The 41,027-nt window shown below is 39.8% G+C and carries 43 protein-coding genes; 22 read left to right on the forward strand and 21 right to left on the reverse strand.

The window, feature by feature from the left end:
• The 13 genes from NT136_02780 to NT136_02840 form a co-directional block, all read left to right on the forward strand.
• A partial coding sequence (locus tag NT136_02780; GenBank protein MCX6765858.1) for a hypothetical protein occupies nt 1-231 on the forward strand: 231 nt, incomplete at its 5' end.
• Nucleotides 232-241: 10 nt separating this feature from the next.
• Entirely contained in the window at nt 242-1,381 is a 1,140-nt protein-coding gene (locus tag NT136_02785) for a glycosyltransferase family 4 protein (protein ID MCX6765859.1), read from the forward strand.
• Between the two features lie 11 nt (nt 1,382-1,392).
• Nucleotides 1,393-2,316, forward strand: a complete 924-nt coding sequence (locus NT136_02790; GenBank protein ID MCX6765860.1) for a hypothetical protein — start codon at nt 1,393-1,395, stop codon at nt 2,314-2,316.
• 110 nt (nt 2,317-2,426) lie between these two features.
• Entirely contained in the window at nt 2,427-3,797 is a 1,371-nt protein-coding gene (locus NT136_02795) for a DUF4012 domain-containing protein (protein MCX6765861.1), read from the forward strand.
• A 66-nt stretch (nt 3,798-3,863) separates the two neighbouring features.
• Nucleotides 3,864-4,061 carry a hypothetical protein gene (locus NT136_02800; protein MCX6765862.1) on the forward strand — a complete coding sequence of 66 codons (198 nt, stop codon included), beginning with the start codon at nt 3,864-3,866 and terminating at the stop codon, nt 4,059-4,061.
• A gap of 266 nt (nt 4,062-4,327) precedes the next feature.
• On the forward strand, nt 4,328-5,335 hold the full coding sequence (gene rfbB / locus NT136_02805) for a dTDP-glucose 4,6-dehydratase (protein ID MCX6765863.1): 1,008 nt from the start codon (nt 4,328-4,330) through the stop codon (nt 5,333-5,335).
• Between the two features lie 59 nt (nt 5,336-5,394).
• The gene (locus tag NT136_02810) at nt 5,395-5,892 is read left to right on the forward strand and encodes a DUF1003 domain-containing protein (protein ID MCX6765864.1); all 498 of its coding nucleotides are present in this window, start codon (nt 5,395-5,397) and stop codon (nt 5,890-5,892) included.
• On the forward strand, nt 5,889-7,139 hold the full coding sequence (locus NT136_02815) for a serine hydroxymethyltransferase (GenBank protein MCX6765865.1): 1,251 nt from the start codon (nt 5,889-5,891) through the stop codon (nt 7,137-7,139). The genes NT136_02810 and NT136_02815 overlap by 4 nt, the downstream gene beginning before the upstream one ends.
• A gap of 76 nt (nt 7,140-7,215) precedes the next feature.
• Nucleotides 7,216-8,061, forward strand: coding sequence for a sugar phosphate nucleotidyltransferase (locus tag NT136_02820; GenBank protein ID MCX6765866.1), 846 nt, complete (start codon nt 7,216-7,218; stop codon nt 8,059-8,061).
• A gap of 160 nt (nt 8,062-8,221) precedes the next feature.
• A complete protein-coding gene (gene galU, locus NT136_02825) occupies nt 8,222-9,106 on the forward strand; it encodes a UTP--glucose-1-phosphate uridylyltransferase GalU (protein ID MCX6765867.1) in 885 nt (294 codons plus the stop codon).
• Between the two features lie 6 nt (nt 9,107-9,112).
• Entirely contained in the window at nt 9,113-9,793 is a 681-nt protein-coding gene (locus NT136_02830; GenBank protein ID MCX6765868.1) for a hypothetical protein, read from the forward strand.
• Between the two features lie 52 nt (nt 9,794-9,845).
• Nucleotides 9,846-10,286: a 50S ribosomal protein L9 gene (gene rplI / locus NT136_02835; GenBank protein MCX6765869.1), complete on the forward strand. Its 441-nt coding sequence runs from the start codon at nt 9,846-9,848 to the stop codon at nt 10,284-10,286.
• A gap of 184 nt (nt 10,287-10,470) precedes the next feature.
• Entirely contained in the window at nt 10,471-12,117 is a 1,647-nt protein-coding gene (locus NT136_02840) for a CTP synthase (protein ID MCX6765870.1), read from the forward strand.
• A gap of 24 nt (nt 12,118-12,141) precedes the next feature.
• Here the strand turns inward: NT136_02840 and rpmA are convergent, their stop codons facing one another.
• On the reverse strand, nt 12,142-12,414 hold the full coding sequence (gene rpmA, locus NT136_02845) for a 50S ribosomal protein L27 (protein MCX6765871.1): 273 nt from the start codon (nt 12,412-12,414) through the stop codon (nt 12,142-12,144).
• Between the two features lie 256 nt (nt 12,415-12,670).
• Here rpmA and NT136_02850 point away from each other — a divergent pair, with 256 nt between their 5' ends.
• The gene (locus NT136_02850; GenBank protein ID MCX6765872.1) at nt 12,671-13,093 is read left to right on the forward strand and encodes a hypothetical protein; all 423 of its coding nucleotides are present in this window, start codon (nt 12,671-12,673) and stop codon (nt 13,091-13,093) included.
• Between the two features lie 234 nt (nt 13,094-13,327).
• Here NT136_02850 and NT136_02855 read toward each other — a convergent pair whose 3' ends face one another.
• Both NT136_02855 and NT136_02860 read right to left on the reverse strand, forming a co-directional pair.
• Complete coding sequence (locus tag NT136_02855; GenBank protein MCX6765873.1) at nt 13,328-14,425, reverse strand: PAS domain-containing sensor histidine kinase; 1,098 nt, start codon at nt 14,423-14,425, stop codon at nt 13,328-13,330.
• Between the two features lie 171 nt (nt 14,426-14,596).
• Complete coding sequence (locus tag NT136_02860; protein MCX6765874.1) at nt 14,597-15,709, reverse strand: PD-(D/E)XK nuclease family protein; 1,113 nt, start codon at nt 15,707-15,709, stop codon at nt 14,597-14,599.
• An 89-nt stretch (nt 15,710-15,798) separates the two neighbouring features.
• Here NT136_02860 and NT136_02865 point away from each other — a divergent pair, with 89 nt between their 5' ends.
• The 4 genes from NT136_02865 (at nt 15,799) to NT136_02880 (ending at nt 18,768) form a co-directional block, all read left to right on the forward strand.
• Nucleotides 15,799-17,013 (forward strand): cysteine desulfurase family protein, encoded by a 1,215-nt coding sequence (locus NT136_02865; protein ID MCX6765875.1) that lies wholly within the window; start codon nt 15,799-15,801, stop codon nt 17,011-17,013.
• Nucleotides 17,014-17,109: 96 nt separating this feature from the next.
• Nucleotides 17,110-17,721, forward strand: coding sequence for a GGDEF domain-containing protein (locus tag NT136_02870; protein MCX6765876.1), 612 nt, complete (start codon nt 17,110-17,112; stop codon nt 17,719-17,721).
• Between the two features lie 98 nt (nt 17,722-17,819).
• Nucleotides 17,820-18,209 (forward strand): Fe-S cluster assembly scaffold protein NifU, encoded by a 390-nt coding sequence (gene nifU, locus NT136_02875; protein MCX6765877.1) that lies wholly within the window; start codon nt 17,820-17,822, stop codon nt 18,207-18,209.
• 13 nt (nt 18,210-18,222) lie between these two features.
• On the forward strand, nt 18,223-18,768 hold the full coding sequence (locus NT136_02880) for a M23 family metallopeptidase (protein MCX6765878.1): 546 nt from the start codon (nt 18,223-18,225) through the stop codon (nt 18,766-18,768).
• An 83-nt stretch (nt 18,769-18,851) separates the two neighbouring features.
• Here NT136_02880 and NT136_02885 read toward each other — a convergent pair whose 3' ends face one another.
• The 5 genes from NT136_02885 to thpR form a co-directional block, all read right to left on the reverse strand.
• Entirely contained in the window at nt 18,852-19,340 is a 489-nt protein-coding gene (locus NT136_02885) for an LAGLIDADG family homing endonuclease (GenBank protein ID MCX6765879.1), read from the reverse strand.
• Nucleotides 19,341-19,357: 17 nt separating this feature from the next.
• Complete coding sequence (locus NT136_02890) at nt 19,358-20,701, reverse strand: C39 family peptidase (GenBank protein MCX6765880.1); 1,344 nt, start codon at nt 20,699-20,701, stop codon at nt 19,358-19,360.
• Nucleotides 20,702-20,727: 26 nt separating this feature from the next.
• Nucleotides 20,728-22,263 (reverse strand): glutamate--tRNA ligase, encoded by a 1,536-nt coding sequence (gene gltX / locus NT136_02895; protein ID MCX6765881.1) that lies wholly within the window; start codon nt 22,261-22,263, stop codon nt 20,728-20,730.
• Nucleotides 22,264-22,353: 90 nt separating this feature from the next.
• Entirely contained in the window at nt 22,354-23,106 is a 753-nt protein-coding gene (locus NT136_02900; GenBank protein MCX6765882.1) for a WecB/TagA/CpsF family glycosyltransferase, read from the reverse strand.
• Nucleotides 23,107-23,156: 50 nt separating this feature from the next.
• Nucleotides 23,157-23,705: an RNA 2',3'-cyclic phosphodiesterase gene (thpR, locus tag NT136_02905; GenBank protein MCX6765883.1), complete on the reverse strand. Its 549-nt coding sequence runs from the start codon at nt 23,703-23,705 to the stop codon at nt 23,157-23,159.
• A 76-nt stretch (nt 23,706-23,781) separates the two neighbouring features.
• Here thpR and priA point away from each other — a divergent pair, with 76 nt between their 5' ends.
• Genes priA through NT136_02925 form a run of 4 tightly spaced genes read left to right on the forward strand, consistent with a single transcriptional unit; the run spans nt 23,782 to nt 28,091 of the window.
• Complete coding sequence (priA, locus tag NT136_02910) at nt 23,782-25,797, forward strand: primosomal protein N' (GenBank protein MCX6765884.1); 2,016 nt, start codon at nt 23,782-23,784, stop codon at nt 25,795-25,797.
• Between the two features lie 19 nt (nt 25,798-25,816).
• Nucleotides 25,817-26,296, forward strand: coding sequence for a peptide deformylase (gene def / locus NT136_02915; protein MCX6765885.1), 480 nt, complete (start codon nt 25,817-25,819; stop codon nt 26,294-26,296).
• An 8-nt stretch (nt 26,297-26,304) separates the two neighbouring features.
• A complete protein-coding gene (gene fmt / locus NT136_02920; GenBank protein ID MCX6765886.1) occupies nt 26,305-27,273 on the forward strand; it encodes a methionyl-tRNA formyltransferase in 969 nt (322 codons plus the stop codon).
• Nucleotides 27,274-27,281: 8 nt separating this feature from the next.
• A complete protein-coding gene (locus tag NT136_02925) occupies nt 27,282-28,091 on the forward strand; it encodes a rhodanese-like domain-containing protein (GenBank protein ID MCX6765887.1) in 810 nt (269 codons plus the stop codon).
• A gap of 139 nt (nt 28,092-28,230) precedes the next feature.
• Here NT136_02925 and NT136_02930 read toward each other — a convergent pair whose 3' ends face one another.
• From NT136_02930 to NT136_02990, 13 genes are all read right to left on the reverse strand, one after another.
• Complete coding sequence (locus NT136_02930; protein MCX6765888.1) at nt 28,231-29,019, reverse strand: hypothetical protein; 789 nt, start codon at nt 29,017-29,019, stop codon at nt 28,231-28,233.
• Nucleotides 29,020-29,143: 124 nt separating this feature from the next.
• Nucleotides 29,144-29,653, reverse strand: coding sequence for a hypothetical protein (locus NT136_02935; protein MCX6765889.1), 510 nt, complete (start codon nt 29,651-29,653; stop codon nt 29,144-29,146).
• A 385-nt stretch (nt 29,654-30,038) separates the two neighbouring features.
• Nucleotides 30,039-30,296 carry a hypothetical protein gene (locus NT136_02940; GenBank protein ID MCX6765890.1) on the reverse strand — a complete coding sequence of 86 codons (258 nt, stop codon included), beginning with the start codon at nt 30,294-30,296 and terminating at the stop codon, nt 30,039-30,041.
• A gap of 110 nt (nt 30,297-30,406) precedes the next feature.
• Nucleotides 30,407-30,679 (reverse strand): co-chaperone GroES, encoded by a 273-nt coding sequence (locus NT136_02945; protein MCX6765891.1) that lies wholly within the window; start codon nt 30,677-30,679, stop codon nt 30,407-30,409.
• A gap of 168 nt (nt 30,680-30,847) precedes the next feature.
• Nucleotides 30,848-32,143, reverse strand: coding sequence for a S41 family peptidase (locus NT136_02950; GenBank protein MCX6765892.1), 1,296 nt, complete (start codon nt 32,141-32,143; stop codon nt 30,848-30,850).
• A 9-nt stretch (nt 32,144-32,152) separates the two neighbouring features.
• Nucleotides 32,153-32,962, reverse strand: a complete 810-nt coding sequence (locus NT136_02955; GenBank protein MCX6765893.1) for a glycosyltransferase family 2 protein — start codon at nt 32,960-32,962, stop codon at nt 32,153-32,155.
• A gap of 106 nt (nt 32,963-33,068) precedes the next feature.
• Complete coding sequence (locus NT136_02960) at nt 33,069-34,241, reverse strand: LCP family protein (protein ID MCX6765894.1); 1,173 nt, start codon at nt 34,239-34,241, stop codon at nt 33,069-33,071.
• A gap of 59 nt (nt 34,242-34,300) precedes the next feature.
• Nucleotides 34,301-35,449, reverse strand: coding sequence for a glycosyltransferase family 1 protein (locus NT136_02965; protein ID MCX6765895.1), 1,149 nt, complete (start codon nt 35,447-35,449; stop codon nt 34,301-34,303).
• 352 nt (nt 35,450-35,801) lie between these two features.
• The gene (locus NT136_02970) at nt 35,802-37,388 is read right to left on the reverse strand and encodes an O-antigen ligase family protein (protein MCX6765896.1); all 1,587 of its coding nucleotides are present in this window, start codon (nt 37,386-37,388) and stop codon (nt 35,802-35,804) included.
• Between the two features lie 11 nt (nt 37,389-37,399).
• Complete coding sequence (locus NT136_02975) at nt 37,400-38,575, reverse strand: glycosyltransferase family 1 protein (protein MCX6765897.1); 1,176 nt, start codon at nt 38,573-38,575, stop codon at nt 37,400-37,402.
• A gap of 80 nt (nt 38,576-38,655) precedes the next feature.
• Nucleotides 38,656-39,168, reverse strand: coding sequence for a hypothetical protein (locus NT136_02980; protein MCX6765898.1), 513 nt, complete (start codon nt 39,166-39,168; stop codon nt 38,656-38,658).
• A gap of 175 nt (nt 39,169-39,343) precedes the next feature.
• Nucleotides 39,344-40,093: a hypothetical protein gene (locus NT136_02985; GenBank protein ID MCX6765899.1), complete on the reverse strand. Its 750-nt coding sequence runs from the start codon at nt 40,091-40,093 to the stop codon at nt 39,344-39,346.
• Nucleotides 40,094-40,319: 226 nt separating this feature from the next.
• Nucleotides 40,320-41,027: EamA family transporter (locus NT136_02990; protein MCX6765900.1), on the reverse strand; the 708-nt coding region annotated here is incomplete at its 5' end.

A 41,027-nucleotide genomic window follows, 5' to 3' on the forward strand; every position in this document is an offset into this window, starting at 1 on the left:
AATTCTTTTTCCGAAAATAAAAGAGAAGGCGTGGAAATCAACTCCTACGGCGGAGCCGGAAGAATAGACCTCCACGATTCAAGCATTCACGGAAACGACCGCTGGGGAATTGCCCGGGTTCAAAGAAATCATTTTAATTCAAGCGTGTGGAATGGAGTTACTATTCGCCCGGACAACCGAATCTATGATAATAAATTCGGCACTGTTTCAAATATTATTATAATCAGATAAATCAAATCCGATGCGCATCGCTTTTATTGGTCAAAAAGGAATACCGGCTGTTTCCGGAGGAGTTGAGAAGCGAGTAGAAGAACTTTCTTCAAGAATGGCTGAAATGGGCCATGAGGTTTTTGTGTATGCGCGCAATAATTACACTGACCGAAATTTAAAGGAGTACCGGGGAGTAAAAATTATTCATCTTCCTAATATCCCCACAAAACACTTGGATGCCATCAGTCATACATTTTTGGCTACCATGCATGCTCTTTTTCAGGGTTACGACGTGATAAATTATCAGGCTCCGGGTCCTTCCACATTATCTTGGATAATAAAAATATTTAACCGGAAGACCGCATTAGTAGGAACTTTTAATTCGCGTGACTGTTTTCATCAAAAATGGGACTGGCTGGCAAGGACTTATCTTCGTTTTGGCGAATACATAATCTGCACTATTCCTCACAAAACAATCGTGGTGAGCAAGTCCCTATACGATTGGGCGCGGAAAAAATATGGGACCTATGGGGCTATTATTCCCAATGGAGCGGAGATTGCTCATAATCCTGAAACTAATCTGCTTTCCCAATGGGGATTGAAAGAAAAACGCTATATTCTCTATGTCGGGCGACTGATAAAGCATAAGGGAATTCACTACCTCATTGAGGCCTTCAAGCGGCTGGAAGACACAAACAAACTTCCCAATAATTTCAAGCTGGTTATTGCGGGAGACGGATTTCACACCGACGAGTATGTCAAATATCTTCGCCTGATCAGTGAGAAAAGGGGAAACATTATATTTACCGGCGCTCAATCAGGAAAGGCGCTCTCACAGCTTTTTTCCCATACCTATCTCTTTGTCCAGCCGTCAGAATCAGAAGGACTTTCCATCGCGCTTTTGGAAGCTATGGGTTACGGCATCGCGCCTTTAGTAAGTAACATTAAGGAAAACAAGGAAGCGGTCGGGAATGCCGGCTTTACCTTTATTGTAAAAGACATTGAAGATCTTAAAGAAAAACTGGCTTATTTGCTTAATAAACCAGCTGAAACGGAACGTATAGGGGCACTGGCTAGGGAGCGGGTGAGGCGCGAATTCAGTTGGGACTCCGCCGCTGGAAAGACCTTGCGGGCTTATCAGGATGTTATTAATTCTTTAGCGAGAAAGTAAAAGCATAAATTATGAACGGCAACCAAGAAAAGTTTAAATCTATCAATATCCGATTTTCTTTTTCTTTTTTTGTCCTGGCGCTCATTTTGGGAGTTACTTTTTTCCTTTTGCTGACTGGTGAATTTCGGTATTACCGCTCGCAGGTCTCTGTACTTTTTATTCCCAAAAGCGAAAAGGCGGCTTTTCATACTCCCTACATTTTGGCAAACTTAGTCAAAATTCCCCGCACTTTGGCTTTTTATGATCGCCTCCTGAAAGATAATCCGGAATTAACCGACCAATTTTCTGGCCGCTCAAAAGACGAGCGGAAGAAATTGTGGAATAAAACTTTAGGCATAAAACAGGAAAACAAAAGCACATTTATCAATATTGAAATTATGGAAAAAGACCGGACGCAATCAGTTCAACTTGCTGAGCAAGCCACTCGCACCCTCATCGACACCGCCAGCCGGTATTATAATATTAAAACAGACATTGATTTGCGAATTGTGGAAGGTCCAATTACTACTCCGATTTTAAAGTACTGGTATTGGCTGATTCTTTTAAGCGCGGCCCTGGGGCTGTTGAGCTCGTTCTTACTAAATGTTATTTTTTCGGCCTTTATTAATCTTGCCAGAGTTAAAAAAGATATTTTTAAATTGCCGAGATTTGAAAGAAAAGAGGAGAATAAAATTGCCGCAATGGAAGAAGAACTGGTAATCCCTGGCTTTCCTGCCGGAAAAGAAGAATCAACAGCTAGAAAATCTAAAGCGCCGGAAAATCTTCCGGTGGCGGATGAGATCATCTCTCCTCCTCAAGAGGAATTGTACGATATCCCTCCTGCCTTAAATGGCGAAGCGGCTGAAATCTTAGAAGAAGAACCGAAAGAAATTACCGAACCGACTGAAGAGGAATTAAAAAAGCGGCTGAATCAGCTTTTGAGAGGAGAACTGTAAAATAAATTAAAAATGTAAAAATCAAAGTGTAAAATGGCAAATCAAAATTCAAAAAAACGACATAATTTTTCATTTTGATTTTTGATATTTGATATTTGCATTTCAACATTATGTATAAAAAACGTTCAATTAAATTCTGGCTTATATTCTGGGTAGCGGCGATACTGTTTCTTATTGGCTGGTTTTTCTTTTGGCAGACGCGCTTCGGAGGAACGGAAAAAATTGGCGCCGTCTTGGATTATTTGCCGGTAGGGAAAGAACAATTGGGCGATTACAAAACATTAATAACACTGGCGGATTACTTTACTAAAAAGGACAGTACAGAAAAAACCTTTTTAGTCCTATTTCAAAACAACCTTGAAATCCGGCCGGGTGGAGGATATATAGGATCATTCGGAATTTTGAAAGTAAAAAATGGCCAAATTCAGGAAATTCAGACCCATGACCTTTCCAATTTTGATGCAAGAATTCCTGATACCTTTGAACCTCCTTACCCAATGAAAGAAACGCTTCGAATTTCTTCCTGGAAACTCCGCGATTCTAATTTTTCCCCGGATTTTCCGACTAACGCCAAAAAGGCCGAGGAATTTTACCACCTTGGCAAAGGGGAGGAGCAATTTGACGCGGTTATCGCCATAACTTCCAACGTTTTAACATCTGTTTTGAAAGTTACCGGACCTGTTCAGATCGAGGACTACCCGGGAACTTACGACAGTGAAAATGCGGTCATCTCTCTTGAATATCAGGTGGAGAAAGGTTACGCCCAGCAGGGAATCGAAAAGGGGGAAAGAAAATCAGTAATGAATTTGCTGGCGGCTGAAATTTCCAAAAGAGTTTCTGGATTCAACAGCACCCAAAAATTGGAACTAGCAAAAATTATTCTTGAGGACTTAAAGAAAAAAGATATTCAGCTTTATTTTAAAAATTCCGATCTTCAAAAATCGGCTGAAGAGACAAATTGGGCAGGTGCAGTGGATCAAAATTGGAGCAAGGATTATCTGATGACGGTAGATGCCAATCTAGGAGCATATAAAAGTGATTATTATGTCAAGCGATTAGTTGACTATTCTATTGATCTGACCCAAGAAAAGCCGGTTGCCCATCTCAGGATAACTTACAACCATACTGCCAAACAAAAGGATTTTATGACTAGGGATTATTTAACATACTTGCGGGTTTACGTGCCGGACGGAAGCTGGCTGACAAATTGGCAGGGGGCCGATTCGGACCCAAAATTCGGAACGGAATTCGGCAAAAAGTTTTTCGGCGCCATCGTCAAAGTTCCGCTGGGACAGAGCAAAACAGTGGAGTTAACCTATACACTGCCGGAAAATGTCAAAAACGAGTATGATCTGAAAATCCAAAAACAGGCAGGGATTAACGATGTACCAATTCAACTTCACATTACTGATTCAAGTGGTATAAAAAATGATTATTCTTTCACAATAAATTCAGACATTGTTTTAAATAATCAAAAATAAAAAAGAATATGGTACTATGATATAATGTAATATCGTAGTAAAAGCAAACTTGATGAGGAGGAAAAAATGGGGTACCTTAAAAATTTGGAAGAAAGATGGAAAGTGACGAAAAAGGAAAAAGCGGAGCTGTATAGATTGGAACAGGATACTTATTCCGATCCTTATGTTAATACTTTTGATAAGGTATATGAAGCAGAAAGGAAAATAAGAGAAATAAGGAATTCTATAAGAAAAAGAAGGTTAGTCGCTATTTTCGGTAAATAAAAGAAAAGGAAGAGAAAAATAGGAGTTAGAAAAAAGAAAAGAAGTAGAAAAACATATCCAAAAAAAAGGGGGGAGAAATGATTGACTTAGATGTATTAATAATAGCAGGTTTTTTGCTTATACTTGGCATAACTGTTCTTTCTGAAAATATATTGAAAAGAAAAAACAGAAAAAACTAGATTTAATCTGTTAAAAGGCGAGTAAGCTTAAGTAGACAAACTCGCCTTTTTATTTTGCCTAAAATGTACTATGATTAAAATGCATCTATGAAACTACTTATCACCGGCGGAGCCGGATTCATTGGCTCCAATTTCATCCGCCACCTCCTCAATAAATATCCGGACTACCAGGTGGTAAATCTGGACCTTTTGACCTACGCCGGAAATTTGGAAAATCTTCGCGACGTGGAAAATGATCCCCGTTACGGCTTTGTTAAGGGCGATATCACTGATGAACAACTGGTCAATAAGTTGGTAAAAGATGCGGATGTTATTGTTAATTTCGCCGCTGAAACCCACGTTGATCGATCCATCCTAGATCCGCAAAACTTCATTCGCTCTAATATCGTCGGTACTTATGTCTTGCTTGAAGCCGCCAGAATTAACGGCGGAAAACGCTTCCATCATGTCTCCACCGATGAAATTTTCGGCTCACTTGGACCAAATGATCCTCCTTTTTCCGAAAACACCCTCTATGATCCCAGCAGCCCCTACAGCGCCTCCAAAGCTGCTTCTGATCATCTGGTTAGGGCCTATCACCGCACCTATAATTTACCTGTCACCATTTCCAACTGTTCCAATAATTACGGCCCGTATCAGTTTCCGGAAAAACTTATACCGTTATTTGTCACTAATTTGATTGAGGGTAAAAAAATTCCTCTCTATGGAGATGGTCTGAATGTCCGCGATTGGCTTTATGTTGAAGATCACTGCGAAGCAATTGATTTGATAATTCATCGCGGTAAAATAGGGGAGACCTACTGCGTCGGAGGAAACACCGAAAAAAACAACAAGGAAATTACCGATAAAATTTTGGAACTTATGGGCAAAGGAGAAGAAATGATAGAATATGTCAAAGACCGTCCGGGCCACGACCGCCGCTACGCGATTAACTCTTCTAAAATCAAAAATGAACTGGGGTGGCGGCTAAAAACATCATTTGATGAAGGAATTAAAAAAACAATCGAGTGGTATAAAGACAATGAAAGCTGGTGGCGAAATATCAAGAACGGGGAATACAAAAATTACTACGAAAAACAATATTCTAATTTATAATTGTTAACTAAAAATTTTACTACCGTATAACAGTATACGGTAGTAAAACTGCAACAAATATGAACACCAATACTAATAATCGACTCGAACTTCGGACACTCAAGGAACTGCGCAAAACTACGAAACCAATTCGCAATGTTTACACCACTTATCAGGAAAACTTGACGGTTCTGGAGCGGATCGCTCGTTGGATCACAGAACACGTTGGTTCAATGGGATTTTTCTTGATAATTTTTATCTGGACAATCGGATGGCTGTTTTGGAACACTCTAGCCGCAGAAGAACTGCGTTTTGATCCTTTCCCGGCTTTTGTTCTTTGGCTTTTTATTTCCAATATGATTCAGTTGCTTCTATTTCCACTTATTCTTATTGGTCAAAATCTTCAAGCCCGCCACGACGAAACCCGAGCAGATGTTGATTTTGATGTAAATCTTAAGTCGGAAAAAGAAATTGAAACAGTGCTTATTTATTTGGAGCACCAGCACGAGATGATTATGGAAATAAAAAATAAATTGGAGGATCTCAAAAATATTAACTCGCCGGAAAATAGCAAATGAATTTCAAAACACTCAAAAAACAAGATCCGGCGGCATATCAGACCGTAGCCGGAGAACTTCGACGCCAGCAGGAGGGACTGGAACTCATCGCATCAGAAAACTACGCGTCCGTCGCGGTTCTGGAAGCGCTTGGCTCGGTTTTCACCAATAAATATTCGGAGGGATATCCCGGCCGAAGATACTACGGAGGCCAGCGCCATACTGACGAAGTTGAACGCCTAGCCATTAAGCGGGCTAAGAAACTTTTTGGCGCCGATCACGTAAATGTCCAGCCGCTTTCCGGCGCGCCGGCCAATATGATTGTTTATTCAGCGGTGCTTAATCCCGGCGACAAGATCTTGAGTATGGAACTTTCCCATGGGGGGCATCTCACGCATGGCCATCCAGTAACACTTTCGGCTAAGCTTTATAATTTCATCCGTTATAAAACCGGCCCTTCCGGAAAAATTGATTATCGCGAATTGGAGCGAATTGCCATAAAAGAAAAACCAAAATTGATTTTGGCCGGCTTCTCCGCCTATACAAGGCAGCTTAATTATAAAAAGTTCCAGCGAATCGCCAAAAAAGTCGGCGCCATCTCAATGATTGATATTGCTCATATCGCCGGCCTAATTGCCGGGCGTGCTCTTCCCAATCCGGTGCCGTATTTTGATATTGTCACCACCACGACCCACAAAACGCTCCGAGGGCCGCGGGGTGGAATGATTATGTGCAAAAAGAAATTCGCGAAGGTGATTGACAAAGCTGTTTTTCCCGGTTTTCAAGGCGGACCGCATATGAACAATATTGCCGCCATGGCGGTCGCTTTCGGGGAAGCGCTGAAACCGTCTTTTAAGAAATATGCTAAACAAATTCTTAAAAACGCAAAAGTTTTGGAACTGGAACTGCGAAAATATGGATTTAAAATAATGTTCGGCGGAACGGAAAATCATATGGTTCTGGTTGATGTCTTTGGAAGCAAGGGCGTAACCGGCAGGCAAGCCGAAGAGACACTGGATAAAATAGGAATTACGCTTAATAAAAATGTTATTCCTGATGATCCGCGCCCGCCAATGGATCCTAGCGGCATCCGCATTGGCGTTCCGGCGGTCACCAGCCGGGGAATGAAAGAAAAAGAAATAAAAATGATTGCCCAATGGATTAATGACGCAATTGAAAACCGCAACAACAGAAATGTCTTAAGAAAGTTGCGCAAAGAAGTAGTCACTTTATGTAAAAAGTTTCCCATATATAAAAGTTTGGGCTAAAACTTAAAGGACTTGAAATAATTTGCCGGTTAAGTTATGATGAGCAGACCAAAAAGTCCTTTAAAATAAGAAATTTATGGAAAAAAATAAAAGGAGGAAACCAATGAAAGGAATAATTTTAGCCGGAGGAAGCGCTAAAAGACTTTTTCCAAACACAATTATTGTTTCTAAACAGCTGCAGTCTATTTATGACCGACAAATGATATTTTATCCGCTCAACACTTTGATTAAGGGCGGCATAAGAGACATCCTTATCATTACCTCACCGGAACATATCGGCTCTTTCAAGAATTTATTAGGGGATTTTCTGGAAGATTATGGTATAAATATATCTTTCAAAATTCAAAGGGAACCGCGCGGACTTCCAGAAGCTTTTGTTTTAGGAAAAAAACATATAGACGACGATAATGTTACGTTGATCTTAGGTGACAATGTTTTTGAGGAGGATTTTTCGGAAACTATAAGAAACTTCGAAAGCGGAGGTCATATCTTTATCAAAGAGGTTTCAGACCCGGAGCGATTCGCGACAGTTGTTTTAGGAGATAATGGCGAGATTGTGGAGATTGTCGAAAAACCGAGAAGACCAAAAAGTAACTATGTATCTGTCGGTCTTTACATATACGACAATAGAGTTATTAAAAAAGCTATGAAATTAAAGCCTTCAAAACGCAATGAATTTGAAATTGTCGACCTGCATAAATATTATTTGAATTTGGGAGAATTAAAGTATACTATTGCAGACAAGAATAAACTATGGATGGATGCAGGAACACCTGATGCGCTCCTTGATGCAGGGATAGCAGTAAGAGAGAAGGGGATCCATAAAAACTTTGATCCTATTCTAGAAGAAGCTATTAATCGCATGTGTGATATGCATAAAGATCTGGTTGATAAAAGATTTCGATATATGCATCGCCCCTAGCTAGACATTCATTAAAAACCCTAATACAATAGTATTAAGGTTTATTTTTTATTAAATAACTAACTTACACGAATAAAAAATTTCGAATTGTCATAAATAATATTATCCAAATAATTAGCGATTAATTTTAGCAAATTCGTGTAGATGCGTGAATTTTTTTATGAAAATCAAAAAAGCCATTTTGCCGGTAGCCGGATTTGGTACAAGGTTTCTTCCGGCCACCAAAGCCCAGCCCAAGGAAATGCTTCCCATTGTCGACAAGCCGGTAATTCAGTATCTTGTTGAAGAAGCCGTCGCCGCCGGCATAGAAGAAATCATCTTCGTCACCGGCCGCGGGAAACGGGCCATTGAGGATCATTTTGACGTATCTTTTGAACTGGAGGAAACATTGGTCGAAAAAAACAAACATGAACTTCTCAAAGAAGTTAGAAAAATTTCAAAACTGGCTAATTTTTCTTATGTTCGTCAGCCCCTTCCGCTGGGAGATGGCCATGCAATACTCCAGGCCTATCACATTACCGGCCAAGAGCCCGCACTGATACTATTCGGCGACTGCGTTTACGACAGCAAAGTTCCAGCTGCCAAACAACTTATTGATACTTATGAAAAATACGGGGACAGCGTCATCGGTTTAAGCCGAGTGGCTAAAAAAGAAGTATCTAAGTTTGGTGTTATTGATGGGGTAAAACTCGATGCTCACACGGTGGAAATAAAAAATATTATGGAAAAACCATCTCCCGAAAAAGCTCCTTCAAACATGGTAGCGGTTGGAAAATACGTTATCACTCCCGAGATTTTCCGGATTCTTTCCCGAATGCGGCGGGGAAAGTCAGGGGAGATTCGCTTAGCCGACGCTTTTAAAATTATGCTTTCCAAGAATCGTCCCGTTTACGGGCGCCTTCTTGAAGGAGAATGGCTAGACACCGGCGATAAATTCAATTTCGTAAGAGCCACTATCCACTTTGGGCTGAAACATCCAGAGATTAAAGATAAATTGAAAAAATACTTGCGGGAAAATCACCAAAAAGTCATTTGTAAACGCTAACTCAAAATGTACTGGATTTATTTAATCATTTTCATTCTGGCGGTTCTTTCCCCTGAACTTATTCGCCAGGACTTTCCTCTGATTGACGAGGAAAGAGCGGAGGAGCTGGCTATTTTCTTTTTGGGGACAGCCGCTTTTTTAATATATCTGATAAAAGAAAAACAACTCATATGGAATATTAAGGAAAAGCAAAAGATCCAAAAAGAGGCCTCAATTATTTCCCGGAACCTTACCGATTCTTATTCCTATATCGGTGAAATCAACCGCAAAATGGATATTTTAAAAAACATCGCTTTGGGCCTTCCGGAAAGCTCGGTCTTGACTCCGGAAAAAGAAAAAGAAATCTATGATTCAATTCTCCATGCCCTTTATGCCTTCAGTAAATCCAAACGCATTATTATTCGCTTCATCGATTTGAGTTCTCATCACACTATTAAAGAGGTTAAAAGTAACAAGAAAATATCGTGCGGTTCCACTAACGAAGAAATTGTTAAACGGAAAGAAAGGTTAATTGAGACCGACTACTATTTCTTAATAAAACCACCTCGCGACATTAACAACACCACTGTTTGCATCGCAATTGCCAAGCAGAATAAGCAGCAGAAACTGGAAGATCCTGAAATAATAGAAGCCCTGGCTTCCCAAGCACTATTCCTTTTCACCTTTTCCCAAAAGGCAAAGAGATGACATTTGATCAATCCCGGTTCTTTAGATATAATAGATATGAACTAACAAACTCATGAAGGTTATTTTTCTGCAAGATGTCGGAAAAACGGGAAAAAAGGGGGATATAAGAGAAGTGGCCGACGGCTACGCTCGAAACTTTTTGCTGCCCGGAAAATTAGCGGAAGTGGCCACTCCCACCACTATTCAAAAAGCCCGGGAATTAACAGAAAAGCGGATTGAGCGGGAAAAAGAAGACCTAAAAAAATCCCAAGATGTAGCTCGCCAACTTAAAGAAAAAGAAATAACCATTGTAGTCAAAGAGAAAAAAGGAAAACTGTTTGGATCCGTGGGGACAAAAGAGATTGCCACTGAACTAAAAAAACAAGGGCTGGAATTGGAGGAAAAAAATATTTTACTGGACAAGCCCGTCAAGGAAATAGGGGAAAGGGAAGTTGCCGTTGAGTTAGGTCACGGCGTCAAAATAAAAATTAAATTGGTGGTTAAAGGGAAATAATATTTTTGCATATTTATAATACGCTAATGAAACTTAAAGTCGCGGGGGAGCGACTTTTATAATAGTTTACGAATTACGAATCATTTACGAAAATACGAATCCGGCATTTGTCATCCCGAATTTTTTCGCCAAAGGCGAACGGGTCGAGGAATCCCATTGCAATTCGTAACTTGTAAAGAAACTCATGAAGAACAGAAAATATATTTTCATGTTTGGAGGAGTAATGTCAGGAATTGGAAAGGGGATTGCTACTTCTTCCATTGCCAAAATTATTCAGGCCAAGGGTTTTTCCGTGACGGCTATTAAAATTGACCCTTATGTCAATGTTGACGCCGGCACCATGAATCCCACAGAACACGGGGAAGTGTTTGTTTTGGCCAGTGGACTGGAAACCGATCAGGATATGGGGAATTATGAAAGGTTTCTGGGTGTTTCCTTGCCACCGCAAAATTACATGACCACGGGAAGCATTTTTGGAAAAGTAATCAGGCGGGAAAGAAATCTTGAGTACAATGGAAAATGCGTTCAAATTATTCCCCATATCACCGACGAAATAATAAAAACAATCAAAAAAGCTGGCAATCTAAATAAAGCGGACTTTGTAATAATTGAAGTTGGTGGAACAACGGGCGATTATGAAAATCTTCTTTATACTGAAGCGGCTAGGCAAATGAAACTCAAAAATCCGCCGGACGTTTTATTTGTGATGATAAGTTATTTGCCCTGCCCGCCGAAGATCGGCGAGATGAAATCGAAGCCCACTCAGCAGGCCGTTCGGGCTTTGAATTCCGCCGGAATCCAGCCGGATATTATTATCGCTCGAAGTGAAATGCCGATCGATGACAGAAGAAAAGAAAAAATCGCGCTTTTCTGCAATGTAAGCGGAAAAGATGTGATATCGGCGCCTGACATTGATTCAATCTATGAAGTACCGCTTAATTTTGAAAAGGATCATTTGAGCGCGAGGATTCTGGAAAAGCTGGGACTTAAGGCGAGAAAGAAGGACTTAAAAGAATGGAAAAAACTGGTGAAGAATATCAAAGAGGCCAGAGAAAAAATAAAAATTGGAATCGTTGGCAAATACTTTGGAACCGGGGATTTCACTTTGAGCGATTCCTATATTTCGGTGATTGAGGCCATAAAACACGCTGCTTATAACTTTAGATTAAAACCGGAAATTAGCTGGATAAACAGCGAGTTGTTTGAAGGCAATCCCGATAAAATTGAAGAATTAAAAAATTATGACGGCATTATTGTTCCCGGCGGCTTTGGGGAAAGGGGAGTGGAGGGAAAAATTAAAGCTATTCATTTTTGCCGGGAAAATAAGATCCCTTATTTCGGTTTGTGCTACGGAATGCAGCTGGCCGTCATTGAATTCGCCAGAAATGTTCTGGGTCTCAAAGACGCCCACACCACTGAAATCAACCGCGATACGAAAAATCCGGTTATTGACATTATGCCGGAGCAAAAAAAGAATTTGGAAGACAGAAACTACGGAGCTACAATGCGCTTGGGAATTTATCCAGCCGTTCTTAAAAAAGGTACGCTTGCTTACCGCGCCTACGGCAAGAAGATAATTTCTGAACGTCATCGTCATCGCTGGGAGGTTAATCCCGAACATATTGATCGTCTGGAAAAAGGAGGACTGGTGTTTTCCGGAAAGTCACCTGATCGGCGGCTGATGGAAATCGCCGAACTTCCTCAATCAGTTCATCCTTTCTTTTTAGGAACCCAATTCCATCCGGAATTTACATCTTCACTACTCAAGTCGCATCCACTGTTTCTCGAGTTTATGAAAGCTTGTAGAGAAAATAAAAAAACAGGACATTAAAAGGTCCTCCTTTTTCAACTTATTTTACTCGACACTTACAAACCGCCGTTTAACCAGTTTGCCTGTGTAATTCTTAACTTTTTTAGAAGCAAATTTAACAACGCCGTCTTTTAAAGCAAAGAGGGTATCATCTTCTCCGCGTTTGACATTTTTTCCAGAATGAAACTTCGTTCCGCGCTGGCGAATAATTATATTGCCGGTTTTCACAATCTGGCCGCCAAAAATTTTCACGCCTAAGCGTTTGGAAATTGAATCCCTCCCTAATTCTGTTGAGCCGCCGGCTTTACGATGTGCCATTTTTGTCTGCGAACAAAGCCCCGCACTAAAAGTGCTTGACTTAGCTCTAACAATTTAGTTAAAATTTTTTAGTGCGGGGCGAAGTGAGCGGGAACAAAAATGAGCATCCCGCACCAGTTCGATAAATTAAGAATTTATTTCGGATAATTCAGCCGCAGGCGTGGCCGCGGTGCCAGTTTCAAATCACCGTGTACGAAATTCGGAACTGGTGCGGGACGCCATACAACATAAAATAATTTACCAGATATTCTTAAATATGTCAATTGAAAAGTCCAAAATTAAATCCTTCTGGAATCAATATGAAACAAAAATCATCCTTATATCTGGCTTTATTTTGGTGGCTTCTATCTCCTTTGAGGCCGGCGTCCTTAAGGGCCAAAAATGGCAGCAAAAGCCGTTAATTATTGAGAAATTAGCCGGCAGCCAGGATATCCCGGAAATGGCTTCTCCAGTCCCTCCTGATACGCAAAATTTGCCTCCAGAAGGCACCCAAAGTGCCTCACCGGCAAATATACCCTTAAAGGACTGTGCTTTCGTAGGAAGCAAAAATTCAACGAAATATCACCGGCCAACCTGCCAATGGGCCAAACGGATAAAGCCGGAAAATACGATCTGTTTCAAGAGCGGGGAAGAAGCAAAAAGCAAGGGATATACACCTTGCGGAACATGCATAAAATAATTTCTTGATATAATTTATATAGGTAGCGCCTACCCGCATATGCGAGTCAATGCTACTTTTTTATTTTTTGTAACGCATAACACAATCTTTCATTAAAAGTGCCGAAGATGCTATTTCCAAAAACTACCAGCTAGATAAAAATTGTATTGAATAAGGAAAGAAATTTAAGTATTTCAGATAAACGGGCTTAAAAAAAGATAAGCCCTGCATTAATCATATAATGCAGGGCTTTAGTTATGCAGGAATGGTAAAAACAAAATTATTGTAGCCATCTCCCGCGGTCTCATACCACAAATCTCCCCCATGTAATCGTACGATGGAGCGGCATTTTGAAAGTCCAATTCCAGTACTATCTCCGGTAGAAAAACCTTCTTCAAACATCTTTTCTCTGATCTCTGGAGGAATTAAAGGGCCTGTATCAAATACATTGAATTTTTTGAATTTCTCTAAAAATTCAACTCCGACTGCAATTCTGGTTCCTTTTTTTCCATGCTTTATCGCGTTTCCAAGCAGATTACGAAAAATAGCTGACACCACTATTTTAATAGCTTCAGGAAGGATGACTTCGTTTTCTGGAATTCCGCCCAGTCTGTTGTCAATCACTATGTTTTTTTCTTCGATTTCTTTGGAAAATTCATCAATAATTGGATCCACGACATCGATCCCAACATCAAAAGTTTTTTTACTGGGTATTTGCATCTTCAATAAAGAAGATTCTGCAAGATAGTCATTTAGAATTTGTTCTAATTGCAGAGCTGTTTTATACAAATCTTTGTATGCGACATCAATGCTTTCAAACCGCCCCTTCATAAGCAGCTTAATGGTAGAAATTAGTGCCATTACCTTGCTTCGCATATCATGTTTTGCGATACTTAGTATGTGCAGTATCATTTCGTTAAGCTTTTTCAGTTCTTCTTCTGCTCTTTGCCTCTCTTCTTCAGCCTTCTTTCTTTCAGTTATATCTATAGAGACGCCAAAAACACCTTTTATTTCACCTTTTTCTATCCAAGGAGCTTTTGTCGCAGATACCCATACTACGCTATCTGGATGTGTAAGTTTTTCTTCCTTCCCGATGATTGGTTGTCCGGTTTTCATAACTTCCAGATCATCCTCAAGGGCGCTTTGGGCTTCATCTGGGAGCAGGAAATCACTGTCCTTTTTTCCCAGCATTTCTTCAACTGTAACGCCGTAATGTGCCGCTTTAGTCCTGCTTACAGCTATAAATGCGCCATTGCAATCCTTATAATATACCGACAATGGTATATATTTAAGGAAAGAATAAAGCATTGAAACAGGAAATCTTTCTGGCTTTTGTTCCTTTTCTTCCTTCATGGTACCCCTCCAAATCTATAAATTTTTTGAACTTTTTACTTGTTAAAGAGCATTAAACTATAATACTCTAAACCAACAGCCTATATTACAACAATTCACAGATTTAGTCAAGAAAAAACAAGGAACAATAAGAATTATCCTTGTTTATAGGTAAAATACCGATGATATAAATTATTTTTTCTTCACGGTAAAACTTTTTGTCTCCTTGTCAATCATTTTCGCTTTTTCCGCTTCTTTTCTAACTTGATAGGGAAGAACGCCTAAAATATTGCGCAGTGCTATTCCGTCCACCTTTAAAACATCCTCCCACTTGTCCAATGGTTCCAGTATTTCTCTTAATTTTTTCTCGTCGTATTTGTAGGTTTTTCTCAATGCTCGCATAATTGTCCCGCTTTCGCTGAACACTTGGTCCACCCCTTCACTGTCCATATATTCGGATATCTTTTCCTGCAGTTCTTCTATTTGGGTTTTGAGCTTTGCGCTTTGAGCTTTTACCTCAATATACTCAACTATATTTCTATTTATTTCCTCCGTATCTGCTTTTCTTAATTCTTTGAATTTATGCTTCCACATCGGACAGCGTTTCTGGTATCCGCACCAGTCGCAAAGCGGAGAGATTATCGGTTCAAATTTCCCGCTCTCTATGATTTTAATCGTATCCAGAAATAAATTTTCGCTTTGCTTGAGCTGGTCGAAAGTCCTCTTGGAAGAAAGCTTAACGCCGTGTTTTAAATAATATAAACTGACAGTGATTTTATCGAGATTGTCCATTTCTTTCGGATAGCGGGAAAGAAAAGCATGGAGATAAATAGAAAGCTGGACATCATTGTCCACTTTTTCCTGCGAGGGCATCTTTTTGGTGGTTTTATAATCAATTATTTCATAGCCCGCTTCGGTTTTATCAATCCGGTCAATGATTCCGGAAACAATATGCTCTCCCACTTCAATGGCAAACCGGCTTTCCAGATCAACAATATTGATCTTGGACGGATCATTTTTCTTGTAATAATCCTGGATCATTTGCACTCCCTGCGAAAACGCAGAACGCTCTTCAATTTCGCTCTCAAAAACCTCGCTATTCCAGTTGCGGGAAAAATAATCCAGTGCCTGTTCAAGAGTGGGGGAAAGGATGCCAGGAGTATGAATAAACTTAAGCGTGGAATGCAAAACCGTCCCGAAAACCATCTCTTTGGATTTAGGAACTCTGATCTTGTCAATTTCCTGAAATTTGTATTTTAGGGGGCAAGTTTGATAGGTGTCTAATGCTGAATATGAAATGCGCATATTAGAAGTATAAAGTAGCAAGTATAAAGTATCAAGGTATTAAAGGGTTATTGTTTGATTTTTTGTTTTAAAGTAGTAATATTATACACATGAAGAAAAAGAGAATTTATTTAGATTATGCCGCCACCACGCCGGTTGATCCGGCGGTTTTGGCCGCGATGAAGCTGTATTTTTCTGAAAAATTTGGCAATCCGATGTCTATTCATAGCTTCGGCCAGGAAGCAAAAGAAGCGATTGAGAAAGCCCGCACTCAAGTAGCTAGATTTTTAAATTGCGAGCCGCGGGAAATAATTTTTACTTCAGGAGCAACGGAAAGCAATAATTTAGCCATTCGCGGAGTTGTCAAAGCTTATTGGGGCAAATATAAGAGAAAACCACATATTATCACAACGCAGTTTGAGCATCATTGCGTTTTGAATACATGTAAGGTCCTGGAAGTAGAGCGCCAAGGCCTAGCTGAAGTTACTTATCTTCCAGTTTATAAAAACGGAATTGTAAAAGTTAAGGATGTTAAAAAAGCAATCAGGACGAATACAATTTTGGTTTCAATTATGTACGTCAACAATGAAATCGGAACCGTCCAACCAATTGCCGAAATCGGAAAGTTAATTCATGAAACACGAAACATGAAACATGAAACAAAATATCCCTTATTTCATACCGATGCCGTTCAGGCAATTAATTATTTTGATTGCGATGTTAAAAGATTAAATGTTGATTTGCTTTCGCTCTCGGCTCATAAAATTTACGGCCCAAAAGGAGTCGGCGCGCTATATATCAAAAAGGGGACGCCAATATCCCAAGTCCAGACGGGCGGAGAGCAGGAATTCAACTTAAGAGCTGGAACGCATAACGTAGCAGGAATGGTCGGATTGGGTGCCGCAATCCAACAAGTCAAAAGTCAAAAGTCAAAAGTCAAAAGTATTGTATTGCTTCGCGATTATCTAATAAAAAGAGTGCTGAAAGAAATTCCAAATTCATATCTTAATGGTTCCTGGGAAAAACGATTGCCCAATAACGCTAATTTTCGGTTTGACAATGTGGAAGGGGAGAGTATCGTGCTGGCGCTGGACGCAGTGGGCATTGCCGCTTCTACCGGATCAGCTTGCACTTCATCCACTCTGGAACCCTCGCATGTTCTTATGGCCTTAGGACTCCGGCACGAACAGGCCCATGGAAGCTTGCGATTGACATTGGGAAAACAAACTACTAAAGAAGAAATTGACCTCACAATTAGTGGACTTAAAGAAATTATCAAAAAACTTCGAACTATATCAGGAGAAATACTAAAAGAATTCAAGTAATTTACCTCTAGTGCAAAACTTGCCAAAATAATAAACTTGTGCTATACTAAGTCCTTCTGGAAAAACAAACAAAGGAAAAAGAAAGGAGTAAGTACCTTGAAATCGAAATTTACGTTCAAAGAGAAAATTTACCATTTAAAGGGAAAAATTCGCGAGCTCAATAAAGAATTAAAGAATCGAGATAGAAAGATAAAAAAGCTGGAAAGTGAGGTAAATAAGGATGATCTTACACGCATATACAGCCGAAAGAGAATACTTGAAGAGCTATCATATTTGATAAATTTATATGATAGAAATCACCTTCCATTCACAAGTATACTGTTCGATATTGACGATTTTAAAGACGTAAATGTTGTGGGTCTTGTTATTGGAGACAAGCTTCTTAAGCATTTGTCAATGCTTATAAAAAGATACTTACGCAAAACTGATAAGCTTGGACGCCTAGGAGGTGACGAATTTCTCATTCTGCTTCCTGGCACAAAAATCGCTAATGCCAAAGAGTTCGCGGAGAGAATAAGAAATAAAGTTGAAAGCCACACTTTTAACTTTAAAAACAGTGACAAAATCAAAGTAACAATCAGCGGAGGATTAGTTCAATACAATGGGGAATATAAAGATCCAATCGAGTTACTAAGAAGAGCTGATGTTGGCCTTCGCGAGTCAAAGAAAAACGGAAAAAATCAATTCAATATTTTTCCAGAAGATTAAGCGGAAAGACACTTATTAAGGTCTTTCCGCTATTTTATTTGCAAAAATAAATTACTTATGCTTATAATTATTTATAATTAAAAAATAATTTTTGTAATATGCAATATTCAAAAAAAGTGCTGGAGCATTTTATGCAACCGCACAATCTGGGAAAAATAGAAAATCCCGACGGCGTCGGAACGGTCGGCAATCCCGTTTGCGGAGACATTATGCGCATTTATATTAAGGTGGCTAAAAACAAAAAGGGCGAAGAGATTATTAAAGATATAAAGTTTGAAACGTTGGGCTGCGGAGCAGCGATAGCTACTTCCTCAATGGTAACGGATCTGGCGAAAGGCAAAAAATTAAACGAGGCAATGAGAATCACTAGGGGAGACGTAGCCGAAAATCTGGAGGGCCTTCCGCCAATTAAGATGCACTGCAGCAATTTAGCGGCTGAGGCGTTGCACAAAGCTATTGAAGAATATCAGAAGAAATCTAAAAAATAACTCCCGCAATGTTATGTTATATCGCCACACTTCAAAAGTCAGATTTCCTCTTGATGATGCTGGTAATATTGCATTAAGATTCAAACAAAGAAATTTTTACGATAAAAAAGATTGGGGACTTCATTTAGGGACTGATATTCCCGTCAAATCCGAGACAGAAGTTTATTCAATTGGAAACGGAATAATTGTTTATTCCAAACTCCATCCCGCTAAATTTTCCGAAAAAGGAAAAATTGCCAAAAGAAACTGGGGCGGGATAATAATCATCGCTCATAAAAGTCCAAAAAGCGGAAAAATTTTTTATTCTCTTTACGGACATTTGGGAAAACGCCTCGTCAAAAGCGGCGATAGGGTAAAAATAGGGGACACAATAGGAAGGATCGGGAAAGCGATGAGTACTTCCAATGGAGGATGGGAAGAAGAACATTTGCACTTTTCAATTTATACCGGACCGTTTGAAAATAAAATTTTACCGGGATATTATCGGGAGGGTGAAAAGAGAACAAAACTAAATTATTGGAAAGATCCAATAATCTTCATAAAGAACTATTTAAAATAAACAGCCACTCACTGGCAGGGAAGAAGGGCCAAAGAGTGGCTTCTTAATATAGCTAGGACGTCGTACAATGAAAGATGGACGACCTAGTATTTAAAATTTCTCCTAAGAGAACCACTTTTGTACTTAAGCATCTTGTTTCTTATTACTTTTAATCTATTAATATCATCGGTGTTCCAATGATTCCAAGTGAAGCCCTTTTTGCCAATTGACACATTTATCTTTTTCATTTTGTTCTTATCGATAATTAAAACTGCCTCTTTCCATAATTCAAAGTCGTTTCTTTTCTTTCCAATTAATTTAAATTTGTCAAAGAAAGGAATTATCACTTTAACAAGATCATCATTGTTGGAAATTTGATATCTTACAAAGCTCCTTGTATATGATATACCGCCACAGTTGAAATAATTTCTAATACGGGTCAGGATATTAACATCATCATCTCTTAATAAAATTGAAAAGCCAGATTTCCAGTATAAATATTTTCCCTTGTCTTTTCTTAGCGTTAACGAAAAGCATCCTTCTCCATCGACAAAGCCAGCAATATATTCCCCAGTAATTTTCTTTTTATCCATGTTTTAATTTTATTATTTTACTTCCTACTATAAAGTATCATTTGATCAATTGAATTTTTTGACACCGAAGTCCCGTAAAGTTTGGAAAGAAGTTTTATGGTTGAGTTTAAGTAAATGTTTGCTCCCCAATAAGGATCGTGTACCACGTAACGCCCATCTTTGTTCTTGTGATGAATGACCACGTAGTGGCCGGCGTTTCCTCTGGCTCGCACAAAAACAACCACCGGATTGCCTTTGGCCAGTTCCTTGTCAACCACGCTCCAATTGATATTGCCGTGGCTGTGGCCGTAGGTCGAACTTAAAACAATTTTGCTTCCCGACCACGAAAGCGGCCAGACAATAAGATCTTTATAATAAATGGGCTGTTTGGCTAGCGACTGGGGCGAAATTCGCGAACCATGATAAGTAAAAATCATCGCTACGGAACTTACTGCGCACCCATAGTCCTTCATTTTGCTGTTGGAAATTCCGATAATATCATTTTTCCAGCGCGAGTCCTTTTGGGAATAATACCAGCTGGTGGATGCCAGTCCCGCCGTTGGTCTCTCTAGAGCGGCAAAAAGGGCATCAATTTCAGTGGTATTAGCCGCGTAACGCTCATCGATATCTCCCAGCAGTTCTTTCTTCTGCTCCTCCACTCTGGAAAGAAGATCCTGATAACGATTTTCCTCACCCTGCGTTTGGGTAATTAAGATTTCTTTTTGGGCTTTACTACTGTCTAAAAGAGACATTTTTTCTTCCATTTTATATTGAAGGTCCATTACTTCTTTCTTTTTATCCTCAAAGGATTTTTTCTCATTTTCCAAATCAGTTTTCAGCGCCTGGATGGTATCCAGCATACTTTTTATTCCGTCCCCTATTTGAGTAATTCGGTCAGACCTTACCATAAACCGGGACAATTCATTTTCACTAAGAAGGATGGAAACAAGCGCTTGCTGGTTATATTCATAGTATGTTTGAATCAGTTCGGCCAGTATTTTCTTCTGCGCTTTCACCGCATCTTCCTTTTCTTCTATTTGAACGCGCAGTTGTTCAATTTGGCTGTTAAATATCTCTATTTTTTCCTTGTTAAGCTCGGTTTCTGCTTCCAATTGGCTAATTTCAGCTTCCATGATGGAAATTTGATTGCCAAGAGTCGTTTGCTGCTTTCTTTTTATATCGATAATCTGCTGATAAATTTTGGCTTTTTCTTCCAATTCTTTAATCTTTTTGGCTATATCTGATTCAGATTGTTTCTCCTGAGTGAGATTTGTGATGCTGTCATTATCCCCGTGGCTCCTTTTTCCCCAGCAGAAAATCAGCGCGAAAATACATATTCCCAGAATAATGATTTTTTTGTTTATTTTTATTTGTCCAGCCATAAAAGCGAAGCTAAAAAAACTACAAACTACAAAATATCTATTGCCTGCTTTAATCTTTTTAGTGTTTCATCCTTGCCTAAAACCCAGGCGATTTCAAAAGGCGGAGGAGATTTTTTCTCGCCCGTTAAAGAAACGCGAAGAGGCCAAAGAAGCTCTCCGCGCTTTTCTCCGGCCGCCTCCAATAATATTTTTTCTAAATTTTCTTTAGTCCAATCAGCTTCTGAAATATTTTCTGAAATATTTTTTGATTTTTCTAACGAATTTTTTAATTCTTCATCACTCATATTTTTCCAGCGCAAAAGTTCTTTATCATACTCAACATCCTCAAAGAAAAATCGATCGTTCTCCCCTACTCCGGCAAGGTTTGCCAGTCGTTCTTGTTCAACTGCCAATACTTTTCGGAGATATTCTTCTGATTTTTTTTCCGGCAGCGCGTTGTTGTAAAAATCTTTTCTCTTGAAAAATTCCAGCGATTCTTGATAAAGTTCGGAAATTGTTAATTTTTTAATGTATTGAGAGTTTATCCAGTCCAGTTTTTTCAAATCAAAAATTGCTCCGGCTTTGTGAACTTTTTTCAATTCGAACTCTTTAACAAGTTCATTGAGAGAAAAAAATTCTTTTGTGCTTCCTTTGCCCGGATTCCAGCCCAAAAGCGCCACGAAATTAATGATTGCCTCCCTGAGATACCCTTTTTGAATGTAGTCCTCAACGCTAACATCCCCCTGTCTCTTGGATAACTTTGTCCGATCAGGATTTAAAAGCAGCGGCAAATGGGCAAATTTAGGCGGTTCCCAGCCAAACGTTTGATAAAGCAAAATATGCTTGGGAGTGCTGGGAAGCCATTCCTCACCGCGGATTACATGAGTAATTTTCATTAAATGATCATCCACTACGCCGGCTAAATGATAAGTGGGATATCCGTCGGATTTCAGCAGTACTTGGTCGTCAATCGTTCCGGTTTCAAATTTTACGGCTCCCCGGATGATGTCGGAAAATTCCAGGGTCTCGCCGGGGTCAATTTTCAGCCGGATCGTGCGCGGACAATTGTTTTTTAAATTTTTATTTATTTCTTCCTGAGTTAAATTCTTCAGGCAATATTTGTCATACATCGGCGCTTGCTTTGCGGCAATCTGGTCTTTTCTCATTTGATCCAGCCGCTCGGGTGTGCAAAAACAATAATATGCTTTTTCTTCCTTAACTAGCTGTTCAGCGTATTTCTGATAGATATCTAGGCGTTCCGACTGGATGTATGGTCCGTACTCCCCTATTTCGGCAATTCCTGGATAATTTTTCGATTCAATAAATTTGGAATTTGGAATTTGGAATTTGGAATTTTTTAAGTATGTTCCTTCATCATAATCAAGTCCCGCCCACTGCAAAGATTTTATTAAATTCTCTACCGATTTCTTGACATGCCGTTTCTGGTCAGTATCCTCAATGCGCAGAATAAAAGTTCCGTTATTCTTTTTGGCAAACAAATAATTATATAAGGCACTGCGAAGCCCCCCAATATGCAAATATCCGGTTGGCGAAGGTGCGAATCTGACACGAATTTTATTCATTTAAATATGTCATCCCGGACTTGATCCGGAATCCAGATAAACAAATTTTTATATTTTCTGGATTCCTGCATTCGCAGGAATGACATTGTATTATTTAAAAAATACTTTTATTGGAAAAATTATTATTGCGTTAAATATTCTTCTGAACCTTTTTGGCTGCTGAATCAGCCGGAAAAGCCATTCGAGGCCCAAATCTCGCATAAAGCGCGGCGCGCGGCGCAGTTTACCGGTGACAAAATCAAAACTGCCACCGACTCCTACGGCTAGCTTTATTTTACCATTTTTCAGCGTATTTAGAAATTTTTCCTGATTCGGATGGCCAAAGTTACAGAAAACAATGTCACTATTAAAAATGTCATTTCGAGCATGGCCGAGAGATCTACTTGAAATTTTAAAATTAGATTCCTCAGCTTCGCTATCACTTCGCTCGGAATGACAATTCATATTCAATCCCTCAATCTTTAAATCTGGATAAATTTTTCTTATCGCGTCTCTCGTTTTCTCCCAATTGCTTAGTCCCCTATTATTAGCGACTAAATAAACACTTAATTTTTTATCATTTGCCGTTCTTAAAATTTCCCACATTAAATCAACTCCGGATATTCTGACCTTGAGTTTCCCGCCGAGCCGCCAAAAAGCAAATTTAATGCCAGCCCCGTCGGCTAGGTTAAGATCGCAATTGTTGAGTATATCTCTAAATTCCCTGTTCTTTTGAGCCGCCAAAATAAATTCGGGATTAATTGTGGCGATTTGATGAAATTTTTCAGCGCCCAAAAAATTTTCTATTTTTTCAATAATTTCTTTTTTCTCCAAATTATCAATCCTGACATTTAAAATATTCATAATATATTTCACATTATCATGGTATATACTTGATACATACTACGTATATACTACCTTCCGAGCGGGCAGCTTTCAAGAAGCAGGTATTTCCTTTTCCCCTCTTCCATGACGCTTTCAAGAATTTCTATGCTTTCCACCGGAACCAAAAGATTGATCTTTTCATCAATTGCCGGTGTTTCGGGAAGTCGCGCCCATTTTTCCTTGCGGATTCTTCCCAAGGTCACGTGAGGACGAAATTCTCTTTTCTCGCGCTCGAAAATCTTAAGCCGTTTTTCAATCTCCTCTTGAATTAACTTCAATTCTTCATTCGGCTCCCCTACTGCCCAAACCATCCGGATCTGGTTGACATTCGGACCAAAAGTAATTTTACTTAATTCTAAATCAAATCCATGAAACTGACAGCTTGCTTCCCGCACCGCCGAACATACATCCGGAAGCACACTATCTTCAATATAACCCAAAAAAGCAAGAGTGATGTGCAAATTTTCCTCTAAAGTCCACCGCACCGGCAAATCCCGCCATTTTTCAATTTTTTGCGCGAGACGCTTTTTTACTTGGTTTGGCAAGTTAATGCCAATAAAAACCCTGCGTTGCTTCATAAGATTGATTCTAACAAAAATTTTTGCTTTTATCAATTTTTTTGCCTTTCGTATGGGAAATTGTTAAAATACGACCATGAACAAAAATGATAAAAATTTCATTATTGACATTATTCCCCTGACGCGAATTCCCCTTTCCCGCCAGCAGTATTTTTCCTATGAATTCAGCCGGGAATTGCCGGCAGGAACGCTGGTAACTATTCCTTTATTTCGCCGCTTTGTGCAGGGTATAGTAGCTGTCAGCCGATCTGATTTTCACCGGCTGGGAAATATCCGTCTTAAAAAAGTTGAAAAAATAATCGAAGAAAAATCTCTTACCCCCGAACAGCTGGAACTGGCTCAATTCATTTCGGACTATTATATCTGCCCTCTGGGAGTGGTATTAAAGTTTTTTGTGCCAAAACGTACTAAGGCGCGAAAGAAGTATAATGTATCAAGTATTATGTATAATGTATTGCCCAAAATTATACTTACAAGAGAACAAGAAGAAGCTGTAAAAGAAATATCCAAAAAAAATACATTATACAAGATACATGATACTAAATACTTATTATTCGGCCCGGCGGGCTCCGGCAAAACGGAAGTTTATATTCATTCAATCCTGAAACTTAGGGAAAAAAATAAAAAATGCCAATTTCTGGTCCTGGTTCCGGAACTTATGCTTACTTCCCAAGCAATTGAACGCTATGGTGCGCATTTACGAGCCGAGGAAATCGCAATTCTGCACAGCAAAATCTCCAAGGGAGAATTTTACCGCCAGTGGCAAAGAATAAAAATGGGCGAAGCTAAGCTTATCATTGGTACCCGCATGGCTGTCTTCGCGCCTTTTAAAAATCTAAAATTAATCATCATCGACGAGGAACAGGATGTTTCTTTTAAACAGTGGGATATGAGTCCCCGCTATGATGCCCGGAAGGCGGCCGAAAAACTGGCTCAAATTCATCAGGCGAAAGTCTTGCTTGGATCCGCTACACCAAGTATTGAATCATATTATAAAGCATTGAATAAAGAATATGAGTTATTAAAATTATCAGGGTTACAGATTACAGATTACAGATTACAAGAACCTAACATTGAAATCATTGATATGAAAAAAGAGCGCTGGATAAAAAATTACTCCCCTATTTCAAGGGTCCTGAAGTCGGAAATTGAATACGCTCTAAAAAATAAACTGCAAACCATTTTATTCGTTAACCGCCAGGGCATGAGTTCCTTTTCTATCTGCGCTAACTGCCGGACAGTCCTGCGCTGCGCCCGCTGCGACCGGGCCCTCGTTTATTCAGCTGATGGCACTTACCGATGCCTGCACTGTTCCAATAAAACAGGAGTGTTTGCCGCTTGTTCCAGTTGCAAGGGCATGGCGTTTCGCAATATCGGATTTGGGACTCAAAAAGTCGAGCAGGAAATCAAAAGGTATTTCCCCGGAGCGCGCGTGAGAAGAGCTGATTTTGAAACAATGAAAAAATTAAAAGAAATCAAGGATCTTTACCGTGAATTTACCAATGAAAAAATCGACATTTTAATTGGAACTCAAATGATTACCAAGGGATGGAACAGCCCCCAAATAGGACTAACCGGCATCATTGATGCCGATAACTTGCTTTCACTGCCTGATTTTAGAGCCGGGGAAAGGGCTTTTCAGTCCATTGTGCAACTCGCCGGGCGAGTAAGAAGGCCTGCCGGATCTTCACCGGGAAAGGTGATAATTCAAACATACAACCCGGAAAATCCTATTATCAAAAGCGCCGCCAAAATGGATCTTGAAGGATTTTATCAGAAGGAAATAGAAGAAAGAATTTCCTTGCAGTATCCGCCAATGGCCAGATTTATAAAAATCGCGTTTCAAAATACCAGCCAAAAAAAAGTTGAAAAAGAAGCCGAAAAGGCCTATTATGATCTAAAGGGATTGGAAAATATAATTGTCTCAGAGCCCCAAAATCCATTAGTTCCGCGAAGGCGTGAGAAATTTAGAAAACAAATTATAATTAAAATTAAGAACCATTCTAAGGAAATACCTCCGGCATTGTTAAAAATGCTGAAAAAATTGGGGAGCGGTTGGATAATTGACGTTGATCCGATCTCCATAGTGTAATTGAATCAGCAAACAAATTATGACTCTACTGGCAATACTTAAATATCCTCATCCTCTTCTTCGCCGCAAGGCGATTAAAATCAAAAATCCGCTTGAACCGCAAATTCAGGCATTAATTCCCCGAATGATTGAAGCGATGAAGAAAGGCAACGGCCTAGGTCTCGCCGCTCCTCAAGTAGGAAAGTCGCTGCGCTTGTGTATTGTCGGAGAAGAAAAAAAGGTTTATGTTTTAATTAACCCTTCCATAAAATCCTGCTCTCGGAAGAAAGTGTTTATGGAAGAAGGGTGTTTGAGTTTCCCGGGAAAATTTTTTTTAATTTCGCGTCCTGAAGCGGTGAAGGTCCGCTATTTGGACGAAACCGGAAAAAAAGCTAAAATTAAAGCACAGGGGCTTTTGGCGAGAACTTTGCAGCACGAAATTGACCACCTGGACGGAATACTCGTCATTGATCGCGCCAAAAAGAAGAAAGCTATTTCTTACCAGAAGGTAAAAAAATAACCAAATATATGACAAACAGCAAAAAAGCGATTAAATTGCGGATGATATTCATGGGAACGTCTTCGTTTGCCCGGGACATTCTGGAGTCATTGGTTAAAAATGACTATAACATCGTGGCGGTCTTTACCCAGCCGGATAAAGAAGCCGGAAGAAAAAAAGAAATAAAGATCAGTCCGGTAAAGGCCTTTAGCCAGGAACATAAATTACCCGTTATTCAGCCGGAAAGATTCGCCAAGGAAACAGTGGATAACATCAAAAAAATCAAACCCGACATAATTGTCGTGGCGGCCTACGGAAAAATTCTCCCTCGGGAGGTTCTGGATATTCCCGGCTTTGGATGTCTTAATGTGCATGCCTCGCTTCTTCCTCGTTTTCGCGGGCCTTCGCCTATTCAAAATGCTCTTTTAGCCGGAGAAAAAGAAACGGGAATAACAATTATGCGGATGGATGAGGGAGTTGATACCGGGGAAATACTTTCTCAAGAAAAACTTGAGATTGATCCTAATGACACCACTGAAACACTATCGCAAAAACTTTCTCAACTGGGATCTCTCCTCATTATTAAAACCATTCCTCTTTGGATAGAACAAAAAATTGAACCGCGCGTCCAGGATAATTCCCGAGCTACTCTCTGCCAGCTTATTGAACGAGAAGACGGGCACATCATCTGGGAAGAAGAAGCGGAAAATATTTATAATAAATACCGGGCGTTCCAGCCCTGGCCTGGGATTTTTGCCTTCTGGAAAAACAAAGATACCCTGGAGCGTGTGAAGTTTAACAAAATCTCGTTTCAAAAATCAGATCCCGAGACAAGCCACCAATCAGGAGAAGTATTTCAATTGGGGGATAAAATCGGCGTTCAGACCCTTAAAGGGATAATTGTTCTTGAAGAAGTTCAGCTGGAAGGAAAAAAACCCGTGCCGATCAAGGAATTTATTAATGGCTATCCCAATTTCTTGGGAAGCATTTTACGCTAAATAATTCTATGCCGCTTGATAAAAAAAATGAAAAACTGGCGCTGACTATCGGTTTTGTTTTGATTCTTTTGGTCGGACTGATAACTTTTTTGCGTCCTTCACTCAAAAGCGAAGAAACAAAAAACATAGCCATTGACTCAAACTCAAAAACAGCCGACTATCCCAGGATTTCAGCCAAAGAGCTTCTTCAAAAAATAGACAAAAAGGAAAATGCTGTTTTTATTGATATTCGGAGCAATGACGCTTTTCAGCAGGAACATATCACAGGGTCGCTGAATATCCCGCTAGCCGAATTAAAAGAAAGTGAAATTGATTCCTCGCCAACTGACTTAATTGTTATTGTCAGCGATCCGGCAGCTACCGAAGAAGCCATTCAGGCAGTGCAAATACTCAAAGAGAAAAATTTTGAAAACGCGATGGTTCTTTCCGGCGGCATCAATTCCTGGAAGCAGAATCAGGGCGGGGCGGTCTCCTGGGGAGATCCTACTTCCTTTATCAACCAATCCAAAGTAACCTTTATTTCTCCCGAGGACGCCAAGAAATTTTTGGATGAAAAAAGGCCGATTTACATTTTGGATGTCCGGCCGCAAAATTCTTTTTCGCCGCATCTTCCCGCCACTGTTAATATCCCTTTTGAATCACTCGAAAAAAGAAAAGATGAACTGCCGCGAGGAAAAGAAATTATTGTTTACGGCGACACGGAACTTTCTAGCTTTCAAGCCGGGGTGCGGCTTTTTGACTTAAATATCTTTTCCGCCCGGGTGCTCCGCGGAGGATTCACCGGCTGGCAAGAAAAGAGATTTCCAACGGAAAAATAAGTGGTATTAACCCTAGAGCAAGTTCTGGACTCTATTTACGTAACAAGTTGCGGGGTACTACCCAGCGAGCTCGCCCGCCTTTGGCGGGAATAAAAAACTTCTTGTTACAGCGCCATAACGTATCTGCGTATCTGAAGTTTTAAATTATTTTTTCTTCATATCCTTTTGGTGTCAATTTGGCACTTATTATTGGTTTACCACAATCGGGCACCATAATAGCAAATCTCTGATATTCACACGTAAAATCAACAAGAAAATTTGTATAATCAACAGCATCCTCTAGAGAAAGTAGTTCATATTGACCTTGTATTGGAGGCAGAGTTTTGTTATCTGTTACCAAGTGCGATATAAATTCAGTGCGGCCAATCCAACAGCCACCAAATCTTGAACCCTGAGTGTTTTGCCATTTTACAATATGGCCAGATTCATTTTTTTTACCATCAATAGTTAAGACACCTGAAAAAACTAAATGTGATTCAATTCTTGGTTTAGAAACGTCATCGTCCTCATATCCAGCTAAAATAAAATCAACAGTTAAAATTTGTTTTGCTGATTTTAATTCAGTTACTTCCAATTGTTTTTTCATTTCTTCTTTCAATCCTTCAATAAAGTAGCTAACTATTTCCTCAAATTTACCCTCTCCCTTATACTTTGATTCAAAGGATTTGAATATAGAATAAGTTGTTTTGTGATTTAATAAAGCAGCTCCAGCCACACAGACAGCGTAACTTTTTTCTTTCATCTTTATTTCAAATAATTTTCTGGCCATTTTAGACCAAGAAATTGGCTGTTGGATTGGCCGCTCCAATTCAATCATTTTGTTAGTGCTCTTCTCCTGCACCTGTGTAATGGTTTGGTTCCAAGTTGTTTGACTGTCAGCAGATAGAGCTATGCCATCTGGAACAGCTATTGCAATACAAATTGACATATAGATTTACTTAAAAAAATAATTTAAAATATTTCGCCTAACGTCATCGGTATATCTGAAGTGCGAAGCATTTAGGTGAAGCGTAGCAAAACTAGATATTCGGTGTTAGGCGATGTAAATGACATCATTGTATTTTTATTGCATTGCCAATAGAAAATCCGTTTTCATGAATTTCTAACATCTCGGATAAATTTTTTGTAATAGTCGTGTCATTGAGCCACTGTTTTGTCGCTTCTATCATATCTCGGCAAAAATTATTGACTGATAATTGTAAAATGTCTTTTTCATCATATCTCGGATCGCCAAAGTGGCAATTACTAAGTCTATTACAATGAGAACCGCTAGTAATGAAAACAAAATGATCCAAAACATCTTTTGCCCGCTGCTTTTCTATATTGCTAGACCCTTCGTGTAAAAAAGAACACCGGAGAGCATAGCAATCATTGCCAGATAAAAAACCATTATATTTTTTGCCAAGATATGTATCAAACCATACGGGATATCTTTCTGATGAACTCTTGTTACTTCCTTCTAGCTTGCTACAAATATCTGGCAAAATAAGCGACAAAACAAGGGCGGAATACCAATTTTTGCTCTGTAAGGAATTTTCTATTGATTTAAGAATATTTTCCATAATGATGTCATTTATTTCGCCTAACGTTTAAGTGTATCTGAAGTTTCGCCGACTTCTTTGTTAAATATAAGATAGAGGCGAAATTTGGATGAGAAAGCGTTAAAAATAAAATTATTTTTTATCCACTGGTATATAGCCTTGCTGTAAGCAGTAACCAGTAGCATATTTATCTGCTTCTTCTTTGGTATCGAATTGTTTATCCCAAGAACTTTCTTGCATACTAGTATGTGGACCACTTTGTATAATCCTATTGAAACTGGGGGTCCATTTCCCGTTTGCTAGTTGATAGGAAGTTGGCTCGAAGAATGTTTGCATAGTGTAAGGATTAAAAAATAATTTTATTTAGCTTGCGAATGAATATTCCTTGTTAGGCGACGTAAACTTTTTAATTATCCTTTCTCATTTCATTAAGCCAATTATCGAGGGCCTGCTTGGATTTTCTTATCGCTTCATCCATTTGAGGAGCAAGTGTTTCAAGCACAATTTTTTCGGCTTCTTCTCTGTTTGGCGTGGTCGCGAGCACATTATCAATCTCTTTCATTATACGCTCCTCCTCATCCATTGTTGCTTGAAATTCTTTATATTTTTGGTCCTCTAATTTTTCTGGAGCAGGACCGACTTCTCCCTTGAATTGTTCTATCATAATGTTTTTAAGTTAGTCATTAAAAAATTTATTTCGCCACAACTCGTTTTTATGCGAATTAATTGGCTATATTGTACAAAAAAGTGCGTATGAGGCGCACTTTTTGAAAATTATCCGATTATTGCCAAGACATCTTCATTTTTAACAATCAGGTAGTCCTCGTTGTCTATTTTTATTTCCGTCCCGGAATATTTCCGAAAAATCACTTTCTGGTTTTTCTTCACTTTGATGTCCTTGCTTTCCCCTACCGCTATCACCCGCCCCTCCTGCGGCTGTTCTTCAGAAGTGGTTTCCGGAAGGAAAAGGCCGGTCTTAGTTTTTTTGTCCTGTTTTTCGGGCTTGATGAGTATATTTTCACCGAGTGGCTTTATTTTCGTTTTCATATCCTTGCAAAAAATTACTTATTATAAAATCACTGAACAGTATATATTTGTCATCCTGAACTTGTTTCAGGATCTAATGAATAAATCGTTATCCCCTAGATTCCGGCTCGGAGGCCGGAATGACATCGACTTTATCACGCTTCATTCTAATAAAATAGAGGTGGAGTGTCAATGGGAAATTTTTTCCTTGAGTATTTCCATTGTTCTATCCAATTGCGGATCGCGGTTGTTTTCATAATCATCGCTGGTAAGATCTACTTCAACATCGGGGTTAATCCCTACTTCATTTATTTGCTCTCCCTTTGGAGTAAGCCAGCGGGCTACCGTTATTTTTACTGCTATATCCTGGGGAAGAGGAACAAGTTCTTGAACTGATCCTTTTCCGAAAGAACGCTTTCCCACCAGTGTCACATTGTCCCGATCTTCGCGCAACGCTCCTGCCAAAATTTCCGAAGCACTGGCGCTTCCTTCGTTAATAATGACAATAGTCGGTATCTGACTAAGCAGATCTCCGCCGCGGGTCAAAAGTTTTTTCTGATTTTTACCGCTGTCTTCTTCAATCACCACCACCTGATCCTTGGGAATCATTTTGCTGGCGATATTTACCGCCGCGTCAAGATAACCGCCCGGGTTGTTGCGAAGATCAAGAATTATGCCTTTTGCTTTTTGGTTAATAATTTGATTTGCCGCCGAATTAAACTCGCGGTCGGTATCTTCCCCGAAGCGCGAGATTTTCACGTAGGCAATGCCGTTATCTTTGAATTCTGCTTTGACGCTCTTCACGTTGATGATATCGCGCTGAACGGCGATTTCCTTTGCCTCTTTATCGCCGTTTCGAAAGATGGTAAGTTTCACTTCGGTTCCTTTGGGACCGCGGATTTTATCCACTGCTTCCTCAATTCCCATTTCAGCGCTGTTCTCCCCGTTGATTTTAATAACTTTATCCCCAGCCCTAAGCCCGGCTTTTTCCGCCGGCGATCCCTCCAGAGGCGCGATGATAGTCAGCATCCCGCCTTTAATCCCCATTTCCGCCCCGATGCCTTCGAAGCTCCCGGCTATTTCCTCATTGAATTTTTTACTCTCTTCCGGATCAAAAAAAACCGTGTAGGGATCGCCAGTTGCCTGAAGCAAACCCTTTATCGCGCCGTAGAGCAATTGTCGGGAATCAAGCTTGGCCGAATCAACATATTTTTCTTTGAGCAAATCCCACGCCTTCCAGAAAAGAGAAAAGTCAAGAACGCGGTTTTTCTCCCGGTCTTGATTGATAATAATAGTTTGTTCCAGCGGCAGGGCTTCCTGCGGCGGCGCGACTTCCTTTTTCCCCTGACTGAATCCAAGCCAGAACCCCAAAGCCACCAGCATCACAACCAGCCCGAATAAAAGCGCCCGATTAAAAAGCTTTCTATTTTTCCGCTCTAATTGATCTGTTTCCTGCTCCGGGATAAGATTATTATCGTTTTCCATAATTGATTTTCAGTTATGTTGAGGTACTGGTTTTCCCCAGTATTTCTTAAAGTATTTTACGGCGCTAAAAATATGAATCCAGGTGAGTCGGTTAAAAAACAGCGAATAAAAAAATCCTTTCTTGGCGCTTCCTTTTCCGTGATAGTGGTGCATTTTAGAGAGCGGAAAGTACATAACTTTGCAACCCGCTTCCCAAAAGCGCCGGCACCAGTCAACGTCTTCCATATACATAAAAAATTGGGGATCCATCAGGCCTACTTTTTTCACCGCTTCTCTGGAAACCAGCATGGCTGAACCCATTATCCAATCCACTTCTTGGGGACGGCGGTGATTATAATCCTTCATTAAAAACCAGTCGAGGTGTTTTTGAGCAAATTTAAATTTTCTCAAAAAAGTTCTCCGGTAAACGATGGTAATCGGCCGATAAAACCTGAAACAAGAATACTGAAGCGTCCCGTTAAAATTAAGAAGCTGGGGACCGACAATGCCTGCCGCCGGATTGTTTTTAATAAATCCAAGGAGTGATTCAACAGAACCCTTTGTTACTATTATGTCGTAATTAAGAATGAGGATATATATTCCAGTACTTTCTTCTACCGCTTTTTTCAAAAGTGCTTGAAATCCGACATTTTTCTTAAAAGGAAAAAATTTTACCTCGGGATAGTCCTCGCGCATCATAATTGCCGTGGCTTCCTGGGTAGCACTGTCAGCTACAATCATTTCGTAGGAAATGCCAGTGATGTTTTCTTTAATTGAATCAAGGCACAACTTTAAAAGCTCCGTGTTTCTATAGCTGTTTATGGCGATTGAGAGTTCCATGATATATCTCTACAAATTACGAATGCGCTACGCTTTACAAATGTACGAATTGCGAAAAGTTATTATTTGTATATTCGTATCAATTCGTAGTTCGTAGAGAATTCGCTTATTTCGGCTTTATGTCTGACTGCGGTGGGAGCGAAAAGATGTTCTGAAACATTTCCTGGATCCTGGAATAATTGTCCCCCCGGGGAAGCAGGATGTAGCCGGTCTCCGGAGTTTCAGGAGGGGAATAAAGCATTCCTTCTTCTGTATTCTCCAGCACTCTCTGAAATATCTGGGGATTTCCCATTTTTTGGTAAAGTGCGAAAAATTTCTGCATTTCCCAGGGTTCTAAATCAGTGCGTACATTATCGCCCAAAGCGTTAAATATGGCGTTCACTTTTCCAAAATCAGTGAGCGTCCCTATCTGGAGCGCTTTTTCCTTAATTTGCTGGAGTACTATCTGCTGGCGCTTAGCCCGTTCAAAATCATTGGAAGTGGCCCGCGAGCGGACAAAGCAAAGCGCTGTTTTTCCGTCCAGAACACTTTTCCCTGCCGGAAGCGTGAAATTTCCCCCGCATTCAACATTTTTGTTGGTGCAAAGAGGATAACGAGCTGTTATTCTCCCCTTCTTATTTTTTTTGATTTCATATTGGCCCGTTGGCATCGTAAAAACATTGGGGTCGCAAACGTGCGCCTCCCGAAATTGCACAGATTCACTGAAGGGCTGGTCTAAAGTAATTTCCACCCCGCCGATGGCGTCAACTAATTGCTTAAAGCCGTCAAAATTAATACTGGCTCCGTAATGAATGGGAATGCCCACTACTTCGCCTACCACTTTTTCCATATCGGCTATCCCCTGCTTTTTTCCGTTTTCCTCGCCGGCGGCGTAAACGGCGTTGATTTTCGTTTTGTTTCCCCATCCGGGATTATTAACATAAAGGTCGCGGGGAATGGAAACGATTGCCGCCTTGTTTTCCTCCGGCTTAATACTCATCACCATAATCGTATCGGCCAGAAGCCCTCCGCCAGGAATATTTTCACCCCGCATTCCTAAAAGCAAAATATTTATCCTTCCTTCTTTTTCCCCTTTCAGAGTATCCGTCACTCCCGGAATGGCATGAACCAAACTTTTAAAAATGTTTCCGTCCACGGAAATTTTGTTTAAAATATAACCGGTTTTCCAGGCGAGGGCGCCTCCGCCAATAAGGAGAATAATAAAAAAAGCGACCAGCAGTTTAAACCAGAGGGTCTGGTAAAAACGTTTTTGAGGAGGAGGATTGTAAGAAACATCCATTTTTTTGCAGTTAAGTTTTATTTTTTAATTCAGCCGGACTGGCTAAAAATTGCGTGAAATTAACTGGCGAGTTTCTGGTATATTTTTAAAACATTCAGTGCCGCGTCTTTCCAAGAAAAGTCCCGGAAGCGTTTGGCGCCTTTTGTCCTCAATTCAGCACGAAGGCGCTCATCTACAGAAACATCATATAATTTTTTGGAAAAATCATCAAGATCAAAAGGATTAAAATAAAAAGCTGATTCCCCGGCTACTTCTCTGGCACTTGGTATATCAGAAACCAGGACTGGAACATTCCGGCTCATCGCTTCCAGAACAGGAATGCCGAATCCTTCATAAAGGGAAGGAAAAACGAAGAGATGCGCTAATTGGAACAGTGCGGGCTTGTCTTTTTCATCAATAAAGCCGGGAAAAATAACATCCTGTTTATTATCGCACTTTTTCAGAACTTCGTCAATCTTTGCGTCAAAATTACGCGCTTCTCTATTGCCTGCGATTACCAGCTTAATGTCCGGCAGTTTGTGCTTGATTTCGCTGTATCCTTTGATTAAAAAGGGCAAATTTTTGCGGGGCTGCATGGTGCCGATGTAAAGCATGAATTTAGCCGGTAAACTGTACTTTTTTCTCACTTTTTCCAATTCTTCCGGAGAGGGATCATTTCGCAGGAAGTCATCATCCACAGAATTATGCACCGTTTCAATTTTTTCAGGATTGATCTTATAGTATTTGACAATTTCGTCTTTCGTGAAATGGGAAACAGCTATTATTTTGTTTGCTCTTTTGAGCGACAGAGGAATGAGTATTTTCAGAAAAAATAAATCAGAGAATTTAATAAGTTGAGGAAAAAAATTAAACGAGATGTCGTGGATGGTAGTTATAATTTTAATTTTCTTGGGAACAAAAAACGGCGTAATGTACTGAGTGTGATAAACATCAACCGGATGGCGGCGAAGATAGCGCGGCAAAGTCCAGGAGTTCCAGATAAATTTATTAGCTGCTTTCAGGGAAACTATCTTAAAATTGGAACGGTTTTCAATTCCCAGCGGCTTCATTACCATATTACGTAATACGACAGTGTCAGTGATGTCGGTGAACAGAAAATATTCATTGCGGCTGTTAATGAATGTCAGATTTTTCACCAAATTGAAAAAAACCACCTCATCGCCGGTTCGCTTTTTTCCGATGTTGCGGATATCAATTCCGATTTTCATATAAGCAATTTTACATTCATTTTCGGGTTATGTAAAACAAGTAAGGGAACCCGGCTTTCCAAGTTCCCTTTTAGAATTTGTCTCTGAATATGGTGGACGGCGGCGGTGAAAAACATTCGCGAAAATTATTTTTTCTCTGTTCTGCATGAACGAATTCTGTCAGGTTTTTAGCCTCTTCTAATAAACTGGCTAGTGAAAAAAATTTATAGCTATTTCTGTAAAATTTAATCGCCAATTCATTAGCAAGAACTCTCACGCTCTTATATATGCGATTGCTATTTCCGCAACCGCCCCAATAGAGACAACTTGCATTCTCGCATTTTTCCCCCATTTTTCCTCCTTTAGATAAAAATTACTTATTAATCCTTGAAATTGAAAAAAACAACCACAAAATTCCCAAAAATATTCCAGCGTTGAACAAGTTGACGGTTATAAGCGCCAGCCCTCCTGAAAACAAAAACAATCCGAGGGTCTTTTCCCCCAGATCGTCTTTTGAAAAATACTTTATTCCCCTGACTAAAATATAAACCCAAATTAAAATTATAGCAAGCAGTCCCAAGATTCCTGCTCCCAGCCACACTTCTAGAAAAATATTGCTTGAGTTAAGGGCAATTCTTCGCTCGTCGCTGCCTAAAACCGCTCCGATATTCCCCCACCCTATCCCGAAAATCGGGTGTTTTTTAATTTCCTGCCATGATTTCCGGTAAATTTCACCGCGAATGTTAACATTGGGATCGGTGCGGTAAATTTCTTTAATAACATTGCCGGCCGATTTTTCTTTTTCAATATCTTCAAGGTTAATATGCCGGCAATTGTATTGTTCCAGGGCTGAAATATTTCCTATTGCTTCTGGCAGTGTGATATCCTTTTCGCAGGAAACAGTAATTTTCTGAAGTCCTGTTCCTGTGCTTTGAATTCGATTGAAAATTTGAAAGTTTGTTAAGTTAAAAATGTAAACAATTCCAATACTCCCAATCATTGCGACAGCAATAAAAAGGAATTGCTGGAAAAATTGCCTCCATTGCCACTCTCTAATCTTCACTGATAGTTTAGTAAGTGCAAATAATAAAAATACGATGGTAATAGCTGCTACTCCCAGCCAAGCGCCGCGAGAAACGGTGAGAATTAACAAAACTAAACAACCAACAACTAACAACCAGCAATTTGATAAATAAATTCGTTTTTGCTGTAAGTTGTAAGTTGTAAGTTGCAGGTTGTTAAAAAAATAAATTAGTGAATATATTACGGTCAACAATAAAACCAAGCAAATGCCCAGCCAGTCGGGTTCCGCAAACGTTGCATTCGGCCTTCCCGGCATTGTTTCAAAGGACTCCAGTCCTTTCATAAAGCGAATATTCTGCCAAATGCCGTAAAAAATAACAACAATCCCCGAGCTCAAGAAAAAAGGAATGATTCTTTTGAGATCGCCAATATTTTGAATAAACACCCTTGCCAGAAAATATATGGCCACAAAGGAAAGGGCAACGATGGAATGCTTTAAGCCGGCGTTTTTGTCCGTCGCGCCGAGAACGCTAATAAATCCCGACATTGCAAAAACTGCCGGCGCGATATCATACCAGCTAAATCTTGGTAGTTTAAACCCCAGACGTCCCACAACTAATCTTCCTAGTACCGCCAAAATAGTAAGACCGGCAAAAAACTGATAAGGCCTGACAGCAATACCTAAACTACCCGGTGCGATGTTAATATTTTCCAGCGTGATTGTCCCGACGAAAAACAAAAAACTCCATCCCGGGCGGTACAAGGAGAAAAGCAAAAAGAGCAAAGTAAAAAACAAAAAGTCGCTTAAATTCTTAATCGGCAAGACACCAAGATTAGAAAGGAGGATTGCGAAAAAAACCAGCAAAATGTTGGCTAGAATGAGATATGTTTTGGGTCTGTTTAAATTACTAAAAAAGTATTCAAAAGCAGTTGTCATAAAAAATGACATTACAATTCTTCAATAATATTCAAAACCTTCTCCCCAAACTTTTCCCACGAAAAATGCTTGGCACGCTCTTTTCCCCTTTCGGAAAGAGTGTCGCGCAAGTGCCTGTTGAGCAAAACATTTTTCATTACCATCGCGATATCCCCGACGTCTTCCGGGTGGCAGTAAAGCACCGCGTCGCGCCCGATTTCGGGAAGAGAAGAGACCTTGGAGGCAATTACCGGCGTTCCCTGATTCATCGCCTCCAGTACTGGCAGGCCAAATCCCTCGTAAAGAGAAGGATAGACAAACATAAAGGCGTTAGCATACAAAGCCGGCAGATCCTCTTGTGGAACAAAATCCAGTAGTTTAACGTGTTGGGTTAAATTCAGCTCTTTTATCAGCTTCTCGGCATCGGTTGCCAGCGGAGCCAGCTCGGGCATTAGTTTTCCGGATATTACCAGTTTGGGCAGTTCATTAATAAAATGAATTTGCTTGTTCTTATCAAGCAATGTTTTATAAGCCCGAATTACCCTTTCAATATTTTTTCGCATCTCCAGCCCCCCGCCGGAGTAAATATAACCGGGATTCAGTTTATATTTTTTTAGGACTTTCTTATTTTTTTCTTCAGAAACCCTCTTTTTATAAATTTCATCAACATCAATATGCGAGACCGTTATCTTCGCCGGATCTATGCCAAGATGCTGAACTAAGTCCTTTTCGGTGCGATGCGACACGGCGATGATTTTGTCTGCTTTTCTAATTGCTTTTTCCGTCAGTTTCCAGTATAATCTTTTCCGCGAGTTATTGAGATATTCCGGAAAGAGTTTAGGAATAATGTCATGAACTACCATGATGTGTTTTACCATATTAGGTAATAAGGTAGCGGACTGATACAAACTTAAAAAGACGTCGCATTCATCTTCCCTAACTTTTTTCAGCAGCAAAAATTTCTCCCACCAAATTTTGCGGACCAAATCGTCGCGTTTATAGGCAGGCAGAAATATGCGCTTCTCCCAATTTCCCGGCAGTTTAATTTCTTTTGGCAGGTCTTCTTCCAAATATAAAATAAACTCTAGGGTTGTGAGTTGTGAGTTATGGGTTGTGAGTTCAATTAATTTCTTCAGGAAATTAATTGTCACCTGGCCGATGCCGGTATTTGGCTTCCGGGCGAAAGAGGCATTGATTCCGATTTTCATGATTTAATTATACCCTAAATTTTAGGAAATAAAAAACCGCGGAAGAGAGATGCTTTTCTCTATCCGCGGACAGCCTTTAATCAGGTCAGTTTATACATCTTTTCAAGGGCCTCAATAAAGCCTTTGATCGCGAGCATATTCATAGTTGATGTTTTTTTATCCCGAAGTGCCAACTTGAGATCTTCAAGCGTACTGCTTAAAGCGAGTTCCATTTCTGATCCATCGTAGTCCTTCATGTCCGCGGCATCGATCCGCTCAATTCTCCCCATTAAATCACTTCGGAACGCTTGTAAAGGAAAGCGGTTGATACTGTTTAACACACTTCTGTTCTGTGTTTTATCGGGATTATAATTGGCTACAAACTTATCAATCAATGGGTCCAGTAATGAACTCGAAAGCAATAATGCAACCAGTAAAAGGATAAAAATACTGGTTACGGGATCGGCAATTGATTCACGCATATGAAAAAAACTAACCAGGAGCACTTGCACGAATCTATAGGCAGTATTAACTATTATGCCGAAAAGCACTGCGAAGATCGCAGCTTTAATCAAAAAGCTTATGCTAAATGTTCCCCTTGCAAATACTTTCATAATTCCTCCTGTTTTTGCCCATTTTGGGCAGATTTTTGTAAAATAACTGTCATTTTCAGTATCAAAATAATATATACCTTTTTTGAAAATTTGTCAAGGTCTGGACAAAACAAAAAACCGCAGCGGGGAAATCCCCTGCTGCGGCCACACCATCATTTTAGAAAGATTTTTTGTTTTAATTCGTAGTCCGTGGGTTGCGCACAGACGCATATCTCATTATCACATCCTCATAATCCGCGGGTTGTCCTTGGAGCAATCCTTCATTACACAAATCCTCAATCATTACTTTCCGCGCATAATAATTCGTGATTGAGATAATTGCATAGACAATAGCTACCTGCTTTTTTGGTTCTTTATGCGAGAATATTGAGTCACGGAGAAACGAAGCTTGGTCAGCAAAGTTAAGGAAGCGAATACCTTCTTGTCCAATGGACTTTTTGATTACCTCAATATTTTGAGGCATTTCCCCAAGAATATTTATTACTTCATTTATATTTTGAAAACGCACTGTTGCTTGAGGATAGTTATATGGAGCTGGTCCACCGAACATCAGATTAAGAACTATGAAAATTTTTTCATCTTCGTCTGATCGCTCATTGATCATCTCGAGAGTCTTTTCTGCGAACTCTTTTGCAGATAATCTTTGCAAGGTCATCTTTTGAAATTTGAGATCAAGCTTGCTTTTGAGAGAATCCTGAATTTTATCAAGCTTATCCATCGATACTTCTCTTAAATTTGGAACTTCATAGTAAGTGTCGGTTACTTCTGAAGGATTGAATTTCTCAAGTACGTAAGCCATAAGTTCAATTCTGGAATTTTCCGGTGCGTTTGACACAAAATCCCAAATAGCCGCCGCATGCAACGCGATACTTTTAAATCGCACAAGCAACAACTCTGAAAGTTTTTTAGTCAGTTCTTTGTTCATGTGTATCCTCCCTGTTCTTTAATAAGAACAATTTTTAAATTTTACTGGTTCTTTGTCTACACCAACCTAATTTTTAAAGTGCTTCTTTATCCATCTTTAGGATTCTTTAGTATATATTACTTTTTACGTCCTGTCAAGGGTTTTACCTCTTTCTAGCCAAAAACAAAAACCGCGGAAGAGAAAAGCTTCTCTCCTCCGCGGGTCACACTAACGCGTTTCGCTTGCTTCACTTAAAAATGGTTATTACAATCGCTCCGGCGACCATCAACGCGGTGGCCAGCATCTTTTTCTTGAGATTGGTTCTTTCTTTGAAATAGAGCAAGCCGATGACAAATGCGAAAAACGGCATTAAGCGCTTCACGCCCATAACATACGCGACTTTCTGGACATCCAGCGCGGCATTAATACTTGTGTTGGCGATAGCAATCGAAAGCCCGGCCAAAATCACAGCTCCAAAAAAACTTTTTCTTGCTGATTTATCAGAATAGATTTCTTTCGCTCTTTCAGTTTCTCTAAAAACCACTATAAGAGCTATAAACCCAATTCCGATAAGCAGATGCGACAGAAAGCTGGTAAAAAGAACGGAACTTTCGCGAATTGCCAGAGTAAGGGCGGTGGGCGTGATTGTGAAGCATCCGGCTGTGACCAGAAAATACATCAGTCCCCTTCTATTCTTTTTCGCCGTGTTTTCTGAATCCAAGCTTCTGGCTTTCTTTTTGATCTCCATTATTATCGCTCCAATAACCACGAGAAATATGCCAATGAATCCAAGAAGTGAAGGCACTTCGCCGAGAATTATTATCGGTGGCACGATGAGCGTAAGCGATGTCAGAGTCATATAAGGCATCAAGTAGCTCAAATCGGCAATATCCAAGGCCTTATAAAGAAAATAAACGGCTAGGATATTGAGAGTCACTCCCCAAAACATGCCCTG

This window comes from Candidatus Moraniibacteriota bacterium (assembly GCA_026396275.1).
Taxonomy (GTDB): Bacteria; Patescibacteriota; Minisyncoccia; order Moranbacterales; family JAPLXC01; genus JAPLXC01.

Bases quoted from the DNA above. Each gene is read 5' to 3' on its own strand.
- gltX (MCX6765881.1), bottom strand. From the start codon at position 22,263: ATGAATAAAATTCGTGTCAGATTCGCACCTTCGCCAACCGGATATTTG.
- NT136_02955 (MCX6765893.1), bottom strand. From the start codon at position 32,962: ATGGAACTCTCAATCGCCATAAACAGCTATAGAAACACGGAGCTTTTA.
- NT136_02940 (MCX6765890.1), bottom strand. From the start codon at position 30,296: ATGATAGAACAATTCAAGGGAGAAGTCGGTCCTGCTCCAGAAAAATTA.
- NT136_02800 (MCX6765862.1), top strand. From the start codon at position 3,864: ATGGGGTACCTTAAAAATTTGGAAGAAAGATGGAAAGTGACGAAAAAG.
- NT136_02880 (MCX6765878.1), top strand. From the start codon at position 18,223: ATGTTATATCGCCACACTTCAAAAGTCAGATTTCCTCTTGATGATGCT.
- NT136_02980 (MCX6765898.1), bottom strand. From the start codon at position 39,168: ATGAAAGTATTTGCAAGGGGAACATTTAGCATAAGCTTTTTGATTAAA.
- NT136_02790 (MCX6765860.1), top strand. From the start codon at position 1,393: ATGAACGGCAACCAAGAAAAGTTTAAATCTATCAATATCCGATTTTCT.
- NT136_02865 (MCX6765875.1), top strand. From the start codon at position 15,799: ATGAAGAAAAAGAGAATTTATTTAGATTATGCCGCCACCACGCCGGTT.
- NT136_02985 (MCX6765899.1), bottom strand. From the start codon at position 40,093: ATGAACAAAGAACTGACTAAAAAACTTTCAGAGTTGTTGCTTGTGCGA.
- NT136_02960 (MCX6765894.1), bottom strand. From the start codon at position 34,241: ATGGATGTTTCTTACAATCCTCCTCCTCAAAAACGTTTTTACCAGACC.
- NT136_02975 (MCX6765897.1), bottom strand. From the start codon at position 38,575: ATGAAAATCGGAATCAATGCCTCTTTCGCCCGGAAGCCAAATACCGGC.
- NT136_02885 (MCX6765879.1), bottom strand. From the start codon at position 19,340: ATGGATAAAAAGAAAATTACTGGGGAATATATTGCTGGCTTTGTCGAT.
- rfbB (MCX6765863.1), top strand. From the start codon at position 4,328: ATGAAACTACTTATCACCGGCGGAGCCGGATTCATTGGCTCCAATTTC.
- rpmA (MCX6765871.1), bottom strand. From the start codon at position 12,414: ATGGCACATCGTAAAGCCGGCGGCTCAACAGAATTAGGGAGGGATTCA.
- NT136_02840 (MCX6765870.1), top strand. From the start codon at position 10,471: ATGAAGAACAGAAAATATATTTTCATGTTTGGAGGAGTAATGTCAGGA.
- NT136_02850 (MCX6765872.1), top strand. From the start codon at position 12,671: ATGTCAATTGAAAAGTCCAAAATTAAATCCTTCTGGAATCAATATGAA.
- NT136_02820 (MCX6765866.1), top strand. From the start codon at position 7,216: ATGGAAAAAAATAAAAGGAGGAAACCAATGAAAGGAATAATTTTAGCC.
- fmt (MCX6765886.1), top strand. From the start codon at position 26,305: ATGACAAACAGCAAAAAAGCGATTAAATTGCGGATGATATTCATGGGA.
- NT136_02900 (MCX6765882.1), bottom strand. From the start codon at position 23,106: ATGAATATTTTAAATGTCAGGATTGATAATTTGGAGAAAAAAGAAATT.
- NT136_02830 (MCX6765868.1), top strand. From the start codon at position 9,113: ATGTACTGGATTTATTTAATCATTTTCATTCTGGCGGTTCTTTCCCCT.
- galU (MCX6765867.1), top strand. From the start codon at position 8,222: ATGAAAATCAAAAAAGCCATTTTGCCGGTAGCCGGATTTGGTACAAGG.
- NT136_02935 (MCX6765889.1), bottom strand. From the start codon at position 29,653: ATGGAAAATATTCTTAAATCAATAGAAAATTCCTTACAGAGCAAAAAT.
- NT136_02930 (MCX6765888.1), bottom strand. From the start codon at position 29,019: ATGTCAATTTGTATTGCAATAGCTGTTCCAGATGGCATAGCTCTATCT.
- NT136_02860 (MCX6765874.1), bottom strand. From the start codon at position 15,709: ATGCGCATTTCATATTCAGCATTAGACACCTATCAAACTTGCCCCCTA.
- NT136_02795 (MCX6765861.1), top strand. From the start codon at position 2,427: ATGTATAAAAAACGTTCAATTAAATTCTGGCTTATATTCTGGGTAGCG.
- NT136_02945 (MCX6765891.1), bottom strand. From the start codon at position 30,679: ATGAAAACGAAAATAAAGCCACTCGGTGAAAATATACTCATCAAGCCC.
- nifU (MCX6765877.1), top strand. From the start codon at position 17,820: ATGCAATATTCAAAAAAAGTGCTGGAGCATTTTATGCAACCGCACAAT.
- NT136_02855 (MCX6765873.1), bottom strand. From the start codon at position 14,425: ATGAAGGAAGAAAAGGAACAAAAGCCAGAAAGATTTCCTGTTTCAATG.
- NT136_02925 (MCX6765887.1), top strand. From the start codon at position 27,282: ATGCCGCTTGATAAAAAAAATGAAAAACTGGCGCTGACTATCGGTTTT.
- NT136_02785 (MCX6765859.1), top strand. From the start codon at position 242: ATGCGCATCGCTTTTATTGGTCAAAAAGGAATACCGGCTGTTTCCGGA.
- NT136_02890 (MCX6765880.1), bottom strand. From the start codon at position 20,701: ATGGCTGGACAAATAAAAATAAACAAAAAAATCATTATTCTGGGAATA.
- def (MCX6765885.1), top strand. From the start codon at position 25,817: ATGACTCTACTGGCAATACTTAAATATCCTCATCCTCTTCTTCGCCGC.
- NT136_02965 (MCX6765895.1), bottom strand. From the start codon at position 35,449: ATGAAAATCGGAATTGATATCCGCAACATCGGAAAAAAGCGAACCGGC.
- NT136_02970 (MCX6765896.1), bottom strand. From the start codon at position 37,388: ATGACAACTGCTTTTGAATACTTTTTTAGTAATTTAAACAGACCCAAA.
- NT136_02950 (MCX6765892.1), bottom strand. From the start codon at position 32,143: ATGGAAAACGATAATAATCTTATCCCGGAGCAGGAAACAGATCAATTA.
- priA (MCX6765884.1), top strand. From the start codon at position 23,782: ATGAACAAAAATGATAAAAATTTCATTATTGACATTATTCCCCTGACG.
- NT136_02815 (MCX6765865.1), top strand. From the start codon at position 5,889: ATGAATTTCAAAACACTCAAAAAACAAGATCCGGCGGCATATCAGACC.
- rplI (MCX6765869.1), top strand. From the start codon at position 9,846: ATGAAGGTTATTTTTCTGCAAGATGTCGGAAAAACGGGAAAAAAGGGG.
- NT136_02810 (MCX6765864.1), top strand. From the start codon at position 5,395: ATGAACACCAATACTAATAATCGACTCGAACTTCGGACACTCAAGGAA.
- thpR (MCX6765883.1), bottom strand. From the start codon at position 23,705: ATGAAGCAACGCAGGGTTTTTATTGGCATTAACTTGCCAAACCAAGTA.